At 63.4% G+C, this 53,829-nt stretch carries 68 protein-coding genes (1 of these 68 only partly in view); 59 read left to right on the forward strand and 9 right to left on the reverse strand.

All coding sequences use genetic code 11. The features are described 5' to 3' along the window. The 41 genes from tuf to dsbD form a co-directional block, all read left to right on the forward strand. On the forward strand, positions 1-1,056 hold a 1,056-nt coding region (gene tuf / locus BM252_RS25215; protein WP_093390506.1), incomplete at its 5' end, for an elongation factor Tu. A 188-nt stretch (positions 1,057-1,244) separates the two neighbouring features. Beyond that, a complete protein-coding gene (rpsJ, locus tag BM252_RS25220; protein ID WP_038497056.1) occupies positions 1,245-1,562 on the forward strand; it encodes a 30S ribosomal protein S10 in 318 nt (105 codons plus the stop codon). A 298-nt stretch (positions 1,563-1,860) separates the two neighbouring features. After that, entirely contained in the window at positions 1,861-4,665 is a 2,805-nt protein-coding gene (locus BM252_RS25225) for a TonB-dependent receptor plug domain-containing protein (RefSeq protein ID WP_245774441.1), read from the forward strand. 266 nt (positions 4,666-4,931) lie between these two features. Next, the gene (locus tag BM252_RS25230; RefSeq protein WP_093390437.1) at positions 4,932-5,129 is read left to right on the forward strand and encodes a hypothetical protein; all 198 of its coding nucleotides are present in this window, start codon (positions 4,932-4,934) and stop codon (positions 5,127-5,129) included. Between the two features lie 225 nt (positions 5,130-5,354). Further along, a complete protein-coding gene (locus tag BM252_RS25235) occupies positions 5,355-5,750 on the forward strand; it encodes a glutaredoxin family protein (RefSeq protein ID WP_093390438.1) in 396 nt (131 codons plus the stop codon). 100 nt (positions 5,751-5,850) lie between these two features. After that, the gene (locus BM252_RS25240; protein WP_093390439.1) at positions 5,851-6,042 is read left to right on the forward strand and encodes a hypothetical protein; all 192 of its coding nucleotides are present in this window, start codon (positions 5,851-5,853) and stop codon (positions 6,040-6,042) included. 68 nt (positions 6,043-6,110) lie between these two features. Then, positions 6,111-6,296, forward strand: a complete 186-nt coding sequence (locus BM252_RS30500) for a hypothetical protein (RefSeq protein WP_139236746.1) — start codon at positions 6,111-6,113, stop codon at positions 6,294-6,296. A 56-nt stretch (positions 6,297-6,352) separates the two neighbouring features. Next, positions 6,353-6,550: a hypothetical protein gene (locus BM252_RS25245; protein WP_093390440.1), complete on the forward strand. Its 198-nt coding sequence runs from the start codon at positions 6,353-6,355 to the stop codon at positions 6,548-6,550. A 74-nt stretch (positions 6,551-6,624) separates the two neighbouring features. Beyond that, on the forward strand, positions 6,625-6,825 hold the full coding sequence (locus BM252_RS25250; RefSeq protein WP_093390441.1) for a hypothetical protein: 201 nt from the start codon (positions 6,625-6,627) through the stop codon (positions 6,823-6,825). Between the two features lie 37 nt (positions 6,826-6,862). Beyond that, on the forward strand, positions 6,863-7,057 hold the full coding sequence (locus BM252_RS25255; RefSeq protein ID WP_093390442.1) for a hypothetical protein: 195 nt from the start codon (positions 6,863-6,865) through the stop codon (positions 7,055-7,057). 84 nt (positions 7,058-7,141) lie between these two features. Then, positions 7,142-7,327 (forward strand): hypothetical protein, encoded by a 186-nt coding sequence (locus BM252_RS25260; RefSeq protein WP_093390443.1) that lies wholly within the window; start codon positions 7,142-7,144, stop codon positions 7,325-7,327. Positions 7,328-7,433: 106 nt separating this feature from the next. Next, positions 7,434-7,607, forward strand: coding sequence for a hypothetical protein (locus BM252_RS31230; RefSeq protein WP_174900680.1), 174 nt, complete (start codon positions 7,434-7,436; stop codon positions 7,605-7,607). A 297-nt stretch (positions 7,608-7,904) separates the two neighbouring features. Beyond that, positions 7,905-8,561 carry a 50S ribosomal protein L3 gene (gene rplC, locus BM252_RS25265; protein ID WP_093390444.1) on the forward strand — a complete coding sequence of 219 codons (657 nt, stop codon included), beginning with the start codon at positions 7,905-7,907 and terminating at the stop codon, positions 8,559-8,561. 3 nt (positions 8,562-8,564) lie between these two features. Next, entirely contained in the window at positions 8,565-9,185 is a 621-nt protein-coding gene (gene rplD / locus BM252_RS25270) for a 50S ribosomal protein L4 (protein WP_093390445.1), read from the forward strand. After that, on the forward strand, positions 9,182-9,499 hold the full coding sequence (gene rplW / locus BM252_RS25275; protein ID WP_093390446.1) for a 50S ribosomal protein L23: 318 nt from the start codon (positions 9,182-9,184) through the stop codon (positions 9,497-9,499). Before rplD ends, rplW begins: the two co-directional genes overlap by 4 nt. Beyond that, positions 9,499-10,326, forward strand: a complete 828-nt coding sequence (rplB, locus tag BM252_RS25280) for a 50S ribosomal protein L2 (protein WP_093390447.1) — start codon at positions 9,499-9,501, stop codon at positions 10,324-10,326. Before rplW ends, rplB begins: the two co-directional genes overlap by 1 nt. A 10-nt stretch (positions 10,327-10,336) precedes the next feature. Beyond that, positions 10,337-10,612, forward strand: coding sequence for a 30S ribosomal protein S19 (gene rpsS, locus BM252_RS25285; protein ID WP_026133139.1), 276 nt, complete (start codon positions 10,337-10,339; stop codon positions 10,610-10,612). Then, complete coding sequence (gene rplV, locus BM252_RS25290) at positions 10,609-10,941, forward strand: 50S ribosomal protein L22 (protein WP_174900687.1); 333 nt, start codon at positions 10,609-10,611, stop codon at positions 10,939-10,941. Before rpsS ends, rplV begins: the two co-directional genes overlap by 4 nt. Before the next feature lie 9 nt (positions 10,942-10,950). After that, the gene (gene rpsC / locus BM252_RS25295) at positions 10,951-11,775 is read left to right on the forward strand and encodes a 30S ribosomal protein S3 (protein ID WP_093390449.1); all 825 of its coding nucleotides are present in this window, start codon (positions 10,951-10,953) and stop codon (positions 11,773-11,775) included. 2 nt (positions 11,776-11,777) lie between these two features. Then, entirely contained in the window at positions 11,778-12,197 is a 420-nt protein-coding gene (gene rplP / locus BM252_RS25300; RefSeq protein WP_093390450.1) for a 50S ribosomal protein L16, read from the forward strand. 13 nt (positions 12,198-12,210) lie between these two features. Beyond that, on the forward strand, positions 12,211-12,402 hold the full coding sequence (gene rpmC, locus BM252_RS25305; RefSeq protein ID WP_093390451.1) for a 50S ribosomal protein L29: 192 nt from the start codon (positions 12,211-12,213) through the stop codon (positions 12,400-12,402). Further along, complete coding sequence (gene rpsQ / locus BM252_RS25310; protein WP_093390452.1) at positions 12,399-12,671, forward strand: 30S ribosomal protein S17; 273 nt, start codon at positions 12,399-12,401, stop codon at positions 12,669-12,671. Before rpmC ends, rpsQ begins: the two co-directional genes overlap by 4 nt. 261 nt (positions 12,672-12,932) lie before the next feature. Next, positions 12,933-13,301: a 50S ribosomal protein L14 gene (gene rplN, locus BM252_RS25315; RefSeq protein ID WP_093390453.1), complete on the forward strand. Its 369-nt coding sequence runs from the start codon at positions 12,933-12,935 to the stop codon at positions 13,299-13,301. A 9-nt stretch (positions 13,302-13,310) separates the two neighbouring features. After that, positions 13,311-13,625 carry a 50S ribosomal protein L24 gene (gene rplX, locus BM252_RS25320; protein ID WP_093390454.1) on the forward strand — a complete coding sequence of 105 codons (315 nt, stop codon included), beginning with the start codon at positions 13,311-13,313 and terminating at the stop codon, positions 13,623-13,625. Between the two features lie 6 nt (positions 13,626-13,631). Next, positions 13,632-14,171 carry a 50S ribosomal protein L5 gene (gene rplE / locus BM252_RS25325; protein ID WP_093390455.1) on the forward strand — a complete coding sequence of 180 codons (540 nt, stop codon included), beginning with the start codon at positions 13,632-13,634 and terminating at the stop codon, positions 14,169-14,171. Between the two features lie 4 nt (positions 14,172-14,175). After that, positions 14,176-14,481: a 30S ribosomal protein S14 gene (gene rpsN / locus BM252_RS25330; RefSeq protein WP_093390456.1), complete on the forward strand. Its 306-nt coding sequence runs from the start codon at positions 14,176-14,178 to the stop codon at positions 14,479-14,481. Between the two features lie 14 nt (positions 14,482-14,495). Continuing rightward, positions 14,496-14,891, forward strand: coding sequence for a 30S ribosomal protein S8 (gene rpsH / locus BM252_RS25335; protein ID WP_008444325.1), 396 nt, complete (start codon positions 14,496-14,498; stop codon positions 14,889-14,891). Between the two features lie 10 nt (positions 14,892-14,901). Further along, positions 14,902-15,435: a 50S ribosomal protein L6 gene (gene rplF / locus BM252_RS25340; RefSeq protein ID WP_093390457.1), complete on the forward strand. Its 534-nt coding sequence runs from the start codon at positions 14,902-14,904 to the stop codon at positions 15,433-15,435. A 13-nt stretch (positions 15,436-15,448) separates the two neighbouring features. Next, positions 15,449-15,811, forward strand: coding sequence for a 50S ribosomal protein L18 (rplR, locus tag BM252_RS25345; RefSeq protein WP_093390458.1), 363 nt, complete (start codon positions 15,449-15,451; stop codon positions 15,809-15,811). Between the two features lie 9 nt (positions 15,812-15,820). Continuing rightward, complete coding sequence (gene rpsE / locus BM252_RS25350; protein ID WP_093390459.1) at positions 15,821-16,339, forward strand: 30S ribosomal protein S5; 519 nt, start codon at positions 15,821-15,823, stop codon at positions 16,337-16,339. A 10-nt stretch (positions 16,340-16,349) separates the two neighbouring features. Further along, positions 16,350-16,529 (forward strand): 50S ribosomal protein L30, encoded by a 180-nt coding sequence (rpmD, locus tag BM252_RS25355; protein ID WP_217429967.1) that lies wholly within the window; start codon positions 16,350-16,352, stop codon positions 16,527-16,529. Positions 16,530-16,556: 27 nt separating this feature from the next. After that, positions 16,557-16,988, forward strand: coding sequence for a 50S ribosomal protein L15 (gene rplO / locus BM252_RS25360; RefSeq protein WP_008444334.1), 432 nt, complete (start codon positions 16,557-16,559; stop codon positions 16,986-16,988). Between the two features lie 32 nt (positions 16,989-17,020). Further along, complete coding sequence (gene secY, locus BM252_RS25365) at positions 17,021-18,355, forward strand: preprotein translocase subunit SecY (RefSeq protein WP_093390460.1); 1,335 nt, start codon at positions 17,021-17,023, stop codon at positions 18,353-18,355. A 19-nt stretch (positions 18,356-18,374) separates the two neighbouring features. Continuing rightward, positions 18,375-18,593 carry a translation initiation factor IF-1 gene (gene infA / locus BM252_RS25370; RefSeq protein WP_005663428.1) on the forward strand — a complete coding sequence of 73 codons (219 nt, stop codon included), beginning with the start codon at positions 18,375-18,377 and terminating at the stop codon, positions 18,591-18,593. Positions 18,594-18,622: 29 nt separating this feature from the next. Next, positions 18,623-18,736: a 50S ribosomal protein L36 gene (gene rpmJ, locus BM252_RS25375; protein ID WP_005663407.1), complete on the forward strand. Its 114-nt coding sequence runs from the start codon at positions 18,623-18,625 to the stop codon at positions 18,734-18,736. A 27-nt stretch (positions 18,737-18,763) separates the two neighbouring features. Continuing rightward, the gene (rpsM, locus tag BM252_RS25380; protein ID WP_093390461.1) at positions 18,764-19,129 is read left to right on the forward strand and encodes a 30S ribosomal protein S13; all 366 of its coding nucleotides are present in this window, start codon (positions 18,764-18,766) and stop codon (positions 19,127-19,129) included. A 14-nt stretch (positions 19,130-19,143) separates the two neighbouring features. Further along, on the forward strand, positions 19,144-19,548 hold the full coding sequence (gene rpsK, locus BM252_RS25385) for a 30S ribosomal protein S11 (protein WP_008444339.1): 405 nt from the start codon (positions 19,144-19,146) through the stop codon (positions 19,546-19,548). Positions 19,549-19,830: 282 nt separating this feature from the next. Then, on the forward strand, positions 19,831-20,454 hold the full coding sequence (gene rpsD / locus BM252_RS25390) for a 30S ribosomal protein S4 (protein ID WP_093390462.1): 624 nt from the start codon (positions 19,831-19,833) through the stop codon (positions 20,452-20,454). Positions 20,455-20,557: 103 nt separating this feature from the next. Then, on the forward strand, positions 20,558-21,535 hold the full coding sequence (locus tag BM252_RS25395; protein ID WP_008444343.1) for a DNA-directed RNA polymerase subunit alpha: 978 nt from the start codon (positions 20,558-20,560) through the stop codon (positions 21,533-21,535). Between the two features lie 174 nt (positions 21,536-21,709). Then, positions 21,710-22,105, forward strand: a complete 396-nt coding sequence (rplQ, locus tag BM252_RS25400) for a 50S ribosomal protein L17 (protein WP_093390463.1) — start codon at positions 21,710-21,712, stop codon at positions 22,103-22,105. 291 nt (positions 22,106-22,396) lie between these two features. Further along, a complete protein-coding gene (gene dsbD / locus BM252_RS25405; RefSeq protein WP_093390508.1) occupies positions 22,397-24,325 on the forward strand; it encodes a protein-disulfide reductase DsbD in 1,929 nt (642 codons plus the stop codon). Between the two features lie 207 nt (positions 24,326-24,532). On the opposite strand, the gene BM252_RS25410 is transcribed toward dsbD, so the two are convergent. Further along, on the reverse strand, positions 24,533-25,024 hold the full coding sequence (locus tag BM252_RS25410; protein WP_093390464.1) for a Spy/CpxP family protein refolding chaperone: 492 nt from the start codon (positions 25,022-25,024) through the stop codon (positions 24,533-24,535). A 215-nt stretch (positions 25,025-25,239) separates the two neighbouring features. On the opposite strand from BM252_RS25410, the gene BM252_RS25415 reads away from it, so the two are divergent. From BM252_RS25415 to BM252_RS25445, 7 genes are all read left to right on the forward strand, one after another. Continuing rightward, a complete protein-coding gene (locus BM252_RS25415) occupies positions 25,240-25,968 on the forward strand; it encodes a response regulator (RefSeq protein WP_093390465.1) in 729 nt (242 codons plus the stop codon). Then, a complete protein-coding gene (locus BM252_RS25420) occupies positions 25,965-27,320 on the forward strand; it encodes an ATP-binding protein (RefSeq protein ID WP_174900681.1) in 1,356 nt (451 codons plus the stop codon). Before BM252_RS25415 ends, BM252_RS25420 begins: the two co-directional genes overlap by 4 nt. 108 nt (positions 27,321-27,428) lie before the next feature. Then, positions 27,429-28,592, forward strand: coding sequence for an efflux RND transporter periplasmic adaptor subunit (locus BM252_RS25425; protein WP_093390467.1), 1,164 nt, complete (start codon positions 27,429-27,431; stop codon positions 28,590-28,592). After that, entirely contained in the window at positions 28,589-31,738 is a 3,150-nt protein-coding gene (locus BM252_RS25430; protein ID WP_093390468.1) for an efflux RND transporter permease subunit, read from the forward strand. Before BM252_RS25425 ends, BM252_RS25430 begins: the two co-directional genes overlap by 4 nt. Positions 31,739-31,815: 77 nt before the next feature. After that, on the forward strand, positions 31,816-33,867 hold the full coding sequence (locus tag BM252_RS25435; RefSeq protein WP_093390469.1) for an FAD/NAD(P)-binding protein: 2,052 nt from the start codon (positions 31,816-31,818) through the stop codon (positions 33,865-33,867). Positions 33,868-34,087: 220 nt separating this feature from the next. Continuing rightward, positions 34,088-34,957, forward strand: a complete 870-nt coding sequence (locus tag BM252_RS25440) for a cell envelope integrity TolA family protein (RefSeq protein ID WP_245774442.1) — start codon at positions 34,088-34,090, stop codon at positions 34,955-34,957. Positions 34,958-34,999: 42 nt separating this feature from the next. Next, entirely contained in the window at positions 35,000-35,833 is an 834-nt protein-coding gene (locus tag BM252_RS25445) for an alpha/beta hydrolase (RefSeq protein ID WP_093390471.1), read from the forward strand. Between the two features lie 162 nt (positions 35,834-35,995). Here the strand turns inward: BM252_RS25445 and hemB are convergent, their stop codons facing one another. Continuing rightward, positions 35,996-37,012, reverse strand: coding sequence for a porphobilinogen synthase (gene hemB, locus BM252_RS25450; RefSeq protein ID WP_093390472.1), 1,017 nt, complete (start codon positions 37,010-37,012; stop codon positions 35,996-35,998). Positions 37,013-37,039: 27 nt separating this feature from the next. Then, positions 37,040-37,831 carry a ribosome biogenesis GTP-binding protein YihA/YsxC gene (yihA, locus tag BM252_RS25455; protein ID WP_093390473.1) on the reverse strand — a complete coding sequence of 264 codons (792 nt, stop codon included), beginning with the start codon at positions 37,829-37,831 and terminating at the stop codon, positions 37,040-37,042. A gap of 181 nt (positions 37,832-38,012) precedes the next feature. On the opposite strand from yihA, the gene BM252_RS25460 reads away from it, so the two are divergent. The 5 genes from BM252_RS25460 to BM252_RS25480 all read left to right on the forward strand — a co-directional run bounded on the left by BM252_RS25460 (position 38,013) and on the right by BM252_RS25480 (position 43,918). Beyond that, on the forward strand, positions 38,013-38,678 hold the full coding sequence (locus tag BM252_RS25460; protein ID WP_093390474.1) for a c-type cytochrome: 666 nt from the start codon (positions 38,013-38,015) through the stop codon (positions 38,676-38,678). 158 nt (positions 38,679-38,836) lie between these two features. Next, on the forward strand, positions 38,837-40,927 hold the full coding sequence (locus tag BM252_RS25465) for a cytochrome c biogenesis protein ResB (protein WP_093390475.1): 2,091 nt from the start codon (positions 38,837-38,839) through the stop codon (positions 40,925-40,927). 48 nt (positions 40,928-40,975) lie between these two features. Further along, a complete protein-coding gene (gene ccsB / locus BM252_RS25470) occupies positions 40,976-42,130 on the forward strand; it encodes a c-type cytochrome biogenesis protein CcsB (RefSeq protein WP_093390476.1) in 1,155 nt (384 codons plus the stop codon). A gap of 130 nt (positions 42,131-42,260) precedes the next feature. Then, complete coding sequence (gene msrP / locus BM252_RS25475; RefSeq protein ID WP_093390509.1) at positions 42,261-43,229, forward strand: protein-methionine-sulfoxide reductase catalytic subunit MsrP; 969 nt, start codon at positions 42,261-42,263, stop codon at positions 43,227-43,229. Between the two features lie 14 nt (positions 43,230-43,243). Next, the gene (locus tag BM252_RS25480; RefSeq protein ID WP_093390477.1) at positions 43,244-43,918 is read left to right on the forward strand and encodes a protein-methionine-sulfoxide reductase heme-binding subunit MsrQ; all 675 of its coding nucleotides are present in this window, start codon (positions 43,244-43,246) and stop codon (positions 43,916-43,918) included. 256 nt (positions 43,919-44,174) lie between these two features. Here BM252_RS25480 and BM252_RS25485 read toward each other — a convergent pair whose 3' ends face one another. The 3 genes from BM252_RS25485 to BM252_RS31235 all read right to left on the reverse strand — a co-directional run bounded on the left by BM252_RS25485 (position 44,175) and on the right by BM252_RS31235 (position 45,864). Further along, complete coding sequence (locus BM252_RS25485; RefSeq protein ID WP_093390478.1) at positions 44,175-45,116, reverse strand: Abi family protein; 942 nt, start codon at positions 45,114-45,116, stop codon at positions 44,175-44,177. Between the two features lie 300 nt (positions 45,117-45,416). After that, the gene (locus BM252_RS25490; RefSeq protein WP_093390479.1) at positions 45,417-45,683 is read right to left on the reverse strand and encodes a type II toxin-antitoxin system RelB/DinJ family antitoxin; all 267 of its coding nucleotides are present in this window, start codon (positions 45,681-45,683) and stop codon (positions 45,417-45,419) included. Continuing rightward, complete coding sequence (locus BM252_RS31235) at positions 45,646-45,864, reverse strand: hypothetical protein (RefSeq protein ID WP_174900682.1); 219 nt, start codon at positions 45,862-45,864, stop codon at positions 45,646-45,648. The genes BM252_RS25490 and BM252_RS31235 overlap by 38 nt, the downstream gene beginning before the upstream one ends. Positions 45,865-46,067: 203 nt before the next feature. Between BM252_RS31235 and BM252_RS31240 the strand changes: the two genes are divergently transcribed. Continuing rightward, entirely contained in the window at positions 46,068-46,241 is a 174-nt protein-coding gene (locus tag BM252_RS31240; protein WP_174900683.1) for a hypothetical protein, read from the forward strand. 93 nt (positions 46,242-46,334) lie between these two features. On the opposite strand, the gene lysA is transcribed toward BM252_RS31240, so the two are convergent. Continuing rightward, positions 46,335-47,612 carry a diaminopimelate decarboxylase gene (gene lysA / locus BM252_RS25495; RefSeq protein WP_093390480.1) on the reverse strand — a complete coding sequence of 426 codons (1,278 nt, stop codon included), beginning with the start codon at positions 47,610-47,612 and terminating at the stop codon, positions 46,335-46,337. Between the two features lie 14 nt (positions 47,613-47,626). Beyond that, the gene (gene lptM, locus BM252_RS30510; protein ID WP_245774443.1) at positions 47,627-47,815 is read right to left on the reverse strand and encodes an LPS translocon maturation chaperone LptM; all 189 of its coding nucleotides are present in this window, start codon (positions 47,813-47,815) and stop codon (positions 47,627-47,629) included. A gap of 40 nt (positions 47,816-47,855) precedes the next feature. Here lptM and cyaY point away from each other — a divergent pair, with 40 nt between their 5' ends. Continuing rightward, positions 47,856-48,191, forward strand: a complete 336-nt coding sequence (gene cyaY, locus BM252_RS25505) for an iron donor protein CyaY (protein WP_093390482.1) — start codon at positions 47,856-47,858, stop codon at positions 48,189-48,191. Positions 48,192-48,266: 75 nt separating this feature from the next. On the opposite strand, the gene BM252_RS25510 is transcribed toward cyaY, so the two are convergent. Further along, complete coding sequence (locus BM252_RS25510) at positions 48,267-50,612, reverse strand: penicillin-binding protein 1A (protein ID WP_093390483.1); 2,346 nt, start codon at positions 50,610-50,612, stop codon at positions 48,267-48,269. Positions 50,613-51,118: 506 nt separating this feature from the next. Here BM252_RS25510 and BM252_RS25515 point away from each other — a divergent pair. The 4 genes in view from BM252_RS25515 to BM252_RS25530 are tightly spaced (at most 12 nt apart) and all read left to right on the forward strand, a layout consistent with a single transcriptional unit that may run on beyond the window. Next, positions 51,119-52,192 carry a pilus assembly protein PilM gene (locus BM252_RS25515; protein ID WP_093390510.1) on the forward strand — a complete coding sequence of 358 codons (1,074 nt, stop codon included), beginning with the start codon at positions 51,119-51,121 and terminating at the stop codon, positions 52,190-52,192. After that, positions 52,192-52,851 carry a PilN domain-containing protein gene (locus tag BM252_RS25520; RefSeq protein WP_093390484.1) on the forward strand — a complete coding sequence of 220 codons (660 nt, stop codon included), beginning with the start codon at positions 52,192-52,194 and terminating at the stop codon, positions 52,849-52,851. Before BM252_RS25515 ends, BM252_RS25520 begins: the two co-directional genes overlap by 1 nt. Positions 52,852-52,863: 12 nt before the next feature. Beyond that, positions 52,864-53,529: a type IV pilus inner membrane component PilO gene (locus BM252_RS25525; RefSeq protein ID WP_093390485.1), complete on the forward strand. Its 666-nt coding sequence runs from the start codon at positions 52,864-52,866 to the stop codon at positions 53,527-53,529. Further along, positions 53,526-53,829, forward strand: partial view of a pilus assembly protein PilP gene (locus BM252_RS25530; RefSeq protein ID WP_093390486.1) — the 5' portion only. The gene runs 323 nt beyond the window's last position; 304 of the gene's 627 nt are visible here — the first part of the coding sequence; it begins with the start codon at positions 53,526-53,528; the stop codon falls past the right edge of the window. Before BM252_RS25525 ends, BM252_RS25530 begins: the two co-directional genes overlap by 4 nt.

Below are 53,829 nucleotides of genomic sequence, written 5' to 3' on the forward strand. Positions count from 1 at the left end.
GCATACGACCAGATCGATGCAGCTCCGGAAGAAAAAGCACGCGGCATCACCATCAACACCGCCCACGTCGAGTACGAAACCGCAGCGCGCCACTACGCTCACGTTGACTGCCCAGGCCACGCCGATTACATCAAAAACATGATCACCGGCGCAGCGCAGATGGACGGCGCGATCCTGGTGTGCTCCGCAGCTGACGGCCCAATGCCACAGACCCGCGAACACATCCTGCTGGCCCGCCAAGTTGGCGTTCCATACATCATCGTGTTCCTGAACAAGTGCGACCTGGTCGACGACGCGGAACTGCTGGAACTGGTCGAAATGGAAGTGCGCGAGCTGTTGTCGAAGTACGATTTCCCAGGCGACGACCTGCCAATCGTTAAAGGTTCGGCACGTATGGCACTGGACGGCGACACCGGCCCAATGGGCGAGCAAGCCATCATGCAACTGGCCGAAGCACTCGATTCGTACATCCCTACGCCAGAGCGCGCTGTTGACGGCGCCTTCCTGATGCCAGTGGAAGACGTGTTCTCGATCTCGGGTCGCGGCACCGTTGTGACCGGCCGTATCGAGCGCGGTATCATCAAAGTCGGCGAAGAAATCGAAATCGTCGGCATCACCGACACCGTCAAAACCATCTGCACCGGCGTGGAAATGTTCCGCAAGCTGCTGGACCAGGGTATGGCTGGCGACAACGTCGGTCTGCTGCTGCGCGGCACCAAGCGTGAAGATGTCCAGCGTGGTCAAGTTCTGGCCAAGCCAGGCTCGATCAAGCCGCACAACCACTTCACCGGCGAGATCTATGTGCTGTCGAAAGACGAAGGCGGTCGCCACACCCCGTTCTTCAACAACTATCGTCCACAGTTCTACTTCCGTACCACCGACGTGACCGGTTCGATCGAACTGCCAGCGGACAAAGAAATGGTCATGCCAGGCGACAACGTGTCGATCACCGTCAAGCTGATCAACCCGATCGCCATGGAAGAAGGCCTGCGCTTCGCTATCCGTGAAGGCGGTCGTACCGTCGGCGCCGGTGTTGTTGCAAAAATCATTGCTTAATTCTTGATTTTTAAGAGCTAGCGATAGATGAAAAGGGCAGGGCCGCTCGCGGCGCTGCCCTTTTTTATCGAGCTGCTGAGAACGGCGCGCATTTTGGTGCTATCATGTCGTCCCTAGCAGTATCAAGGTAGTTTTTTTACTTATTGCCGCGCGCCAGCCGCCGCGGTTCGTTCTTTTAAGGAAATACCATGTCGACCCCAAATCAAAAAATCCGTATCCGTCTGAAAGCTTTCGACTACAAGCTGATCGACCAATCCGCTCTGGAAATCGTCGAAACCGCTAAGCGCACCGGCGCCGTGGTCAAGGGTCCAGTACCCCTGCCAACCCGCATCCAGCGTTTCGACGTTCTGCGTTCGCCACACGTCAACAAGACCTCGCGCGACCAGTTCGAGATCCGTACCCACCAGCGTCTGATGGACATCGTTGATCCTACCGACAAGACCGTCGACGCGCTGATGAAGCTGGACCTGCCAGCTGGTGTTGACGTCGAAATCAAACTGCAATAATCATTGCCGAGCCGGCGGGGTGTCCCGCCGGTTCAAGAAGGGGCCGGGCCGGTTCGCATCGCGAACTCGCCCGGCCCCTTTTTTCATGGCGCCACCGGTGCAGCGGGCCCTCCGTTCCAAAAAGCAACAGAGTTCCTTCCAAATCAAGGAATATCGAGAATATCAAGCTGAAAGTCTTTCGTTTTCCGTAGTGATGTGAGACATTCCAGAGTTGCGTGAAAAGCCAGGCCCCTTTTACAACAAGAAGACCTTGGTGAACACGCGGAACTTTTATAAAAAAATTCACCCGGGAGTAGTCTTGAGTCATTTACCTGTTTTGAAGAAAAGCGCCATCGCATTGGCATTGACGCTGGCGTTCTCGCCCTACGCCTCGGCGCAACAAGCGGCCGCCGGCGAGCAAAAAATCCAACGCATCGAGATCACCGGCAGTAGCATCAAGCGCACCGCCTCCGAGGCGGCCGGTTCGATCCAGATCCTCAGCCGCGGCGACATCGAGCGCACCGGCGAGCACACCGCCCTGGGCATCCTGATGTCGTCGAGCGCGATCAGCACCGACATCAGCTCGACCACGGCCAGTTCGGGCAGCTTCGCCACCGGCTCGTCCGGCGTCGCCATGCGCGGCCTGGGCAAGGTCGCCACCTTGGTGCTGGTCAACGGCCGCCGCATCGCCCCCTACGGCCTGTCCGACGGCGCGCAACAGAACTTCACCAACCTCGACGCCATCGCCGCCGAGGCCATCGAGCGCATCGAAATCCTGAAGGACGGCGCCTCCGCCATCTACGGCTCCGACGCCATCGCCGGCGTCATCAACATCATCCTGCGCAAGGACTTCGAGGGCGGCAAGGTGTCGGTCAACTACGAGGCCACCGACGGCTTCCAGGACCGCCGCAACCGCAGCGCCTCGGCCATCTACGGCTACGGCGACATCGACAAGCAGGGCTTCAACACCTACATCACCTTCGAGGGCTACAAGCGCGACGGCTACACCACCGGCGAGCTGGCCAACAGCATCCCGGCCTGGTACCGCAAGACGCCTAGCCACTCGACCTGGGACGCCAAGAGCGCCTACTCGCCGACCGGCAACTACTTCCGCAGCGCGACCAACATCGTCGCCGCGCCCGGCTGCCCGGCCGACCAGATCGATCCGGCCGACAAGCAGTGCAAATTCGACGTCATTCCGTACACCGGCCTGAACACGAACAACAAGCGCTATGCCGCCGTCAGCAACACCCACTTCAAAATCGGCAAGGACATCGACGCCAATTTCGAGATCACCACCGCCGGCGCCACCAACGAGTATCTGGTCGCGCCGCTGCACACCAACCTGGGCGTCGCCACCACCACCAGCAACATCTGGTACAACGCCGTCGGCGGCAAGATGGTCGGCCCGTTCTTCTATCCGAAACTGCCGGTCGGCCATCCGAACAATCCGTACAGCACGCCGACCGAGTTCCGCGCCCGCCTGATGGACACCGGCAACGGCTTCAACTTCAACCGCACCGAGTCGGACCAAACCCGCGCCATGCTGGCCTTGAACGGCACGCTCGGCGACTTCGACTGGAAATCGGCGGTCGGCTACATGACCTCGTCGGCCAGCAAGTCGACCCGCGCCGCCAGCGCCAAGGGTTACACCGATGCGATCGTCAACGGCACCTACAAGTTCGGCCAGCAAAACGATCCGGCCCTGCTCGAGTCGATGTTCCCGGTCCGCACCACCGAGGGCAAGTCGACCATCTCCTTCTTCGACGCCACCGTCACGGGCGAAGTGGCGCAACTGCCGGCCGGTCCGCTGAGCATCGCGCTGGGCACCAACCTGCGTCGCGAATCCTACGAAATGAAGAGCTCGGACAACGTGCTCAACGGCGACTTGGTCGGCATCTTCGGCCTGCAGGTCAAGGACCGCGTCAGCCAGTACGCCGTGTTCGGCGAAGCCACCATCCCGGTGATCAAGCGCGTCGAGTTGAGCGCCGCCCTGCGCGCCGACAAGACCAGCGGCACCGAGGCCCACCTCTCGCCTAAGCTGGGCCTGCGCGTCAATGCCACCGACTCGCTGTTGCTGCGCGCCACGGCCGCCGGCGGCTTCCGCGCGCCGAACATCGTCGAATCGGGCAACGGTCTGGGCCGTAGTTCGGTCTCCACCAAGGTGGAGGACCCGCGCCGCTGCCCAACCGCCGCCGCGCTGAACAAGCTGGTGCAGGATTCGCCGAGCGCGACCACCAGCGACAAGCAACTGGCCAACACCTACCAGAGCAACGATTGCTCGGGCTCGCTGCCGGGCTTCGTCAAGTCGAACCCCGACCTGAAGCCGGAAACCTCGCGTTCGTACACGCTGGGCCTGGTGTTCGAGCCGATCAAGAACCTGACCTTCGCACTCGATTACTACAACATCGAGCGCAAGGACGAAATCGGCACCCGCGCCACCGTCGACATCCTGAAGGGCGAGGCCTCGCTGCCGGCCGGCCAACTGCTGCGCGTCGACAACAGCGGCACCGACAACGACTTCCTGGCGCTGGTCAAGAAGTACGCTCCGGGCAACACCACCAACTTCCAGGGCGTCGGCAAGCTGGGCCTGGTGTACAACCCGTATGTCAACTCCGGCAAGACGCGTGCTTCCGGCTTCGACTTCGACATCACCAGCCGCTTCACGCTGAAGGACATCGGCGACGTGAAGGTCAAGCTCGAGGGTGCCTACGCCCTGAACTACCAGAACTTCAGCGTCTCCGACAACGCCTACAGCCCTAGCACCGTCGGCAACTACGACGGCGAGGCGCGCCTGAACATGAAGTTGCGCAGCTCGCTGAAATCGGGCGACTTCGACAACAGCGTGACGGTCAACTACACCGGCGGCTATGCCAACAACAACGAGGCGTCGCCGACCTACTGCGTCACGCAGAAGGTTTCCGCCGAAAACATGTCGGCCTGCGAACGGGTGCGCAGCAACACCACGGTCGACTACAGCGTGACCTACTCGGGCATCAAGAACGTCAAGTTGAGCTTCTACATCAACAACTTGTTGCATCAGGATTCGCCGGTCGCATGGCGTCGCACCGACTATCTGCTGCAGCCGCGCACCTTCGCGGCGAACGCGTCCTACTCGTTCTAATTCCTCGGCAACTCGAGGGCTGAAAAACCAGGCACGCCGTGCCTGGTTTTTTTTTGGTTCTTGCCGGTCCGCCGCGAAGAGCGTACCAATTTCGCAACCATCAACAATACCTATTTATTAAAAGTATTGTTTTGGTAATTCTCCTATGTTAACTTCATATGCCCATGCAGCTTTTGCCTGGACGCCGGCGTGCCGGTGCGCACGTCGAGCAGCGCTCCGGCAGCACCTGCAAGCAAGTCCACATCGTCAACTTTGGAGAGTCCGCAATGAAGATCAAGCCACTTTTGTTCATGTTCGCCCTCGGCCTCGGCAGCGCGACGGTGTATGCCGACACGCCACGGGGCCAATGCCTGGCCGATTGCAACAGGTCCTACGAGCGCTGCAACGGGCCGGTATCGGACGCCCCCGACCCTTGGTGCATCGAGCAGCTCACCTATTGCCAAGACGCCTGCGACGCCCTGTGATCGGTTCCGGCCGCGCGCGGCCGGCGTAGTAAATACGCAACTCGAATTCATATATCTTTACTAAAAGTATATTTTAGGTAATATTGATATGCCGATTTCATATAGGTAGGCGAAATCGGCGAGGGCAGGGCGGTTCCCGATCGGAGCGCGCCCTGATGTTCCCGCCGCGCGCCGCACCGGCACGCCCATTGGCGGTCTCTCCATCGGAAACAAGGCCGAGTCGACATGTTGATCCAGAAACTGAAGCAAACCGTTTCCTATCTGCTGGTGCTCGGCGCCGGCCTCGGCGCCGGCTACGTCGCCGTGCACGCCCCGCAGTGGCTCAAATCGCCCTACACCGAGGGCAACTACGCCGCCTACTTCCCCGACGCCAAGACCCAGGTGGTGGTCTACGGCACCAAGCACTGCCCCTATTGCGCCAAGACACGCGACTATCTGCGCGGCCAGAACATCGCCTTCGCCGACTTCGACATCGAGGACTCCAGCAAGGCCCGCGAGGAGTTCAAACGCCTCGACGGCGAGGGCGTGCCCGTCATCCTGATCGGCAACCGCCGCATCGCCGGCTTCAACCAGGCCGCCATCGAGGACGCGCTCAAGCGCGCCAGCAAGCCCGGCGCCTGAGCCGCTAGAACACATCGCAACACCGCTGTGGCGGGCAGGGCGTGCGGACGGCGCGCCCGGCCTGTATCCGTCCGTCCGATTTGCCATCTGGAGACGCACCATGAAAGTGAAATTGTCGCTGTTCCTGTTCGCCCTCGGCCTGGGCGCTTCCGCCGCCAACGCCCGCCCGCCCAACTGGGAGTGCCTGCAGGGTTGCAACGCCGTCTACAAGTACTGCCTGAAGTCGCAGCCGAGCGAGGTCTGCGCCGCCGAGCGCCAACAGTGCCGGGAAGAGTGCATCGGCGCCGAATAGGCATCGCGGCGGCCGCCGCAGCGGCCGCCATTGTCGCTACGATTCGACCTTTTTAAGGACTACAAAAGATGAAAAAGGGAATTGCCTTGTTCCTGTTTGCGCTCGGCCTGGGTTGCTCGCTGGCCAACGCCGACCCGAACTGTCACAACCGGTGCGACCTCAAGTATCAGGCTTGCCTGGCGAAGCACCCGGGCAGTCTGCAATGCAAAGACGATTTGTATCAGTGCCGCGCCGACTGCTCCAACCATAACTGAGCACCACTTCCCAATGGCCCGCTGCCGCGTTTGAACCCACGATTGGAGAATGATCGATGAAGCTGAAGCTGAAACTGTCCCTGTTTATGTTCGCCCTCGGCCTGGGCGGCTCGACCGCCACCGCCTACGCCGGCGGCAACTGGTGCCTGAACCAATGCCAGGCCGAATGGCGCTACTGCGTCAGCCACAACGGCGGCCCGCAGTGCAACGACACGCTGACCGCGTGCCGCCACTTCTGCCTGCGTGACGAGTAAGAGCAAGCCGGGGCCGGCGCGTGCGTGCCGGCCCATCACCCCGTTGTCTATCCAACTGACTTGGAGGAAGCACCATGAAAGCCAAACTGATGCTGTTTGTGTTCGCACTCGGCCTGGGCAGCGCGACCGTGTACGCCGAAACCCCGCAGCACCAATGCCAAACCCAGTGCCAAAAGGCCTACAAGCGCTGCACCGGCGGCATCCTGACGCCGGAACCGAACGAGGCCTGCCTGCAGCAGCTTTCCGATTGCTTGGACACCTGCGAAGGCCTGTAGTCCGGCGCCGAGCGCAGCAACTGAAGGGACCGAAAAAATGAACAAGTTGAAGTTGTCGCTGTTCCTGTTCACCCTCGGCCTGGGCGCCTCGAGCGCCTACGCCAACGACCCGGTGTACGCCTGCTACAAGCAGTGCGCCGAGAACTACCGCCAGTGCGTCGGCTTCGGCACAGGCCTGCCGTGCCAGCAATGGCGCGAGGAGTGCGACGCCGGCTGTCCCGACATGGTGTAGCCGAAGCCGTAGCAAGCAGCGTCGCCGCCGTGGCGCGGCATGGCGGCGCCGCAGTCGCCATCCGCGCAGCCACTTGGAGAGAAGATGAAGCTGAAAATCCGTATGTTCCTGTTCGCGCTGGGCCTGGGTAGCTCGATGGCCTGGGCCCAGCCCAACCTGAACACCTGCCTGAACCAGTGCACCTACGACTACAACCAGTGCCGCGCCAACGGCCAGCCCTCGTGCGGCGCCATCCGCAGCGCCTGCGTGGGCGACTGCTACCGCCAGTAAGCCGGCGTCCGCTTCGCGGCGGCGTCGTTTTGGAGCCGGGGCGGCGCCGCCGCCCCCTCCCGTCCGGGCGCCGTCGCGCACCCGGTCCTACCACCAGGAGACTGCAATGAAAACCAAATTGGCCCTGTTCCTCTTCGCCCTCGGACTGGGCAGCTCGATGGCCGTCGCCTCGACGCCCTGCACCTACCAGTGCGATGTGCAATACCGCTCCTGCCTGCAATACAGCAGCGCCGCTGAGTGCCGCGCCCTCAGGCTGGAGTGCTACGGCGAGTGCATGTAGCGGCTGCCGGCCCCGCGTCCGGCGCCCGCGGCGGGGCCGGACGAGGGGTGCTCCTCGCGCCCCCTGCGGCGCGGCCGCGGCCGCGCCGCGCCTGCCTTTCCGCCCGATCTCCCCTGCCGCCGCCCGCGCCCGCCTGCGCCGCCACGCCGCCGCCACATACCCCGTATTAAGTTGTTGCGTCAAGACCCTTTTCGGGATACACTAGCCGGCTTCGGTATGGATTCGCCCTTTTTGAGTTCATACGTTACTTTGTAGTTAAACAAGCCCCGCCCAATCGCAGGTGGGAATGGAGAAAAAATGAGCCTAGGCCTCCTCGGTCGCAAGGTTGGTATGATGCGCATTTTCACGGACGAAGGGGATTCGATTCCTGTCACCGTGTTGGACGTATCGAACAATCGTGTTGCGCAAATCAAAACTCCTGAAACAGACGGTTACTCCGCTGTTCAGGTCGCATTCGGTCAACGTCGCGCTTCCCGCGTGACCAAGGCTGTTGCTGGTCACCACGCCAAAGCTGGTGTTGAAGCCGGTACTCTGTTGAAAGAGTTCCGCGTCGACGCCACCAAGGCAGCAGAACTGAAAGCCGGCGATGTCGTTGCCGCTTCCCTGTTCGAAGTCGGCCAAAAGGTCGACGTCCAAGGCGTTACGATTGGTAAAGGTTACGCTGGCGTCATCAAGCGTTACCACTTCGGTTCCGGCCGCGCTACCCACGGTAACTCCCGTTCGCACAACGTTCCAGGCTCCATCGGTATGGCGCAAGATCCAGGTCGCGTTTTCCCTGGTAAGCGCATGACCGGTCACCTGGGTGACGTTAACCGTACGATCCAGAACCTCGTCATCGCTCGTATCGACGCCGACCGCCAGCTGCTGCTGGTCAAGGGTGCGATTCCAGGCGCGAAAAATGGCCAGGTCGTAGTGTCGCCAGCCGTCAAAACCAAAGCCAAGAAGGGAGCTTAAACGATGGAACTCAAGCTCTTGAACGCGCAAGGTCAAGCCGCCTCGAACGTCGCCGCCGCCGATACCATTTTCGGTCGTGACTACAACGAAGCGCTGATCCACCAAGTCGTCGTCGCCTATCAGGCGAACGCACGCGGCGGTAACCGCAAACAGAAAGACCGTGAAGAAGTTCACCACACGACGAAAAAGCCATGGCGCCAAAAAGGTACCGGCCGCGCTCGTGCTGGTATGTCGTCGTCGCCACTGTGGCGCGGCGGTGGTCGGATCTTCCCGAACTCGCCTGACGAGAACTTCACCCACAAAGTGAACAAAAAGATGTATCGCGCAGGTATCTGCTCGATCCTGTCCCAGCTGGCCCGCGAAGACCGTCTGACGATCATCGAAGATCTGACGATCGAAGCGCCAAAGACCAAGCTGTTGTCGCAAAAGCTGACCGGTATGGGTTTCGACTCCGTGCTGATCATCACCGACACGCTGGACGAGAACCTGCTGCTGGCATCGCGCAACCTGCCGAACGTGCTGGTTGTTGAACCACGTCACGCAGATCCAATGTCCCTGGTGTTCTACAAGAAGATCCTGGTCACCAAAGCTGCACTGGCTAAGATTGAGGAGATGCTGGCATGAGCGCGGTATTGAAATTTAGCGAAGAGCGCCTGATGAAGGTGCTGCTGGCTCCGGTCATTTCCGAAAAGGCCACCATGGTCGCGGAAAAGAACGAGCAGATCGTATTCCGTGTCACCAAGGATGCGACCAAGCCAGAAATCAAAGCAGCCGTTGAACTGTTGTTCAAGGTTGAGGTTCTGTCGGTTCAGACAGCCAACCGCCAAGGTAAGCAGAAGCGCACCGGTGCCCACACCGGCCGTCGCAACCATACCAAACGCGCTTTCGTGTGCCTGAAGCCCGGCCAGGAAATCAACTTCTCCGAGGAGGCTAAATAATGGCACTCGTTAAGATGAAACCAACCTCGCCAGGCCGTCGTGGCATGGTAAAAGTGGTGAACCCAGACCTGTACAAAGGTCGTCCGTTCGCTGCTCTGGTTGAGAAAAAATCCAAAACTGCTGGTCGTAACAACAACGGCCACATCACCACCCGCCACATCGGCGGTGGTCATAAGCAGCACTATCGCCTGATCGACTTCAAGCGCCAGAAAGATGGTATTCCAGCGAAAGTGGAACGGATCGAATACGATCCAAACCGCACCGCGAACATCGCTCTGCTGTGCTACGCCGACGGCGAGCGCCAGTACATCATCGCTACCAAGGGCATGGCCGTTGGCGACAGCGTGATGAACGGTTCGGAAGCGCCTATCAAGTCGGGCAACTGCCTGCCGATCCGCAACATCCCGGTCGGTACCATCATGCACTGCGTCGAAATGCTGCCAGGTAAGGGTGCCCAGATGGCCCGTACCGCCGGCGCCGGCGTCGTCCTGATGGCCCGCGAAGGCACCTACGCTCAAGTGCGTCTGCGCTCGGGTGAAGTGCGTCGCGTGCACATCGAGTGCCGTGCCACCGTGGGTGAAGTCGGCAACGCCGAACACAGCCTGCGTAAAATCGGTAAGGCCGGCGCGATGCGCTGGCGCGGTGTTCGTCCTACCGTTCGCGGTGTGGTCATGAACCCGGTCGATCACCCGCACGGTGGTGGTGAAGGTAAAACAGCAGCTGGTCGTCATCCAGTTTCGCCTTGGGGCCAACAGACTAAGGGTAAGAAGACACGCCGTAACAAGCGTACTACTTCCATGATCGTCTCGCGCCGCGGCAAGAAATAAGGGGTAGCACATGACACGTTCATTGAAAAAAGGGCCGTTTTGTGACGCCCACCTGGTGAAAAAAGTCGAAGCCGCGCAAGCGATCAAAGACAAAAAGCCAATCAAAACCTGGTCCCGCCGTTCGACCATCATGCCTGACTTCATCGGCCTGACGATCGCTGTTCACAACGGCAAACTGCACGTTCCCGTGTACGTTTCCGAGAACATGGTTGGTCACAAGCTCGGCGAATTCGCGCTGACCCGCACGTTCAAGGGCCATGCCGCTGACAAGAAGGCGAAGAAATAATGGAAACCAAAGCTATCCTCAAAGGTGTGCGCTTGTCGGATCAAAAGGGTCGCCTCGTCGCTGACCTGATCCGCGGCAAGAAAGTTGACGCTGCGCTCAACATTCTGCAATTCAGCCCAAAAAAGGGCGCGACCATCATCAAGAAGGTTCTGGAGTCGGCTATCGCCAACGCCGAGCACAATGATGGCGCGGACATCGACGAACTGTTCGTGAAAACGATCTACGTCGAAAAGGGCCCGATCCTGAAGCGCTTTACTGCACGCGCTAAAGGCCGGGGTGATCGTATCTCGAAGCAATCCTGTCACATTTTCGTGACTGTCGGCAACTAAGGAGTCACGATGGGACAGAAGATACATCCAACAGGCTTCCGCCTTTCGGTTACCCGTAACTGGGCATCGCGTTGGTACGCTGGCAACGGTAATTTCGCTGCCATGCTCAACGAAGATCTGAAAGCACGCGCCTACCTGAAAACCAAACTGAAGAACGCTTCGGTTGGCCGCATCGTCATCGAGCGTCCTGCCAAGAACGCGCGCTTCACGATCTACAGCTCGCGTCCGGGCGTGGTCATCGGTAAAAAAGGCGAAGATATCGAAGTGCTGAAAGCGGCCCTGACCAAAATCATGGGTGTGCCGGTACACGTCAATATCGAAGAGATCCGCAAGCCGGAAATCGACTCGCAGCTGATCGCCGATTCGATCGCCCAACAGCTGGAAAAACGCATCATGTTCCGTCGCGCCATGAAACGCGCGATGCAGAACGCCATGCGTCTGGGTGCCCTGGGCATCAAGATCATGTCGTCGGGTCGTCTGAACGGTATCGAAATCGCTCGTAAAGAGTGGTATCGCGAAGGTCGCGTGCCTCTGCACACCCTGCGCGCCGATATCGACTACGGTACCAGCGAAGCGTCGACCACCTACGGCATCATCGGTGTCAAGGTGTGGGTGTACAAGGGTGACCGCGCGCCGAACGGCGACGCACCAGTCATCGACACCCCGCCGGACGAGAAGAAAAGCCGCGGTCCACGTCGTGACGACGGCAAACCAGCTGGCCGTCCGCGTCCAGCCGGCGCCGGTGCGAAACCAACCACAGCACCAGGTGCACGTGTGCGTACCGCCGCTAAACCGGCCGTCGTTGCTGCGCCAGCTGAGAAAGCAGGAGAATAATCATGCTGCAACCAGCACGCAGAAAGTATCGTAAAGAGCAGAAAGGCCGTAACACCGGTATTTCGCACAGCCGCGGCACCGCCGTGTCGTTCGGCGAATTCGGTCTGAAAGCTGTTGCCCGTGGTCGTATCACGGCACGCCAAATCGAGGCAGCACGTCGCGCCATGACCCGTCACATCAAACGTGGCGGTCGTATCTGGATCCGCGTGTTCCCGGACAAGCCAATCTCGAACAAGCCTGCCGAAGTCCGTATGGGTAACGGTAAGGGTAATCCAGAGTACTACGTCGCTGAAATCCAGCCAGGCAAAGTCCTGTACGAGATGGACGGCGTGGACGAAGCGCTGGCACGGGAAGCTTTCCGTCTTGCCGCCGCTAAACTGCCACTGGCCACGACCTTCGTCGTGCGTCAAGTTGGCCAATAATTGGAGTTGAATTATGAAAGCAACTGAACTCCGCGGCAAAGACCAGGCAGCTCTGCAAAAAGAGTTGAATGACCTGTTGAAGGCACAGTTCGGCATGCGTATGCAAATCGCTACGCAGCAGCTGAGCAACACTTCGCAGCTCAAGAAGGTACGCCGCGACATCGCGCGTGTAAAGACGGTAATGAACATCAAGGAAGCCAAATGACCGAACCAGTGAAAAAGCCGCTCAAGCGCACGCTGATCGGTAAAGTGGTGTCCGACAAGATGGACAAGACCGTTACCGTTCTGATCGAACGTCACGTCAAGCATCCTTTGTACGGCAAGATCATCATGCGCTCGAACAAGTATCACGCGCATGACGAAACCAACCAGGTCAAAGCCGGTGACACGGTCGAGATCCAGGAAGGTCGCCCGATCTCCAAAACGAAGGCATGGACCGTGACTCGTGTGGTGCAAGCCGCACAAATCGTTTAATTAGGAAAACCCCGCTCCGGCAACGGCGCGGGGTGTTTTTAATTAGTTCTTGCAAGCCCGCAAATTGTATGTAATACTTGCGGGCTTCGTTCATGTAACGCCGCAAAGTGTCTGGTCACAGACGGTAGCACCAGCGGTCAGTGCAGTACGAAGGTCAAGCACCCAAACAGCGGGGCCCCACGGGCGCCACTGGCGGGACCAAGACTGACCGCGGGTCTACATTGTGTGGATTCTTCGGCTTAAGTTGGGAAAGAGAATACTATGATTCAAACTGAAAGCCGGCTCGAAGTGGCTGACAATACCGGTGCCAAAGAAGTCATGTGCATCAAGGTATTGGGCGGCTCCAAGCGCCGTTATGCTGGCATCGGCGACGTGATCAAGGTAACCGTTAAGGTTGCTGCGCCACGTGGCCGTGTCAAAAAAGGTGAAATTTATAACGCCGTGGTTGTGCGCACCGCTAAAGGTGTTCGCCGCCAAGACGGTTCCCTGGTGAAGTTCGACAGCAACGCTGCTGTTCTGCTCAACGCCAAGCTGGAACCGATCGGTACCCGTATTTTTGGACCAGTCACGCGCGAACTGCGCACTGAAAAGTTCATGAAGATCGTGTCCCTGGCACCGGAAGTCCTGTAAGGAGTCGTAATGGATAAGATTCGTAAAAACGACGAAGTCATCGTTCTGACCGGGAAAGATAAGGGCAAACGTGGCGTGGTACAGCAGCGTATCGATGCTGAGCACGTCGTGGTTGAAGGCATCAACGTCGCCAAAAAAGCGACCAAGCCTAACCCAATGACTGGCGTTCAAGGTGGTATCGTCGACAAGACAATGCCGATTCACGTGTCCAACGTTGCATTGTTCAATGCAGCGTCTGGCAAGGCAGACCGTGTTGGTTTCAAAGAAGTGGACGGCAAAAAAGTCCGCGTCTTTAAATCGTCCGGCGAAGTAGTGAAGGCTTAAGAAATCATGGCACGTCTCCAAGAGTTCTATAAAGATAAAGTCGTTGCCGACCTGACCACGAAATTTGGTTACAAGTCGGTAATGGAAGTTCCACGTCTGACCAAGATCACCCTGAACATGGGTGTTGGTGAGGCTATCGCTGACAAGAAGGTCCTTGAGCACGCTGTTGGCGATCTGACCAAGATCGCCGGCCAGAAGCCAGTGACCACCAAGTCGCGTAAAGCAATCGCGGGTTTCAAAATCCGTGAAGGCTACCCGATCGGTACCATGGTCACCCTGCGCGGCGCTCGCATGTACGAGTTCCTGGATCGCTTCATCACCGTGGCCCTGCCGCGCGTGCGCGATTTCCGTGGTGTGTCCGGTCGTTCGTTCGACGGTCGTGGCAACTACAACATCGGTGTCAAGGAACAGATCATCTTCCCTGAGATCGAGTACGACAAGATTGATGCGCTGCGTGGTATGAACATTTCGATCACCACCACCGCCAAGACCGACGACGAAGCGAAAGCACTCCTCGCCGCCTTTAAATTCCCGTTCAGAAACTGAGATCATGGCAAAACTCGCACTGATTAATCGTGAGCAGAAACGTGTCGACCTGGCAAACAAGTTTGCCGGCAAGCGCGCTTCGCTGAAGGCCATCATTGATGACCAGTCGAAGTCGGAAGAAGAGCGTTACGAAGCTCGCCTGAAACTGCAGGCGCTGCCACGTAACTCCGCTCCGACTCGCCAGCGTAACCGCTGCGCCATCACCGGTCGTCCTCGCGGCACATTCCGTAAATTCGGTCTGGGTCGTATCAAGCTCCGTGAATTCGCCATGCGTGGTGAGATCCCGGGTATGACTAAAGCAAGCTGGTAATAGGAGAATATGCAATGAGTATGAGCGATCCTATCGCCGATATGCTGACCCGCATTCGTAACGCCCAGGGCGTGCAAAAAACGACCGTGGCCATGCCATCGTCGAAAGTCAAAATTGCGATTGCCAACGTCCTGAAGGACGAGGGTTACATTGAAGATTTCGCCGTCGCCGAAGCTGGTGGCAAGGCGGAACTGAAGATCGGTTTGAAGTATTATGTTGGCCGTCCCGTCATCGAGCGCCTTGAGCGCGTGTCCCGTCCGGGCCTGCGCGTCTACAAGGGCAAAGACGAGATCCCTACTGTGATGAATGGCTTGGGTGTGGCGATCGTGTCGACTCCGCAAGGCGTCATGACTGACCGCAAAGCACGCGCTACCGGTGTCGGCGGCGAAGTTATTTGCTACGTCGCATAAGGAGTTACACATGTCTCGAGTAGCTAAAATGCCAATCGCTGTGCCAGCTGGCGCCGAAGTCGCCATCTCCGCACAAGCGATCACCGTCAAGGGCCCGCTGGGCGTCCTGACCCAGAGCCTGAACGGTCTGGTGACGGTAGAAAACAACGCAGGAACCCTGAATTTCGCCCCGGCCAATGACAGCCGCGAAGCCAATGCCATGTCCGGCACGCTGCGCGCCCTGGTCAACAACATGGTCACCGGCGTCACCAAGGGTTTCGAGAAAAAGCTGAACCTGGTTGGTGTGGGTTACAAGGCGCAAGCACAAGGCGACAAGCTGAATCTGTCCCTGGGCTTCTCGCACCCTGTCGTCCACGCGATGCCAACCGGCGTGACCTGCGCCACTGCAACGCCGACCGAAATCCTGATCAAGGGTATCGATCGCCAGCAGGTGGGCCAAGTCGCCGCCGAAGTTCGCGCTTACCGCTCCCCTGAGCCATACAAGGGCAAGGGCGTTCGCTATGCGGACGAAGTGGTTAAGCTTAAAGAAACCAAGAAGAAGTAATTAGGGGCTGACGATGGATAAGAAAGAATCACGGCTTCGCCGCGGACGCCAAACGCGCATCAAGATCGCGGAACTGAAAGTAAATCGCCTGTCGGTGCACCGCACCAACCTGCACATTTACGCGAACCTGATCAGCCCGGACGCTAAAGTTCTGGTGTCGGCGTCGACCGCTGAAGTCGAAGTGCGTACCGAACTGGCAGGCAAGTCCGGCAAGGGTGGCAACGCCGCCGCCGCCGCACTGGTCGGCAAGCGCGTCGCTGAGAAAGCTTTGAAAGCAGGAATCACCGAAGTCGCGTTTGACCGCTCCGGTTTCCGTTACCACGGCCGTGTGAAGGCGCTGGCAGAAGCCGCGCGTGAAGCCGGTCTGAAGTTCTAAGGAACGATCATGGCAAAAATGCAAGCAAAAATGCAATCCGACAAGCCGGATGATGGCATGCGCGAAAAAATGATCGCGATCAACCGCGTGACCAAAGTGGTCAAGGGTGGTCGTATCATGGGTTTCGCCGCGCTGACCGTAGTTGGTGACGGCGATGGCCGCATCGGCATGGGCAAGGGCAAGTCGAAGGAAGTACCGGTTGGTGTGCAGAAGGCAATGGAAGAAGCCCGTCGCAACCTGATCAAGGTACCCCTGAAGAACGGCACCCTGCATCACACCGTCTACGGCCGTCACGGCGCGTCGAAAGTGATGATGAACCCGGCTAAGCCAGGTACTGGCGTCATCGCCGGCGGCGCTATGCGCGCAATCTTCGAAGTAATGGGCGTGACGGACGTGGTGGCGAAATCCACCGGCTCGTCGAACCCTTACAACCTGGTTCGTGCCACGCTCGACGGTCTGTCGAAAATGAGCACTGCATCCGACATCGCCGCCAAGCGCGGCAAGTCGGTTGAAGACATCCTGGGCTAAGGTGGACATCATGACAAAAACAGTCAAAGTACAATTGGTCAAGGGCTTGATCGGCACGCGTGAAGACCACCGTGCCACCGTACGCGGCCTGGGTCTGCGTCGTGTTAACTCGGTTGCCGAGTTGCAGGACACCCCATCCGTGCGCGGCATGATCAACAAAGTCTCGTACCTCGTTAAAGTAGTCGCGTAAGCCTTCGGGCTTACCAACGGAGAAATCATGGAACTGAATACCATTCAACCAGCTGACGGCGCCAAGCACTACAAGCGTCGCGTCGGCCGCGGTATCGGCTCCGGTCTGGGTAAAACCTCGGGCCGTGGTCACAAGGGTCAAAAATCGCGTTCGGGCGGCTTCCACAAAGTCGGTTTCGAAGGCGGTCAGATGCCTCTGCAACGCCGCTTGCCTAAGCGTGGTTTCAAATCGCTCAACGCGACCTTCAAAGCTGAAGTGCGCCTGTCCGATCTGAACAATCTGGCGGTCGGCGATGTCGACATCCTGGTGCTCAAGCAAGCTGGCGTGCTCAGCGTGCTGGCCCGCGACGTGCGCGTCATTCTGTCCGGCGAGATCACCAAAGCGGTGAACCTCAAAGGCCTGAAAGTGACCGCTGGCGCGAAGGCAGCCATCGAAGCAGCCGGCGGCTCGGTAGCCTGAGTTGACCGCTAACAGCTTGATCGGAGCGAAAATTGGCGACTAATCCACAACTTGCTAAAAGTGCAGCGGCCGGCTTCCCCTGGGGACGGCTGTGGTTCTTGCTTGGCGCATTGGTGGTTTATCGTATCGGCGCTCACGTCCCGGTTCCCGGGATCGATCCGGTACAATTAGCCGCGCTGTTCAAGTCGCAAGAGGGCGGTTTCCTGGGCATGTTCAACATGTTCAGTGGCGGCGCCCTCTCGCGCTTCGCAGTGTTTGCGCTGGGTATCACGCCTTACATCTCGGCCTCGATCATCATGCAATTGCTGTCGATCGTCTCGCCGCAGATGGAAGCGCTCAAAAAAGAAGGCGAAGCAGGCCGGCGCAAGATCACCCAGTACACCCGGTATTTCACGGTGGCACTGGCGACCTTCCAAGCGCTCGGCATCGCAGTCGCACTGGAATCGCAAGCTGGCCTGGTGCTGGACCCCGGTCTGGCATTCCGTTTCGTGACGGTCGTGACGCTGTTGACCGGCACCATGTTCCTGATGTGGTTGGGTGAGCAGATTACCGAGCGCGGCTTGGGTAACGGCATCTCGATCATCATCTTCGCCGGTATCGCCGCCGGTCTGCCGAGTGCCCTGGGTAGCTTGTTCGCCCAGGTCAGCAACGGTGCGATCGGCAGCTTCTCGGCGATCATCATCGTGGCCTTGGTGGCGTTGGTGACGTTCGTCGTGGTGTTTGTCGAACGCGGTCAGCGCAAGATTCTGGTGAACTATGCGAAACGCCAGGTAGGTAACAAGATTTACGGTGGACAGACGTCCCACCTGCCATTGAAGTTGAATATGGCCGGCGTGATCCCACCGATCTTCGCTTCGTCGATTATCTTGTTCCCGACCACGATCCTGGACTGGTTCTCGAAGGGCGCCGACCAGGCCAACCCGGCGATCCGGTTCTTGAAAGATTTGGCAGCATCGATGGGGCCAGGCGAGCCTATCCACGCACTGTTGTACGCCATCGCCATCGTGTTCTTCTGCTTCTTCTACACCGCTTTGGTGTTCAACAGCAAGGAAACGGCGGATAACTTGAAGAAGAGCGGGGCCTTCGTGCCAGGGATTCGTCCCGGTGAGCAGACAGCCCGTTACATCGACAAGATCCTCACGCGATTGACGCTGGCAGGCGCCATCTACATCACTTTGGTGTGTTTGTTGCCGGAATTTATGCAAGCCCAGTGGAAGGTACCGTTCTATTTTGGTGGTACTTCTCTGTTGATTATTGTAGTTGTCACCATGGACTTCATGGCGCAGGTACAGAACTACGTGATGTCGCAGCAATATGAATCGCTGCTGCGCAAAGCAAACTTCAAGGGCGGAATTCCGACGCGATAAGCGCTGGTAAACATACCGAATGGCAAAAGACGACGTCATACAGATGCAGGGCGAGATTCTTGAGAATCTCCCGAATGCAACATTTCGAGTGAAGCTGGAGAACGGGCACGTGGTGCTCGGCCATATTTCGGGTAAAATGCGGATGAACTATATCCGCATTCTTCCTGGCGACAAGGTGACGGTAGAACTGACACCTTACGATTTGAGCCGAGCCCGTATCGTGTTCCGGACCAAGTAAATAGATAATCGAACTTAAGAGAGAGCAAAATGAAAGTTAACGCCTCAGTCAAGCGGATCTGCCGCAACTGCAAGATCATCAAGCGCAAAGGCGTCGTTCGCGTAATCTGCGTCGAACCGCGTCACAAGCAGCGTCAAGGTTAATAACCGTTATTTATCGAGGAATAACGAATGGCACGTATTGCAGGGGTTAATATCCCCAATCATCAGCACACCGTAATCGGCCTGACGGCCATCTACGGCGTAGGCCGCCCACGCGCACAGTTCATCTGCGCCGCGACGGGCATTGCGACCGACAAAAAGGTCAAAGATCTGGATGACAACGAACTGGAAAAGCTCCGCGATGAAGTAGCAAAATTCATCGTCGAAGGCGACCTGCGTCGTGAAATCTCGATGAACATCAAGCGTTTGATGGACCTGGGTTGCTACCGTGGTATGCGTCACCGTAAGGGCCTGCCGGTCCGCGGCCAGCGTACTCGCACCAATGCACGTACTCGCAAGGGTCCGCGCAAAGCCGCACAATCGCTCAAGAAATAATCTAGGGAAATCACATGGCTAAGCAACAAAGCAGCGCAGCAGCAGCGCGCGTCCGCAAAAAGGTTAAGAAGAACGTCGCCGAAGGTATCGCGCACGTTCACGCTTCCTTCAACAACACCATCATCACCATCACCGACCGTCAGGGCAATGCCCTGTCGTGGGCGACCTCCGGTGGCGCTGGCTTCAAGGGTTCGCGTAAATCGACCCCGTTCGCAGCGCAGGTTGCGGCCGAAGCAGCTGGTAAAGTCGCAGTGGAATGCGGCGTGAAGAACCTGGAAGTGCGTATCAAGGGCCCTGGTCCTGGTCGCGAATCCGCGGTGCGCGCACTGAACAACCTGGGCATCAAGATCACCGAGATCCAGGACGTTACCCCAGTACCGCACAACGGCTGCCGTCCTCCGAAGCGTCGTCGTATCTAATACGCAGTCGGCGGCGGGTTCGCTCGCCCGCCTTCTGTCGTACAGATCGACCCGTTTCAGGTGTGGCACCCGGTGCCATGCACAAGTCGTAGAGAAAAATCGCTGGAGCAGGCAGCCGGAAACGGTTATACTGCCCGGCTATTGACGCCTGCCGAACTGTTTGGCGGGTTTTTCGTTTTTAGCCACCGTCTGGCCGAGTAGGGACCAGACTAGCGCCTAACCGCATCAGCATGGTTTCCATGTGTGTGGCTGGGGCGTTATTATTCAAACAAAGGAAGCATCGTGGCACGTTATATCGGACCTAAAGCAAAACTTTCCCGCCGTGAAGGCACTGACCTGTTCCTGAAGAGCGCACGTCGCTCGCTCGACAGCAAGTGCAAACTGGACGTCAAACCAGGTCAGCACGGCGTTAAATCCGGCGCCCGCACCTCGGACTACGGCAACCAACTGCGCGAAAAACAAAAAGTCAAGCGCATGTACGGCGTGCTGGAACGTCAGTTCCGTCGCTACTTCGCCGAAGCGGACCGTCGTAAAGGCAACACCGGCGAAACGCTGTTGAAGTTGCTGGAAACCCGTCTGGACAACGTCGCATACCGCATGGGCTTCGGCTCGACCCGCGCTGAAGCGCGTCAGCTGGTATCGCACAAAGCGTTCACCGTCAACGGTATCGTTGTCAACATCGCTTCGTACGCTGTCAAAATCGGCGACGTCATCGCCGTCCGCGAAAAGTCGAAAAAGCAAGTGCGTATCGTTGAAGCACTGTCGCTGGCTGAACAAGTCGGCATGCCTAGCTGGGTTTCGGTTGATGCCAAGAAAATGGAAGGCACCTTCAAGTCCCTGCCAGAGCGCAACGAAATCTGCAACGACGTCAACGAATCGCTGATCGTCGAACTGTACTCGCGTTAATCGCAGTCGGTAAGATCCCCGCCCACTCCCCGGAGTGGGCGTTTTTACTAATGCCATCAGCCTTATCGGCGTAACGAGCCGAGGGTATTGAAAAGGACATTTCATGCAAAACAGTTTGTTGAAGCCACGTATTATCGATGTAGAGGCGCTCGGCGCCGGCCACGCTAAAGTAGTGATGGAGCCGTTCGAACGCGGCTATGGCCATACATTGGGTAATGCGCTGCGCCGCGTCCTGCTGTCGTCGATGGTGGGCTACGCGCCGACCGAAGTGACGATCGCCGGTGTTGTACACGAATACTCGTCGCTCGACGGCGTGCAAGAAGACGTCGTCGATCTGCTGCTGAACCTGAAGGGCGTGGTCTTCAAAGTCCACAACCGTGACTCCGTCACCCTGACCCTGAAAAAGGAAGGCGAAGGCGCCATCCTGGCATCCGATATCGATCTGCCACACGATGTGGAACTGATCAACCCGGACCACGTGATCGCCCACCTGACCGCCGGCGGCAAGCTGGACATGCAGATCAAGGTCGAAAAAGGCCGTGGCTATGTGCCGGGCAACGTCCGCCGCCTGTCGGAAGACACCAACAAGACCATCGGCCGCATCATTCTGGACGCCTCGTTCTCGCCGGTGCGCCGCGTCTCGTACTTCGTCGAGTCGGCCCGCGTCGAACAGCGTACCGATCTGGACAAGCTGATCATCAACATTGAAACCAATGGTGTGATCTCGCCGGAAGAAGCGATCCGTCAATCGGCCCGCGTGCTGGTCGACCAACTGAACGTGTTCGCCGCCCTGGAAGGCACGGAAGCGGCCGCCGAAGCGCCATCGCGCGCCCCGCTGGTCGATCCTATCTTGCTGCGTCCGGTCGACGACCTGGAGCTGACCGTGCGTTCGGCCAACTGCCTGAAAGCCGAAAACATCTACTACATCGGCGACCTGATCCAGCGTTCGGAAAACGAGCTGCTGAAGACGCCGAACCTGGGCCGCAAGTCCCTGAACGAAATCAAGGAAGTGCTGGCGTCGCGCGGCCTGACCTTGGGCATGAAACTCGAAAACTGGCCGCCGGCTGGTTTGGAGAAGTAATCGCTGCAAAGCATTTGTTGTACCGTAGTAAAGCAGTAATGCAGTAACACTGTCCGGGACAGGTGTCCCGGACTTTATGTTGTAGTTAACCTGTTTATTGAACCGGTCCGCGACCATGCACGACGTGCATGGTTGATCGAAGAACTGGAATAAAACCAACCGAAAGGAATTACCATGCGTCACCGTCACGGCCTTCGTAAGCTGAATCGTACCTCGTCCCACCGCCTCGCCATGCTGCGCAACATGATGGTTTCCCTGCTGCGTCACGAAGCAATCAAAACCACCCTGCCAAAAGCCAAAGAACTGCGTCGCGTGGTCGAGCCAATGCTGACCCTGGGCAAGACCGACACCCTGGCCAACAAGCGTCTGGCCTTCTCCCGCCTGCGCGACCGCGAAATCGTTCTGAAACTGTTCGCTGATCTGGGCCCACGTTACGCCAACCGTAACGGCGGCTACCTGCGCATCCTGAAAATGGGTTTCCGTGTTGGCGACAACGCTCCAATGGCTTACGTTGAGCTGCTGGACCGTCCTGAAGTCACCGAAATGGACGACGCTCCAACCGCTGAGTAATCTCGGCCGTTAGTAAGCGAAAAAAAGCCAGGCTCAGCCTGGCTTTTTTTATGCCCGGCGCGGATATCCAGACATTTCATCAAGGAATCGCGCCGCCGCGCCGCCTATACTGGTGGGGGCCGGTCGCCATGTCGGACCTCGGCCCGGGGCACTGTCGAGCTCGTGTCCGCATGCCGGCCCCGGCGCGGGATGACTAGAGGATGGCTTAAGGCTGGCCTCAGGCGGCGCCGGGACGGCCGGTGTACTATGCTGGTTTTGTCGATTGCTTTGGCCTATTTTTCGAAAGTGTCCATGTTCCATCCTGTCCGTAGCGCCATTTCCGCCTCGCGCCTTGCGGCGCTGTTGTCCGGCTTCTTGCTGCTGCTGTTGCTGGCCCTGGGCGCGCTGCGCCCGGCGCTGGCCGACGAGGAGTTCCTCGAACCGGACGCCGCCTTCAAGTTCTCGGCCCGCATGGTCGACGGCCACACCGTCGCCGTCACCTACCAGATCGCCGAGGGCTACTATATGTACCGCGAGCGCTTCAAGTTCGCCGCCACCGGCGCGAAACTGGGCGCGCCGGCGATCCCGCCGGGCAAGGTCAAGTTCGACGAGACCTTCAACAAGAAGGTCGAGACCTACCGCCACAGCGTGACCATCACCATTCCGGTCGAGAGCGGCGGTCCGTTCACGCTGCAGGCCACCAGCCAGGGTTGTTCGGACAAGGGCCTGTGCTACGCGCCGCAGGACGCCAAGGCCAGCCTGGTGGGCAGCGGCATGGTGCCGGCCGCGCCGCCCGCCGCCAGTGGCGCCAGCGCGAAGGTCGGCTCGGCGCCGGCCGCCGCCAGCGTGGCGCCGGCCGCGCCGGCGCAGTCGGCGCCGGTCTCGCCCGGCGTCACCGTCAACAGCGTGCCGATGCCGCAAACCACCATCATCGAAGCGCCCGCCGTGGCCGCCGCCGTGCCGCCGGCAGCACCGGCGCCCAGCGAAATGGGCGTCATCGAGGCGGCGCTGAAGGGCGGCAAGCTGATGGTCTACCTGCCACTGTTCTTCCTGTTCGGCCTCGGCCTGTCGTTCACGCCCTGCGTGCTGCCGATGGTGCCTATCCTTTCCTTCATCATCGTCGGCGAGGGCACCAAGGTCAGCCGTGGACGCGGCCTGCTGCTGTCGTCCACCTATTCGCTGGGCATGGCGAGTGTCTACACCGCGCTGGGTATCGCCGCCGGTCTGGCTGGCGCGGGCCTGGCCGCGAGTTTGCAAAACCCCTGGGTGCTGGGCGCCTTCGGCTTGCTGATGGCGGCCCTGTCGCTGTCGATGTTCGGCGTGTACGACCTGCAAGTGCCGGCCGCGCTGCAAACCCGCTTGAGTTCGATTTCCAACCGCCAGTCGGGCGGCAAGCTGGCCGGCGTGTTCGTCATGGGCGCCATCTCGGCGCTGATCGTCGGCCCCTGCGTGGCGGCGCCGCTGGCCGGCATTCTGGTCTATATCGGCAAGACCGGCGACGTGGTCGTCGGCGGCTCGGCGCTGTTCGCGATGGCGGCGGGCATGAGCCTGCCGCTGCTGCTGGTGGGCGTGTCGGCCGGCTCGCTGCTGCCGCGCGCCGGCGCCTGGATGGACGCGGTCAAGCGCTTCTTCGGCGTGTTGCTGCTGGCCATGGCCTGGTGGCTGGTGTCGCCGGTGTTGCCGCCGGTGGTGCAGATGCTGGGCTGGACCGTGCTGCTGGTCGGCTACGGCGGCTACCTGCTGGCCCGTCCGGGCAAGTGGGCCGGCAAGGCCGCCGGCCTGCTGTTCGCCGCGCTGGGCGTGGTGCAGCTGGTCGGCGCGGCCAGCGGCGGGCGCGACGTGCTGGCGCCGCTGGCGCATCTGCAGGCCGGCGGTATTGCCGAGGCGCTGCCGTTCAAGCGCGTCAAGACGGTGGCCGAGCTCGATGCCGCGCTGGCACAGAGCGGCGGCAAGACCGCCATGCTCGACTTCTACGCCGACTGGTGCGTGTCCTGCAAGGAGATGGAGAAGCTGACCTTTGTCGATGCCAAGGTGCGCGCGCGGCTGGCCAATTCCATCCTGCTGCAGGTCGACGTGACCGCCAACGACGCCGACGACAAGGCCATGCTCAAGCGTTTCGGCCTGTACGGCCCGCCGGGCATCATCCTGTTCGACGGCAAGGGCCAGGAGATCGCCGATTCGCGCGTGATCGGTTTCCAGGACGCGGAGAAGTTCCGCGCTTCGCTGGACAAGCTGAACTAGCCAAGGGCGAACGTTTGGCGGGGCGCGGGCGGAACCCCGCAAGCGAGGGGTCTGACCCCGTACGGGGTCAGACCCCGGCTTCCGCGTCGCGGGGGGGAATGAAAAGGGAGCGCACCGCGAGGTCCGCTCCCTTTGTTGTTGCCGTCCGGATTCGTTGCCCGATTTTGGCGGACCGCTTTGGCCCGTCAAAATGGAGCTAAACGGGATCTAGCCGCGATGCATCATGCCGTGGCGCATGCCGCGCGGGCCGTGCTCGCCGCCCATCACCTTGGCGTCGAACACTTTCTTTTGCTCGGCCGTCAGCGTGCCGTAGAACGCGGTCAGCGCCGTCAGATGGCTTTCCATGGTGGCGGTGTGCTGCTTGGCCAGCTCGATCATCTTGGCCAGACGCTCGGGCGCCGGCAGTGCCTTCAAGGCGGCGTGGTCGGGACGGCTCGCCGGCGCGCTCGGCTTGATGGCGGCCTGGTAGGTGGTCCAGGCGGCCTCCTGCTGCGCCGTCAGCTTGAGCAGCTCGTGCAGTTTGGCCTGGCGCGCGGCGAAGTGCTCGGCCATCTTGGCCTGCATCTGTTCGGCGTTGACCTGGTGGCCGTGGCGGCCGGCGGCGGAGGTAGTGGTGTCGGCGGCGTGGGCGGCCAGCGAGGCCGTGCCCATGCCCAATACCGTCAGGCCGATCAGGATGCTTTTGCGAATGGTGTTCATCATGTTTCCTTTGTCGTGTCGATAGAAGTGTGTGTGTCACGGGTGTCATCGCACCGCACATGAAGCCATCATGGCAGCAAGCTGTTTCGAGGAAGTTTCCCCGCCGGCGCATTTTGTATCCATATGTTTCGCCCCGCCGGGCGCGGTCCCGGTATATACAAGACGATACAATTGGCCATTGGTCAGTGTAGCCCTAACTGGGGATAATTAGCGCCATGGAACCATCATCAACTATTTTGATCGTCGACGACGATCGCGAGATCCGCACCCTGCTGGCCGACTACCTTGAAACCAACGGTTACCGGCCCCTGTGTGCGGCCGACGGCGTGGCGATGTGGAAACTGCTCGACGAGTCGCGCCCCGACCTGGTGGTGCTGGACTTGAACCTGCCCGGCGAGGACGGCCTGACGCTGTGCCGCAAGCTGCGCGCCCATTCGACCCTGCCGGTGATCATGCTGACGGCGCGCAGCGAGCCGCTCGACCGCATCCTCGGCCTGGAGATGGGCGCCGACGACTACCTGCCCAAGCCCTTCGAGCCGCGCGAGCTGCTGGCGCGCATCCGCAGCGTGCTGCGGCGCAGCCACGCCATGCCGTCCAACAGCGCGGCCGACAAGGCGCAGCAGATGCGCTTCTCAGGCTGGACGCTGGACCTGACGGCGCGCCACCTGCTCAACCCGGACGGCCTGGTCATCATGCTGTCGGGCGCCGAGTTCCGCCTGCTCAAGGTGTTCCTCGAGCATCCGAACCGCGTGCTCAACCGCGATCAGCTGCTCAACCTGACCCAGGGCCGCGACGCCGACCCCTTCGACCGCTCGATCGACATCCAGATCAGCCGCCTGCGGCAAAAGCTGGGCGAGGACGCGCGCCTGCCGCAGATCATCAAGACGGTGCGCAACGGCGGCTACGTGCTGGCCGGCCAGGTCAGCGTGGAGCCGAACGCGTGAGGGCATTTCTCGGCTCGATGACGGGGCGGGTGTTCCTGGTGCTGCTGCTGGGCATTGTCGCCTCGGCCGCGCTGACCCAATGGTTGGCGGTGGGCGAGCGCACCCGCGCCATCGAACGCTACCGCGACTTCCACGCCCTCGAACGGGCCGAACAACTGATCACCACCGCCGACGTGGTGCCGCCGGTGTCGCGGCCGGCCTACCTGAAGGTGGCCAGCCGGGGCAGCGTGCGCCTCGAACCGGTGCGGCAGGCGGCCGCCCCGGACCTGCAGCAGACCGATTTCTCCGCCGCGCTGCAGCTGCGCCTGGGCCAGGGCTTCTCGCTCAGCCCGCTGGCCGAGCGGCCGGCCGAATGCGACCGGCCGCGCAAGTCGGTCTCGCTGTTCGGTCCCAAGCAGTGGCGCGGCACTTGCGAGACGATGTTCGTGCGCATGCACGACGGCGAGGTGATGAAGCTGTCCGTGCTGCCGCCGCGCGCGCCGCCGGGCGGCAACAAGAACGAGCTGCTGAGCATCCTGCCCTTCCTGCTCAGCATCGCCGTGCTGGCCTACCTGGTCACGCGCATGACCATGCGGCCGCTGAAGAAGCTGGCGCAAGCGGCCAAGGACCTGGGCAACGACATCAACCACCCGCCGCTGGCCCTGGGCGGCGCCGGCGAGATCCGCCAGGCCAGCGCGGCCTTCAACGCCATGCAGGCGCGCATCCGCCAGCACATCTTCCAGCGCACACAGATGCTGGCCGCCATCACCCACGACCTGCAGACGCCGCTGACCCGCCTGCGCCTGCGGCTGGAAAAAGTCGCCGACGCCGAGCTGCAGCAACGCCTGGTGGACGACCTGTCGGCCATGCAGCAGATGGTCAGGGAGGGGCTGGACCTGGCGCGCAGCATGGACACCACCGAGAACATGCAGGCGCTCGACCTCGACTCGCTGCTCGACAGCGTCTGCGCCGACGCCGCCGACGCCGGCCAGCCGGTGCGCCTGCACGGCCGCGCCGCGATGACGGCGATGGGGCGGCCGATGTCGATCCGCCGCTGCCTGGTCAACCTGATCGACAACGCCGTCAAGTACGGCCAGTCGGCCGAGGTGACGGTCGAGCGCATGGTCGGTTCGGCGCGCGTGCGCATCCGCGACCACGGCCCCGGCATCGCCCAGGACCAGATGGCGCAGGTGTTCGAGCCGTTCTACCGCATCGAGAGCTCGCGCTCGCGCGCCTCGGGCGGCACCGGCCTGGGCCTGACCATCGCGCGCAACATCGCCGAGCAGCACGGCGCCAGCCTGCAGCTGGCCAACCACGTCGACGGCGGCCTGGAGGTCACCCTGGTGGTGCCGGAATACTACGCCGCCAAATAGCCCGGCGCCTGGCCGGCGCCGCGGTTTTTCGGTAAATAATTGTGCGACAATGCAGCGCCCTATGCAAAGCGGCAATGTTTCTTCGCCAGCAAAAGAACAAAGACCAACATGAAAAAATCTACCCTTGGACTTCTGGTGGGCGCCGCCCTGGTGATGGGCGGCGGCTGGTACTACACGCACCAGGGCGCCGAACCCGCCGCCGCCCCGGGCGGCCAGGCCAAGCCGGGCGCCGGCGGGGCGCAGGGGCCGACCACGGTCAACGTGGTCAAGCCGCAGCGCCAGGACGTCGCCGTGCTGCTGCAGGCCAACGGCACGGTCACGCCGATCAGCACGGTCGACCTGCATCCGCAGACCACCAGCACGATCACCAAGGTGCACATCCGCGAGGGCCAGTACGTCAAGGCCGGCGAGTTGATGTTCTCGCTCGACGAGCGCAGCGCCCGCGCCAACCTGGACAAGGCGCAGGCCCAGGTGGCGCGCGACCAGGCCTCGCTGGGCGACCTGGAACGGCAGTACCAGCGCGGCCAGGAGTTGCTGAGCAAGAACTTCATCGCCCAGGGCGCGGTCGACACGCTGAAAAGCCAGGTCGAGTCGGCCCGCGCGCTGCTGCGGGCCGACGTGGCGGCGGCCCGCTCGGTGGCGGTGGACGCCAGCTACCACACGATCCGCGCGCCGATGAGCGGGCGGGTCGGCGCCATCGGCGTCTACCCGGGCAGCCTGGTACAGCTGAGCACCTCGCTGACCAGCATCACCCAGCTCGACCCGATCAACGTCTCGTTCACCCTGCCGGAAAGCGCGCTGGGCGGCCTGCTCGAGGCGCAGCGCGCCGGCGCGGTGCCGGTCAAGGCGGCGCTGGCCGGCGCCGCCGACGAGGTGGCCGGCCAGCTCAGCTTCATCGACAACACGGTCGACCCGGTCGCCGGTGTGATCCGCGTCAAGGCGCAGTTCGCCAATGCGCAGACCAAGCTGTGGCCGGGCCAGTACGTCAACACCAAGCTGACCGTGCAAACCTTGAAAGACGCCACGGTGATCCCGCAAAACGCTATCATCAACAACACCCGTGGCGTGTTCGTCTATACCGTGGCGGCCGACCAGACGGCGCAGACCACCAACGTCAAGCGGCTGTATTCCTTTGGCGCCAACGTCGCCGTCTCCGGCCTGAACGGCGACGAGCAGGTGATCGTCGAGGGCAAGCAGAACCTGCGTCCGGGCGGCAAGGTGAAGCTCGCCGCGCCCGGCAAACAGAAAGGCGAGAAAGGCGGTTCCGCATGAACCTGTCCGAATTGTGCATCCGCCGTCCGGTGATGGTGGTGCTGCTGTCGCTGACGCTGATCCTGGCCGGCGTGCTGGCCTATTCGGCCATCCCGGTCGCCGCGCTGCCCAGTTATAACACCCCGGTGATCCAGGTCAGCGCCAACCTCGACGGCGCCAGCCCGGACACCATGGCCTCGTCGGTCGCGCTGCCGCTGGAGAAGCAGTTCTCCACCATCGCCGGGCTCAGCCTGATCACCTCCACCAACACCCTCGGCTCGACCTCGCTGACCTTGGAGTTCGACCCCAGCATCGACGTCAACGCCGCCGCCGTCGACGTCCAGGCGGCGCTGCTGCGCGCCCAGCGCGCGCTGCCGCTGGAGATGACCGAGCTGCCGTCCTACCGCAAGGTCAACCCGGCCGACGCGCCGGTGCTGTTCATGGCGATGACCTCGCCGTCGCTGTCGCTGTCCGAGCTGAACGACTACGCCGAGAACCTGATCGCGCCCAGCCTGTCGACCCTGCCCGGCGTGGCCCAGGTGACGGTGAACGGCCAGAAACGTTTCGCCGTGCGCGTGCGCGCCAAGTCCGACATGATGAACGCGCGCAACCTCTCGCTCGACGAGCTGGCCGCCGCCATCAAATCGGCCAACGCCAACACGCCGCTGGGCGTGCTCGACGGCCCCAACCAGGTGCTGACCATCCAGGGCAACGCCCAGCTGGTGAAGGCGGCCGAGTTCGCCGAGCTGATCGTCGCCACCCGCAACGGCCAGCCGGTGCGGCTGAAGGAGGTCGCCAGCGTCGAGGACAGCTTCCAGTCCGTCAAGACCGCCGGCAGCTACAACGGCGAACGCTCCATCGTGCTGCTGGTGCAGCGCCAGCCGAACGCCAACACGGTGCAGGTGGTCGACGGCGTGCGCGGCCTGCTGCCGCGCTTCCAGGCCCAGCTGCCCAGCTCGATCAAGATCAACCTGGTCAACGACCGCTCGGTGTCGATCCGCGAGGCGATCCACGACGTCAACCTGACGCTGGCGCTGACGGTCGGCCTGGTGGTGCTGGTGATCTTCCTGTTCCTGCACCGCGCCGCCGCCACCTTCATCCCGGCCGTGACGATGCCGATCTCGCTGCTCGGCGCGCTGGCCCTGCTGTACGCCTTCGGCTACAGCCTGGACAACGTCTCCCTGCTCGGCATCACGCTGGCCGTCGGCCTGGTGGTCGACGACGCCATCGTCGTGCTGGAGAACATCGTGCGGCACATCGAGATGGGCAAGAAGCCGCTGCAGGCCGCGCTGGTCGGCGCCAAGGAGATGGGCTTCACCATCATCTCGATCTCGATCTCGCTGGTGGCCGTGTTCATCCCCATCTTCTTCATGCCCGGCGTGATCGGCCTGCTGTTCCACGAGTTCGCCGTGGTGGTGGCGCTGTCGATCATGGTCTCGGCGCTCGTCTCGCTGACCCTGGTGCCGATGCTGGCCAGCCGGCTGCTGCCGGCCGGCACCCACCACGCCGCCGACGAGCCGACCCTGATCGGCCGCTGCTTCGAGGCCGGCTTCACGCGCCTGCGCAACGGCTACGCCCGCAGCCTCGACATCGCGCTGCAACACCGCTACATCGTGCTGGCGGTGGCCTTCGCCACCTTCGCGCTGACGGTGTTGTTGTACATCACCATCCCCAAGGGCTTCTTCCCGGAGGAGGACCTGGGCCAGATCCAGGCCACCACCGAGGCCTCGGAGGACATCTCCTCGGCCGCCTTGCTGGCCTTGCAGGAGCGCGTCGCCGCCGTCATCAAGGCCGACCCGAACGTGCAGGACGTCACCTCCTTCGTCGGCGGCGGCAACACCGGCCGCATGTTCCTGGTGCTCAAGCCGCGCGGCGAGCGGGCCAAGATGGCGCAGGTGTTGGACAGCCTGCGCAAGGCCACCCGCGCCGTGCCCGGCATCGCCGTCTACCTGCGGCCGATCCAGAACCTGCAGCTGGGCGGACGGCAGAGCAAGAGCCGCTACCAGTACACGCTGCAGGCGGTCAGCCCGGACGCGCTGAGCGACTGGGCCGGCAAGTTCACCGAGCGCCTGCGCGCCGACCCGGACTTCCGCGACGTCACCAGCGACTCGCAGAACCGTGGCCTGCAGGCCTCGCTGAAGATCGACCGCGACAAGGCCAATATGCTCGGCGTGCAGATCGCCGACATCCGCACCGCGCTCTACCTGGCCTTCGGCGAGCGGCAGATCTCGACCATCTATTCGCCCTCGGCCAGCTACTTCGTGCTGCTCGAGGCGGCCAGCGCCGACCGCCAGTTCGACGACGCGCTGACCAAGATCTCGGTGCGCAGCAAGACCGGCGGCCAGCTGGTGCAGCTGTCGAGCTTCGCCACGGTCGAGCGCACCATCGGCCCGACCGCCGTCAACCACCAGGGCCAGCTGCAGGCGATCACCCTGTCGTTCAACCTGGCGCCGGACGTGCCGCTGGGCGTGGCCACCGCCAAGATCGACAAGATGGGCGCCGAGATGAACCTGCCGGCGAGCATCATCACCAACTACGGCGGCGACGCGGCGGTCTTCCAAAGTTCCCAGGGCAGCCAGCTGATTCTGATCATCGCCGCGCTGGGCGTGATCTACGTGCTGCTCGGCGTGTTGTATGAGAGCTACATCCACCCGCTGACCATTTTGGCCGGCCTGCCGTCGGCGGCGGTGGGCGCCTTGCTGACCCTGCGCCTGTTCGGCCTGGACCTGACGATGATCGCCATCATCGGCATCCTGATGCTGATCGGCATCGTCAAGAAGAACGCCATCATGATGATCGACTTCGCCCTGCACGCCCAGCGCAACGAGGGCATGACGCCGGAGAACGCGATCCGCGAGGCCTGCGTGCTGCGCTTCCGGCCGATCATGATGACCACCATGGCGGCGCTGATGGGCGCCTTGCCGATCGCCCTCGGCCTGGGCGCCGGCGCCGAGCTGCGCCAGCCGCTCGGCCTGGCGGTGGTGGGCGGCCTGCTGTTCTCGCAGGTCATCACCCTGTACATCACGCCGGTGATCTACCTGTTCCTCGACAAGTACAGCGGCAGCGGCCCGATGTCGGACGAGCAACTGGCGCAGACCGGCCACAACGATGATGCCGAGACCCCACACGCGGTCGGCCTGAAAGCGGTGAACACCGCCAAAAGTTGACCCGTAACAATTCGGTGGTCTGATTGCTTCGTATCATGGGAAAGGAGCTTTTTCCTTGCGGCATGGAGCAATCAGAGATGAAACGCTACAACATCACCATCGTCGGCATGGGGCCGCGCGGCCTCAGCGTGTTGGAACGCCTCGCCGCGCACGCCCTTGAACACCAGCTGGCGCTCGACATCAGCCTGGTCGAACCGGGCGAGTGCGGCCAGGGCGTGCATTCGGCGCGCCAGCCGCAGCACCTGTTGATCAACACCGTGGCCAGCCAGGTGACGCTGTTCCCGGCGCCCGGCGCGGTGGCGTTGCCGCCGCACTGCGCCACGCCCTCGCTGACCGAATGGGCGCGGCAGAGCGGCTACCGGCGCGTCGGCGACCAGTACTACCGCATCGGCGCCACCGGCGCCGGCGCCGAGATCGGCGAGGCCGACTACCTGCCGCGCCGCCTGCTCGGCGAATACCTGACCTGGGGCTACGAGCAGATCCTCGCCAGCCTGCCGCCCAACGTCACCCTGCGCCACCACCGGCTGCGCGCCAACGACATGTGGCAGCAGCCGGACGGCCGCTGCGCCGTCGAGCTCGACAGCGGCTTCATCCTGATCAGCGACTACGTCTTCCTCACCACCGGCCACAGCAACAACGCCATGACCGAGCCGGAGGCCGCCTGCGCCCGCTTCGCCCAGGAGCACGCCCGCCACAACAGCAAGCTGGCCTACATCCGCCACGTCTATCCGCTCGACAAGCTGGTGCAGATCGACGCCGACGCCCGCGTCGCCGTCCAGGGCCTGGGCCTGACGGCGCACGACGTCATCGCCGAGCTGACGGTGGGACGCGGCGGCCAGTTCATCCGCGAGGGGCAGACGCTGCGCTACCAAAAATCCGGCCGCGAGCCGCAGTTGATGCTGTTCTCGCGCAACTGCCTGCCCTTCGCCGCGCGCGGCGTCAACCAGAAGGGCCTGGCCGGGCGCCACCGGCCGCACTACTTCACGCCGGACGCCGTCGCCGCCCTGCGCGAGCGGGCCCTGCGCGAGCGCGGCTGCGCCCAGCTCGACTTCGACCTCGAGCTGCTGCCGCTGCTGCGCCGCGAGATGGGCTATGTCTACCGCGCCACGCTGGACGGCGCCGGCCCCGAGCCGGCCGCCTACCAGCTGAGCGAGGAGGAGGGCGCCATCATCGACGTGCTGCTGTTCCCGCTGCGCGGGCGCGAGTTCGCTTCGCTGGCCGAATTCCGCGACTACTTCGACGACTGGCTGCGGCGCGACCTGGCCGAGGCGGTGCGCGGCAACGTCGGCAGCGCCGTCAAGGCCGCCACCGACGTGCTGCGCGACGTGCGCGCCACCTGGCAGGCGGCGCTCGAGCATGCCGGCTTGACGCCGGCCTCGCACCGCAAGTTCCTCAACGTCTACAACCCGGTGATCAACCGCATCTCCTTCGGCCCGCCGCGCCAGCGCAACGAGCAGTTGCTGGCGCTGCGCGAGGCCGGCATGGTCGACATCGTCTCCGGCCCGGGCGGCAGCGTCGGCTTCGACGACACCGCCGCCTGCTTCGAACTGCGCACCCGCTTCGCCGGCGGCCACGAGCGGCGCCCCTTCGACGTGCTGGCGGTGGCCCGGCTCGACGTGTTCTCGCCGCAGACCGACGAATCGGTGTTCATGCAGAACCTGCTGCGGCGCGGCCTGGTGCGGCCCTACTACAACGGCGTGTTCCATCCGGGCGGCATCGACATCGAACCGGGCGGCCGCGTGCTCGGCGCCGCCGGCCGGCCGCTCGGCAATGTTTGGGCGCTGGGCTACCTGGTCGAGGGCGCGCACTACTACACCCACGCGCTGCCACGGCCGCAACTGGCCTCGCGCCAGGTGCTCGACGCCGACCGCTGCGTCGGCGCCATGTTCGCCACCATCGCCGCCAACGGCGCCGCCGGCACCAGCAGCGCAGCCGGCGGCGGCAGCGCCACCACCGCGCGCCCGGTGGTCCGGCGCGAGGCCCACGCCAAGGCGGCCAGCTTCGATCCGCTCGCCACCAGCATCGCCACGCTGCCCATCGTTCCCGCCGATGCCGACGCCGCCGTCGCGGCCGGCCAGGAGAGCAGCGCCCCCCCCGCCGAGCCGGCCGCGCCGCGCGTCCCCGTGTAACGCCATTGATACTCGGCGGATACATACCGTAACATCCCTCAAGGCCGCACTCTAGTAAGCTGTGCTCGCTCAGGTTGCCAGACGCCCCCCGCCGGGGGCGGCGTCTGGCCATGCCTGTCGGAGCGGTTCCCAAAACGGCGGGACTCTGGCACTATGGCCGCATTTTGTAGACTTCGCCCCAAAGAAGGTTCGATTTATTTTGCACGACAATACCCATTCAATGTCAGCAGATAGCGAGTACTGCGTGACCTGCGGCCAGAAGCTGCCGCCGCCGGAAGGGTTCGCCTACGGCACACGCAAACCGATGTCGAATCGGATCGGCATCGCCATCTCGGTGGGGCTGCACTTGATCGGCGTGCTGTACTACCTGTTCCGGCCGGCCGAGCCCTTCCACCGCACGCCGCCGCCGGGCGGCGGGCAGATCGTCTACATCGAGCCGCTCAAGCCGAACCAGCCCAAGCTGCCCAAGCAGCAGCCGAAGAAGACCGAGGTGGCCAAGGCCAAGCCGCCGCCGCAGCAGCGGCAAAAGACCGCGACGATCACGCCGCCGGCCGCCAAGCCGAAACTGGAGACCTACGTGCCGCCGGTTGTGGCGCCGATGCAACCGCCGCCCGAGCAGGACATGTCGGAAATGATCGCCAAGGCGCGCGCCCGCCGCGCCGCCGCCAACCCGACGCCGGCCGAACCGGCGGCGGAGAGCGACGCCGAGCGCGGCCTACGCATCGCCAAGGCCAACATCGCCGGCGCCCAGGGCCGCTCGAACGGCGCCGACCGCGACGACACCGGCGGCGTGTTCACCATCCTGAGCCAGACCTCGCACAGCGCCGACGTCAAGTTCAAGGGCTGGAACGCCAACTTCAAACGCAACTGGAGCCAGCAGGTGCACGTGGAGCAGGGCGCCGAGCTGGATATCGAGACGGCCATCGTCAAGCAGATGATCGTGGTGATCCGCAAGGAAAAAACCGACGACTTCCAGTGGGATTCGCACCGCCTCGGCCGCGTCGTCAACATGAGCGCGCGCAAGGAGGACGAGGCCGAATTGACCGCCTTCCTGATGAAGGAAATGTTTCCCGAACACCGGCGCCGCTGACCGTCGGGCGCGGCCGCCATCGACCATTTGATTGGAGCACGCATGAAGCGGACCGCCTATTTGCTAGCCTTGTGTTTGACCTTGTTGGGTGCCCAGCCGGCGCCGGCCGGCGCAGCCGCGCCGGTCCCCGCCGACCAGGCCGCAGCGGCCGCGCCGCCGCCCGGCAGCGTGATGCAGGTCGCCTCGCGCGGCAGCAGCGTGCCGGTCTACGCGGTGTGGAACGAGCATGCCGTCGCCACGCTGGTGCTGTTTTCGGGTGGTAACGGCGGCTACGGCAAGATCGGTGCCGACGGCTGGCCCTCCAGCCAAAACTTCCTGATCCGTTCGGCCAAGCTGTTCGCCGCCCAGCCCGTCAACGTGGTGCTGGTCGGCCTGGCGCCGGACTTGCGCGAGCTCGACGGCCGCGCCCGCATCGGCGAGCAGCATGCGCAGGACAACCAGGCCATCTTCAAGATGGTCAAGGCGCGCAGTTCGGCGCCGCTGTGGCTGCTCGGCACCAGCATGGGGACTATCTCGGTGGCCTCGGCGGCGATCCGCGACAGCGTCGTCGGCGACCTGGCCGGCATCGTGCTCAGCTCCTCGGTGACCGCCTACCGGGTCGAGGGCGCCGTGCCGAGCCAGCTGCTGGAGTTGATCCACGTGCCGGTGCTGGTGGTGCACCACCAGCGCGACGCCTGCAAGATCTGCGCGCCGCACGAGGCGCAGTACCTGGCCGCGCGGCTGCCCAACGCGCCGTTCAAGAAGGTGGTGCTGGTCGACGGCGGCGGCCAGCCCAGCGGCGACGCCTGCGGCGCGCTGGACTACCACGGCTACATCGGCATGGAGCAACAGGTGGTCGATTTGATGACGGCCTGGCTGCGCCGGCCGGCTGATTGAGGCGATCCCGGCGGTGGCTGGGGTCGTTCACGGAGCGCACCGGCGCAAAACCTAGGGTCAGACCCTCAGGGTCTGACCCTGTCCCGGCGTCACCGGCGTCGCCAAAAAAACAGGGCGAACCCGCGAAGGTTCGCCCTGTTTGTCTCCGCCGGCGGAGGCCGCCTAGGCGCGCGCCTTGAGCAGGCGCGCCACGTCGAGCGCGAAGTAGGTCAGCACGGCGTCGGCGCCGGCGCGCTTGAACGACAGCATCGCCTCCATCATCACCTTGTCGTGGTCCAGCCAGCCGTTTTGCGCGGCCGCCTTGATCATCGCGTACTCGCCGCTGACCTGGTAGGCGAAGGTCGGCACCTTGAACTCGTCCTTGACGCGGCGCACGATGTCCAGATACGGCATGCCGGGCTTGACCATCACCATGTCGGCGCCCTCGGCCAGGTCGAGGCCGACCTCGCGCAAGGCCTCGTCGCTGTTGGCCGGGTCCATCTGGTAGGTGTTCTTGTCGCCCTTGCCCAGGTTCTTGGCCGAGCCGACCGCGTCGCGGAAGGGGCCGTAGAAGGCCGAGGCGTACTTGGCCGAGTAGGCCATGATGCGGGTGTGGATCAGGCCGTGCTCCTCCAGCGCGGCGCGCACCGCGCCGATGCGTCCGTCCATCATGTCCGACGGCGCCACCACGTCGACGCCGGCCTGGGCCTGGGTCAGCGCCTGGCGCACCAGCATGTCGGTGGTGACGTCGTTGATGACGTAGCCGTTGTCGTCGATCAGGCCGTCCTGGCCGTGGCTGGTGTACGGGTCGAGCGCGACGTCGGTCAGGATGCCCAGGTCGGGGAAGGCCTGCTTGAGGGCGCGCACGGCGCGCGGCACCAGGCCGTCGGGGTTGGTCGCCTCGATGCCGTCGGGGGTCTTCTTGGCCGCGTCGATGACCGGGAACAAGGCCAGCACAGGGATGCCCAGCGCCACACATTCCTCCGCCACCTTCAACAACAGGTCCACCGAAACCCGCTCGACGCCCGGCATCGACAGCACCGGCTCGCGCTGGTTGACGCCGTCGAGGATGAAGACCGGATAGATCAGGTCGGCTGCCGTGACGTTGTTCTCGCGCATCAGCGCGCGCGAGAACGGGTCGCGGCGCATGCGGCGCATGCGGATGGCGGGGAATTGGGCGGAAACGTGTGGTGTGTGCATCGCTGGAAATTCCAATACTAAAAAAGTTTAGGTTTTGTCGCTGCCGATATCCTTTTGGGTATCGGTGCCGCCTGCGTCGGCGCCGTCGTCCGCTGCGGACTTCGGCTCGACATCGTCCTCCATCTCGATCAGGGCCACCTGGGCGGCGGCCGCCTCGACGCCGATGCCGGCCAGTTCGACGATCTTGTCGTTGGCCTCCTCGATGCCGATGCGCTTGAGGGCGGAGAACAGTTGCACGGTGAAGGGGAAGCCGACGCCGTCCTCGTCGACATAGCTGTCGAGCTTGGCCTTGGTCTGGCGCAGCACGTTGACCGACTCGTTGCGGTTGAGCTTGTCGACCTTGGTCAGGATGCAGTGGATCGGCTTGCCGGTGGGGGCGAACCATTCGAGCATCTGGATGTCGAGGTCGGTGAACGGGCGGCGCGAGTCCATGATCAGGATCAGCGCGGCGAGCTGTTCGCGCCGCTGCACATAGTCGCCCAGCAGGCGTTGCCAGTGCAGTTTGGCCGAACCGGACACCTCGGCGTAGCCGTAGCCGGGCAAGTCGACCAGCAGGCACTCGATCTCCTCGACGATGGTGGCGTCCTTGCGGTGCTGGGCGATGTGCGCGCCGCCGATCGAGAAGTAGTTGATATGCTGGGTGCGGCCGGGGGTCTTGGAGGCGAACGCCAAGCCTTTCTGGTTGCACAAAATGTTGATGGCGGTCGATTTGCCGGCGTTGGAGCGACCTGCAAAGGCGATTTCCGGCACCGTGGTGTCGGGGAGGTCACGCAGTTGGTTGACGGTCGTGAAGAAGCGGGCTTGCCAGAGTTTGGACATGGGATAGGTAGATATTGCAACAAAAGGGGGCGAAAACGCCAGGAAGCTATTGTACAATAAGGGGTTACGAATTGTTGCTACGCATATTTTTGATGCTTCAGCGCCGAATTGATGCTTTTGCGGCTGCCGCAGGCGAGCAATGTTCGACCTCTAATTTATTGACTAGTCTCAGGGTGTCTGAATGAATCGTGCGTTTTCACCATTTGTAAAATCCTTGTTCGTCACTCTGCTGGCCGTTTCGGCAGCCGCTTCGGCGTCTGAAGCCGCCCACGGCGCCGCCGCCAAGGTCGATCCCGCCAAGGGCGCCGCCCTGTACGCCGACGGCGACGCGGCGCGCGGCCTGCCGGCCTGCGTGTCCTGCCACGGCGCGGCCGGCAACTCGACCATCACGGTCAACCCGAAACTGGCCGGCCAGCACGAATCCTACCTCTACAAGCAGTTGGTGAACTTCACCACCCCCGAGCGCAACCAGCCGGTGATGACGACCTTCGCCACCATGCTGAGCGACGCGGAGAAGAAGGACATCGCCGCCTATCTGGCTGCGCAGGCCTCCAAGCCGGGCGCCGCGAAGAACAAGGACACCGTCGAGATCGGCAAGCGGATCTACCGTGGCGGCATCGCCGAGAAGAGCATTCCGGCCTGCGCCAGCTGCCACGGCGCCTCCGGCACCGGCATCCCGGTGCAGTACCCGCGTCTGGCCGGCCAGCACCAGGATTACACTGGCGCCCAGCTGACGCTGTTCCGCGCCGGCGGCCGTCACAACAGCCCGCAAATGACCACCATCGCCAACCGCATGTCCGACGATGAGATCAAGGCTGTCTCCGACTACATCGCTGGCTTGAAGTAAACTCCGAAACCCCCGGCAGCCGCACTGCGGTGCGGCGGCGGGTGTGCAAGTGAAAAGGGCAGCAGCGTGAGCGGGCTGCCCTTTTTGTTGGTATGCTGCCGCAGCCGCGCCGTGTTTCCCTCGTCTTCCAGTCGTCCCACTTTAAGATTGTCCCGCGCATGAGTAGCCCCAGCACCACCGGAATAGAATTGCAGACCCGCCGACGCGGCCTGGCCGAAGCCGTCGAACTATTGTCCTCGATGCGTTTCGCCATCAGCCTGCTGACCCTGATCGCCATCGCCGCCATGATCGGCACGGTGATGAAGCAGAACGAGCCGATGCCCAACTATGTCAACCAGTTCGGCCCGTTCTGGTTCGAGGTGTTCGCCAAGGTGGGCCTGTACGCCGTCTACTCGGCCTGGTGGTTCCTGCTGATCATGGGCTTCCTGGTGATGTCGACCTCGCTGTGCATCATCCGCAACACGCCGAAGATGCTGCGCGACATGCGCAGCTGGCGCGAGAACGTGCGCGAGCAGTCGCTGCTCAACTTCCACCACAAGGAGCACTGGCAGACCGCGCTGGCCGGCCCGGCGCTGGCCCAGCAGACCGTCAAGCGCCTGGCCGACGCCGGCTACCGCAGCAAGGTGGTCGAGAAGGAGAACGGCATCCTGGTCGCCGCCAAGCAGGGCGCCGCCAACAAGTTCGGCTACATCTTCGCCCACTCGGCCATCGTCATCATCTGCGTCGGCGGCCTGCTCGACTCGGACATGCCGATCCGCGCGCAGGAATGGTTCCTCGGCAAGACGGCCTTCGCCGGCAACGGCGTCATCGCCGACATTCCGGCCAAGCACCGCCTCGGCCTGGGCAACCCCACCTTCCGCGGCAACACCATGATCCCCGAGGGCTCGGCCAGCAGCAGCGCCATCATCCCGCGCGCCGACGGCGTGCTGATCCAGGACCTGCCGTTCACCATCGAGCTGAAGAAGTTCAACATCGACTTCTACAGCACCGGCATGCCCAAGCTGTTCGCCAGCGAGGTGGTGGTGCGCGACCACGCCACGGGCAAGACCACCAAGGCCGTCATCGAGGTCAACAAGCCGCTGATCCACGGCGGCCTGGCGATCTACCAGTCCAGCTTCGAGGACGGCGGCAGCAAGCTGCGCCTGACCGGCTACCCGATGCGCGGCCAGCAGCGCGAAACCTTCCCGCTGGCCGGCGAGGTCGGCGCCTCGACGCCGATGACGCCCACCTACACCGTCGAGTGGACCGGTTTCCGTCCCTTCAACGTGGAGAACCTGGCCAGCCAGGACGCCCGCGCCGTCACCAAGGGCCAGAGCCTGAACGAGCAGTTCGCCGTCGGCCTGGACAAGCGGCTCGGCTCGGCCGGCAAGAACGCCAACAACAAGGACCTGAAGAACGTCGGCCCGAGCGTGACCTACAAGCTGCGCGACCAGACCGGCCAGGCGCGCGAGTACCAGAACTATATGCAGCCGGTGACGGTCGACGGCGCCACGGTGTTCCTGGCCGGCATGCGCGTCAACCCGGGCGACCCGTTCAGCTTCCTGCGCATTCCCGCCGACGAGGCCCACGGCGTCGGCGAGTGGATGCGCCTGCGCGCCGCGCTGCAGGACCCGGCGCTGCGCGCCGAGGCGGCGCAGCGCTACGCCCGCCGCGCCATGTCGGCCAGCGGCGGCGAGGCGCTGCGCGGCCAGTTGCAGGAGTCGGCCGCGCGCAGCCTGGCCATCTTCGCCGGCGACGGCAAGGAGGCCGGCTTCCTTGCCATCTCGCACTTCCTCGAGAAGGTGCCGGCCGCCGAGCAGGAAAAAGCCGCCGACATCTTCATGAAGATCCTCAACGGCAGCCTGTGGGAGCTGTGGCAGGCGGCGCGCGGCCACGACGGCCTGGCCCCGGTGGCCAGCGACGAGGCGCACGGCCGCTTCCTGCGCCTGGCCACCAACGCCCTGTCGGACGCCTTCTTCTACGCCGCCCCGGTCTACCTGCAGCTCGACGACTTCACCGAGGTCAAGGCCTCGGTGTTCCAGGTCACCAAGTCGCCCGGCCAGGTGGTGGTGTACACCGGCTGCCTGTTCCTGGTGCTGGGCGTGTTCGCCATGTTCTACATCCGCGAACGCCGCGTCTGGGTGTGGATCAAGCCGCGCGCCGACGGCGCCGGCAGCGAGGCGCTGATGGCCATGAGCACGCAGCGCAAGACCTTGGACTTTGAACATGAATTCGCCAGTTTGAAAGAAAAACTGCCGCAATCGGCGTAAGCTGCATGATGCCGGTCCGCGCGCGCGCGGGCCGTTCAGGAGAAAACGATGGAACTGTCACAAACGCACACCACCTACACCCAGGCGCCCGGCTACTTCAAGCGCCTGACCCCGCTCGACTGGATCTACGCGCTGGCCCTGATGGCGGCCGCGCTGTTCGCGCTGAACCGCTACGGCGCCTACATGGACGTCTACGAAAAGTGCATCCTGCTGGCCGCCGCGCCCACCTTCGCCGCGCTGGGCTGGCACTGGAAGCCGGTGCGCTGGCTGATCCCGCTGATGGCCCTGCTGGCGCTGTTCGCCATCTCGCTGTACGAGGGCAACCTCGACCTGGCCAACAAGAAATTCCTGCTCAAGTACATGTTGTCGAGCCAGTCGGCCATCCTGTGGATGGGCACGATGTTCTTCCTCTCGACCCTGTTCTACCTGATCGGCCTGGTGTCGCGCTCGCCGTTCGGCAGCTCGGTCGGCTCGGCGCTGTGCTGGGCCGGCGTGGTGCTGGGCCTGACCGGCATGATGGTGCGCTGGTACGAGTCCTACCTGATCGGCGCCGACGTCGGCCACATCCCCATCTCCAACCTGTACGAAGTGTTCATCCTGTTCTCGCTGATCACGGCGATGTTCTACCTGTACTACGAGCAACGCTACAACACCCGCCAGCTGGGCGCGTTCGTGCTGCTGGTGATCTCGGCGGCGGTCGGCTTCCTGCTGTGGTACACCGTCACCCGCGACGCCGCCGACATCCAGCCGCTGGTGCCGGCGTTGCAGAGCTGGTGGATGAAGATCCACGTGCCGGCCAACTTCATCGGCTACGGCACCTTCTCGCTGTCGGCCATGGTGGCGGCGGCCTACCTGCTCAAGTCGAGCGGCTACCTGGCCGACCGCCTGCCGTCGCTCGAGGTGCTCGACGACGTGATGTACAAGGCCATCTCGGTCGGTTTCGCCTTCTTCACCGTCGCCACCATCCTCGGCGCGCTGTGGGCGGCCGAGGCCTGGGGCGGCTACTGGTCGTGGGACCCGAAGGAGACCTGGGCGCTGATCGTCTGGCTCAACTACGCCGCCTGGCTGCACATGCGCCTGATGACGGGCCTGCGCGGCCGCGTGGCGGCCTGGTGGGCGCTGGTGGGCCTGCTGGTGACCACCTTCGCCTTCCTCGGCGTGAACATGTTCCTGTCGGGCCTGCACTCCTACGGCAAGCTGTAAGACGGCGCAGGGCGGGGCGGCCGGCCGAAATGTAATCGGCTTGTCATCCCGGCCGGCAAAAGAAAGGTGTAAGGTTTGGACTTCTGGCGAGACCAAGTCTGAACCTTGCACCTTTTTCTTTGGAGTGAACATGCTGATCAAACGTTCCGATGGACTGATACTGCCGTCCGACATCACCCCGCGCGCGGTGTTCGAATCGCGCCGTGGTTTCATCAAGCAGCTCGCCGTCGGCGGCGCCGCCAGCGCCGGCCTGATCGACATGGCCAGCCGCGAGGCCTTCGCCCAGGGGCTCAATCCCAAGCTGGCCGCCAAGCTCAATCCCGCCTACTCGGCGCTGGACAAGCAGAGCGCCTACAAGGACGCCACCAGCTACAACAACTTCTACGAGTTCGGCACCGACAAGAGCGACCCGGCGCAATACGCCGGCACGCTCAAGCCACGGCCGTGGACGGTGAGCATCGAGGGCGAGGTGAAAAAGCCGATGACCCTGGACTTGGACGCGCTGCTCAAGCTGGCGCCGCTGGAGGAGCGGGTCTACCGCCTGCGCTGCGTCGAGGGCTGGTCGATGGTGATCCCGTGGGTCGGCTATTCCTTCTCCGAGATCATCAAGAAGGTCGAGCCGACCGGCAACGCCAAATACGTCGAGTTCATCTCGCTGGCCGACAAGAAGCAGATGCCCGGCGTCGGCAGCCGCGTGCTGAACTGGCCCTACGTCGAGGGCCTGCGCATCGACGAGGCCAACCACCCGCTGGCGCTGCTGACGCTGGGCATGTACGGCGAAACGCTGCCGAACCAGAACGGCGCGCCGGTGCGCATGGTGCTGCCGTGGAAGTACGGCTTCAAGTCGGCCAAGTCGATCGTCAAGATCCGTTTCGTCAAGGAACAGCCGCGCACGGCGTGGAACCAGGCGGCGCCGGCGGAGTACGGCTTCTATTCGAACGTCAACCCCGAGGTCGACCACCCGCGCTGGTCGCAGGCCAGCGAGCGGCGCATCGGCGAGGACGGCTTCCTGGCGCGCAAGCGCAAGACCCTGATGTTCAACGGCTACAGCGACGTGGCGTCGATGTACTCCGGCATGGACCTGAAAAAATTCTTCTAGGCTAGACCAAGACCATGGCATTCCATCCCACCCCGCGCCAGTACGGCGCCATCCGCGCGCTGCTGTTCCTGCTGGCGCTGGTCCCCTTGGGCCGCATGGTGTATTTGACGCTGAGCGGCCAGCTGGTCGAGCCGCTCGAGTTCATCACGCGCGGCACCGGCGACTGGACCCTGTACTTCCTTTGCATCACCCTGGCGGTGACGCCGCTGCGCCGCCTGAGCAAGTGGAACTGGCTGATCAAGCTGCGCCGCATGCTGGGCCTGTACGTGTTCTTCTACGCCGCGCTGCACTTCACCACCTTCCTGTGGTTCGACCATTTCTTCGATGTGCAGGAGATGTGGGCGGACGTGCTGAAGCGGCCCTTCATCACGGTCGGCTTCGTCGCCTTCGTGCTGTTGATTCCGCTGGCCGTCACCAGCAGCAACGCCATGGTGCGCCGCCTGGGCGGCAAGCAATGGCAGTGGTTGCACCGGCTGGTGTATGTGATCGCGCCGCTGGGCATCCTGCACTTCTGGTGGATGAAGGCGGGCAAGCACAACTTCACCCAGCCGATCATCTTCGGCCTGGTCGTCGCCGTGCTGCTCGGCGTGCGCGTGGTGTGGAGCCGCCGCAAGGCGCGCGAGGCGCGGGCGCTGGCCCCGGCCCAGGCCGGCGGCGCGGCCTGTTGCGGCGGCGGTTGCCGCTCCTAGATAAAGTGCATTTAAGTCAAGGGAACGGCAGCGTGCGCACGAGACCGAGCGCAGTAAGCATCGCGGCCGGGGAAAAGTAACGGACGCACCGACTTCGCAGGTTAGCGAACCGTTCGTGACAGTGCGCTCGAGACGGCGAACCTGAAGAGGTTGGCGCTGCCCGGGTGCGGAATAGGGAGTACGATGCTACCAACTTTGAGCGTGCCCAATGTCGCACTGCTTGATGCCTTTGGCGATTAATGATTAGTTAGATGACTCAATAAAAATAGCGGCCCGCTATCAAACGCTCGCGGAACTTGATCTGACGCTTCTTGAAGGTATTTTTTCCGCGCTGAGGTAGCTCGGTTGAGTCCAGAATTGCACGATAGGTGCCCACCACCCCGCCCAGCTGACGGTAGGTGACCAGCGCTTGGCGATGGAGCAGCGCCTGTAGGGACCACCAATGATCGCTGTTCTGGATGTAGCTTGGGATGTGCGGATCAATCCACCCGGCGAGCCAACAGACGTTGTCCGCGAAGAGTTGAAGGCTGTTGACGGTGTGGCGAGGCCGGCGAGGAATCAGTCCGAGGATACCTTGGTGATTGAACTCGGGAGTAGTCCAGAGGGAGTCATGGTGCCCGATTCGATTTCGTACATCTCGGATCCTCTTGAGTAGGTCCATGACCCGTCTCCTGAAGGCTTGATCCCCGTAAGGTACGGTCAACGTGTCTGGGGCGTGCGGGAACACAGCGGCAAGTATGGTGGATTGGAGTCCTGCAGGCTGGGAAGAGTGGCTAAGCCCGCCAATCAATACCTCCCAGAAACCGAAGGGCAGAGCGGCCACAATGTCATCGGGGGTGACCCTATAGCCAGAGGGCTTCTTGCCCTTGATTTTTGCCACTACCGCTGTCACATCCTCCGTCGACTTCTTGCTTAGCTTGTGCCGGGCAGGCAGGAGCGCCGGTGCCGCCGGGTTGATCGCGTGTGCCGGGTTCGGCCGCTTCATCATCCAGTCAACGGAATCGACGTTGCCAAAGTGCTGCGACAGGGCTCGATGAAGGGCATTTCGGAATGAAACCTCGAAGTCGCCAAGAATGGGCAGCAGACCAGCGCCGACCGCTTGGTTCCAAGCGTAGCAGCCGAGGACGTCCTTGTCGGACTTGGTTTTGAAGTAGGACTGTATCGTGGCCAGTCGGGGAGCCGTGAGGTGCTTCAGCATCAGTAGGCTATTGATTCGTTAGGGTTAGCGATGCTATACTTCAAAGCATAGAGACAAGGATTTTCCGGGAAACTGGTCGTGCCCTTGTAAATTGAGGACAGAGCCCGCATTAGCGGGCTTTGGCCTTTCTAGAGTCGAATTCTATCGTTTAGAACACTAAACGGCAATGAAATGGCTCTCACCGAATAGTTCCGGTACAACTTCCAACTCAGCTAAAACTGCTGCTTTTGCCCAGCAGCATTTGATGCGACCTTACTTTTTTAAACATCCGTTGAGTTGCGGTTGGACAAGCCAGAGTGGTCAATCGTCCGCATTCAAGTCTGTCATCAAGTCCGCGATGGTTGCGGCGGTCTTCACCTCTCCCGCAGCGACCTTGGCCAGTGCCTTGCGGCTGCTCTTGTTCGGAACTTGGACGTCGAAGGGGAGGCATTTTTCCTCCGCGACGCGCCGTAGCAATATGCGTATCACGTCGGGAACGGTCAAACCCATCGCATCCAGTGTCTCGGTTGCGACCTTCTTGGTGTGAGCGTCAATCCGAACGCGAATACTGGGATCGTTGCTTGCCATGAATTTCCTTTTGCCTATTGATCGTCTGGCAGGCCGGCCTCGGGGTACAGCTTCGGGAAGTGGAAGGGCAGGGCGCCCAGCGCAGCGACGCCGAGACGATATGCTCGGCCATCGCCTGCACTTCCAGCAATTGCCGGTCGGTAAGCAACAAGGGTTCGAATTGATAGGGTTCGAGATACATTTTGCCGACTTTTTTGCCGAGTTGTGATACATCTAACTGTTTGATTGTACGCCGCTTTATTTTAATCCTGGCGACGTTTCGGCGGACATTTTGCCGACTTTCCCGGGGCGGCGGAGCCGGCGGCAAAGCCTTAGTGCGCAAGCGAACGGTGCCCAAAACGCGGCGGGTGTATGGTGGGGCTTCCACTTACCGAGGAGTCCGTCATGAGCAAGCACAGCAGCGATCCGCGCGAGCAGCAGCAACGCGAGGCCGAACAGGCTCAGCAGGAAGCGAACCGGAACAAGCAGGAGGCCGAGGCGAAGGAGGTGGCGGGACGCCACAAGAACGACGGCCAGAAGGACCACAAGGGCGCCGACAAGGGGCCGCGCGGCCAGTAGCAAGCAAATGAAAAAAGCCGATCGCGTGAACGATCGGCTTTTTTGCTTGGGCCAGGGGCCGGCGGGCAGCAAGCCACCCGGCGGCGGCGCGGCCTACTTGATCAGCGTTTCCAGCGCGAACAGCTCGGCCGGCGTTTCGCGCCGGCGCACCAGGTGGCACTGGGCGCCGTCGACGATGACCTCGGCGGCGCGGCCACGGGTGTTGTAGTTCGACGCCATGGTCATGCCGTAGGCGCCGGCCTGCAGCATCACCAGCAGGTCGCCGCTTTGCACCGCCAGCGCGCGGTCGCGCGCCAGCCAGTCGCCCGATTCGCAAATCGGGCCGACCACGTCGTAGCTCAGCGCCGGCGTGTCCGACTCGACCACCGGTCGCATGTCCATCCAGGCCTGGTAGAGGGCCGGGCGGGCCATGTCGTTCATCGCCGCGTCGACCACGCAGAAGTTCTTTTCCTCGCCGTGCTTGATGAACTCGACCTTGGTCAGCAGCACGCCGGTGTTGCCGACGATGGAGCGGCCCGGCTCGAAGATCACCTTGATCGGCCGGCCGCCGTGGTTGGCGGCGCGCCAGGCGTCGATGCGCTGGAACAGGCGGCCCAGGTAGTCGCCCACCGGCACCGGCGCGTCCTCGCCGGCCTCGCCGTAGCTGATGCCGATGCCGCCGCCGATGTCGAGGTGGTGCAGCACGATGCCCTCCCGGCCGAGCGCGTCGATCAGTTCGATCAGGCGGTCGAGCGCCTCGAGCAGCGGGGCGTCGTCGAGCAGCTGCGAGCCGATGTGGCAGTCGATGCCGGCCACCGCCAGGTGCGGCAGGGCGGCGGCGGCGCGGTAGGTGGCCAGCGCGTCGTCGAAGGCGACGCCGAACTTGCTGGCCTTCAGGCCGGTGGCGATGTAGGGGTGGGTCTTGGCGTCGACGTTGGGGTTGACGCGCAGCGACACGCGCGCCGTCTTGCCCATCGCGCCGGCCACCTCGTTGAGGCGGTGCAGCTCGGGGATCGACTCGACGTTGAAGCAGAGGATGTCGTGCTCGAGCGCCAGGCGCATCTCGGCGACGCTCTTGCCGACGCCGGAGAAGATCACCTTGCGCGGGTCGCCGCCGGCGGCCACCACGCGCAGCAGCTCGCCGCCGGAGACGATGTCGAAGCCGGCGCCCTGGCGCGCCAGCAGGTCGAGGATGGCCAGGTTGGAGTTGGCCTTCATGGCGTAGCAGACCAGCGCGTCGCGGCCGGCGCAGGCGTCGGCGTAGGCGGCGAAGTTCTCCAGCAGGGCGGCCTTGGAGTAGACGTAGGTGGGCGTGCCGAACTGCTCGGCGATGGCGCTCAGGGAGGCGCCGTCGGCGTGCAGCACGCCGTCTTGGTAAGCGAAATGCGACATAGGGACTTGGGAACTTAGTGTTGGGGGGCGGTGGACGGGGCCGGCGCTGGCGCTGGCGCAGCGGCGGCTTTGCCTGGCTCGGCGCTCGTGGCGGGCTTGGCGGGGGCCTTGGGCAGGTACAGCGGGCCGGGTTGGCCGCAGCCGCTCAGCAGGGCGGACAGGCACAGGATGGTGCCGATAAACAGCGCAGGTGTGGACTTCACGATTAGAATCTTGGTTTGACTTGAGATATTGGAGTGTAGCATGGGCGAATCAGAATTCCTGGCGCAGGCCGAGGCCACCCTCAGCGCCATCGAGGCGGCGCTGGACCGTTTGAACGACCAGGAGCTGCTCGACGTCGAGTGCAGCCGCAGCGGCAACGTGCTGGAGATCGAGTTCATCGACAACGGCAGCAAGATCATCGTCAACAGCCAGGCGGCGATGCAGGAGCTGTGGGTGGCGGCGCGCTCGGGCGGCTTCCACTACAAGCAGCAGGGCGGTCTGTGGTGCAACACGCGCGACGGCTCGGAGCTGTTCGCCACGCTGTCGGGCCTGGTCAGCGCCCAGGCCGGCGCGACGGTGGTGCTGGCCCAAGGCTAAACCAGTTGTTCGGCAACAACGGCGGCGCGGCGTGGTTCGCCGCCGCCGCCGCCGCCAAGCGGCCTCGGCGCGGCGTCAGAACAGCTCGTTCTTGACGGCGTCCTTGGCCTTTTCCTCGGCCGGCGTGCCGTGGCTGCCGCCCTCCAGGCTGTGCACCCCGCTGCCGGGCGGGTTCTCGGCGTAGTAGTAGTCGTCGCCGACCAGCATCAGGCCGTCGGGCACGGCGCGCTCCTCGATCGGGATGTTCTTCAGCGCCTTCTGCATGTAGTTGATCCAGATCGGCAGCGCCAGGCCGCCGCCGGTCTCGCGGTTGCCCAGGTTCTTCGGCTGGTCGTAGCCGATCCAGGCGATGCCCACCAGCTTGCTCTGGTAGCCGGCGAACCAGGCGTCGATCGAGTCGTTGGTGGTGCCGGTCTTGCCCGAGATGTCGGGGCGTTTCAGCACCAGCGCCTTGGTCGCCGTGCCGAAGCGCACCACGTCCTTCAGCATCGAATCCATCAGGTAGGCGTTGCGCTCGTCGATGACGCGGTTCTTCTCGTCGCCGGCCAGGTCGGGCGCGGCCTGCGACAGGATCTTGCCGTCGGCGTCGGTGACCTTGGCGATCAAGTAGGGGTTGACCTTGTAGCCGCCGTTGGCGAACACGGCGTAGGCGCCGGCCATCTGCAGCGGCGTGACGTTGCCGGCGCCCAGCGCCAGGGTCAGGTAGGGCGGGTTCTTCTCGGCGTCGAAGCCGAAACGGGTGGCGTATTCCTGGCCGTACTTGGCGCCGATCTTGTGCAGGATGCGGATCGAGACCATGTTCTTCGACTTGGTCAGGCCGCGCCGCATGCTCATCGGCCCCTCGTACTTGTTGTCGTAGTTCTTGGGTTCCCAGGCCTGGCCGCCGGTCTGCCCGGCGTCGAAGGAGATCGGCGCGTCGTTGATGATGGTGGCCGGCGACAGGCCGCGCTCGAGCGAGGCCGAGTAGATGAAGGGCTTGAACGAGGAGCCCGGCTGGCGCCAGGCCTGGGTGACGTGGTTGAACTTGCTGCGGTTGTAGTCGAAGCCGCCGACCATGGCGCGGATGGCGCCGTCGGTGGTGCTGGCGGCGACGAAGGCCGACTCGATCTCCGGCATCTGGGTGACCAGCCAGTCCTTGCCCTCCTGCATGACGCGGATCACCGCGCCGCGGCGGATGCGCTTGTTCGGCGCCGCCTTCTCGGCCAGCCAGGAGCGGCCCATCTCCAGGCCGGCGCCGCTGATGGCGATCTCCTCGCCGGAGGCGGTGACGGCGGTGATCTTCTGCGGCGTGGCCTGCAGCACCATGGCGGCGACGATGTCGTCGCTGTCCGGGTGGTCGGCCAGCTCGGTCTCGATGGCGTCGTCGGCGTCCTCCTTGCGCGGCGGGATGTCGATGTAGGCCTCCGGGCCGCGATAGGCGTGGCGCTTCTCGTAGTCCATCACGCCGCGGCGCAGCGCCAGGTAGGCGGCGTCCTGGTCGGCCTTGGTGATGGTGGTGAAGACGTTCAGGCCGCGCGTGTAGGTGTCCTCCTTGAACTGCTCGTAGACCAGCTGGCGCGCCATCTCGGCGACGTACTCGGCGTGCACGCCGAACTCGCTGCTGTCGGTCTTGACCTTGAGCTGCTCGGCGCGGGCCTCCTCGAATTGCTTGTCGCTGATGTAGCCGAGCTGATGCATGCGCTGCAGGATGTATTGCTGGCGGGTGCGGGCGCGCTTCGGGTTGACCACCGGGTTGTAGGCCGACGGCGCCTTCGGCAGGCCGGCCAGCATGGCCGCCTCGGCCACCGTGATGTCCTTCAGGCTCTTGCCGAAATAGATCTGCGCGGCCGAGGAGAAGCCGTAGGCGCGCTGGCCAAGGTAGATCTGGTTCATATAGACCTCGAGGATCTGGTCCTTGCTCAGGTTCTGCTCGATCTTCCAGGCCAGCAGCACCTCGTAGGCCTTGCGCTTGAGCGTCTGCTCGCTCGACAGGAAGAAGTTGCGCGCCACCTGCTGGGTGATGGTCGAGGCGCCCTGCTTGGCGCCGCCGGTGGCGTTGTGCAGGGTGGCGCGGACGATGCCGAGGTAGTCGACGCCGCCGTGCTCGTAGAAGCGGTCGTCCTCGATGGCCAGCACGGCCTTCTTCATCACGTCGGGGATGTCCTTGATGCGCACCAGGTTGCGGCGCTCCTCGCCGAATTCGCCGATCAGCACGTTGTCGGCCGAGAAGATCCGCAGCGGCATCTTCGGCCGGTAGTCGGTCAGGGTGTCGAGGTCGGGCAGGTTGGGGTAGGCCAGGGCCAGGCCGAACACCACCAGCAGCACGCCGACCAGGGCCAGGCCGAGCATCGACAGCATGGCCATCAGTAGGAAGCGTTTGGGTTTGGCGCCGGTGGCGGCGCCCTGCGGCGGGACGGGTGCTTGGGGAGTGGAACTGGTCATTTGTTTGTGCAATCTTTCACTGGCGCGAACGTTATCGTTATCCGAATCATTATAAGCGAGCCTATGGGGCGGCGGCGCGCCGCGCCCGGGGGCATGAAAATTTCCCAACTAGCAATAAAACAATTCACTTGTCCAGCCGGCCACAAGGGCGCGGCGGAGTGTGGCGAAACGCGCACACATGCTCAATCGCGCGCAATAGAAATACCTTTACACTCTATTTGCTTGGATTTAATGTAGTGTCTCAAGTAACGCAGGGAAAGCCCAAAGGCGCGCATGCAATATTGTCGCGCGCACCACGGTGGGGCCGCTTGCAGGCGGCTCGATAGGCTTGGCCGCCGTCGTTCATAGTTTGTTCACAGTTCGGTCTCAGATACGTTTTAGATACGCGTTTTTCCACGCAGTTTTTCTAACGGGTCCTCCATGCTCAGAGTGCGAATGCCCATCCGGCGGCTAGGCCAGGTCGGCGCCGATCCGGCGCCGCCACGGCGGCGCGGGGCGTGCGCATGATGCTCGACTTGAAGGCCCTGCTGGGCCAGGGCAATGCGCCGCTGGTCGGCGTCGACATCAGCACCTCCTGCGTGCGTCTGGTCGAGCTGGCGCAGAACGGCAAGGAGGGCTTGCGGCTGGAGCGCTACGCCGCCGAGCTGCTGCCGCGCGGCGCCGTGGTCGACGGCAACATCGAGAACATGGACCAGGTGGTCGACGCCGTGCGCCGCGTCTGGAAGAAGAGCGGCAGCCGGGCCAGGCTGGCGGCGCTGGGCATGCCGCCGGCCTCGGTCATCACCAAGAAGATCATCCTGCCGGCCGGCATGTCGGAGGACCAGCTGGAGGTGCAGGTCGAGTCCGAGGCCAGCCAGTACATCCCCTTCGCCCTCGACGAGGTCAGCCTGGACTTCGACGTCATCGGCCCGGCCGCCAGCTCGCCCGAGGACATCGAGGTGATGCTGGCCGCCTCGCGCCGCGAGAAGGTGGAGGACCGCGTCGCCATCGCCGAGGCCTCCGGCCTGAAGGCCAGCGTGATGGACATCGAGTCCTACGCCGCGCGCGCCGCGCTGGTGCGCGTGGCCGACCTGGCGAAGGGCGGCGCCGGCCAGGTGCTGGCGCTGTTCCAGATCGGCGCCCAGGTGACCCACATCTCGATCCTGCTCGACGGCGCCACCATCTACGAGCGCGAGCAGGCCTTCGGCGGCAACAACCTGACGCAGGACATCGTGCGCGCCTACGGCATGGCCTTCGACGAGGCCGAGGCGCGCAAGAAGTCGGGCGAGCTGCCCGACAACTACGCCAGCGAGCTGCTGCAGCCCTTCCTCGAGAGCGCCGCGCTGGAGGTGACGCGGGCGATCCAGTTCTTCTTCACCTCGACGCCCTACACCCGGGTCGACCAGCTGTTCCTGGCCGGCGGCTGCGCCCTGATCCCCGGCCTGGCCGAGCTGGTCGCCGGGCGCAGCAAGATCGCCACCAGCGTGGCGGCGCCGTTCGCCGGCATGGCGCTGGGGCCGGCGGTGCGCGAGAACCAGCTGCGCGCCGAGGCGGCGGCCTACCTGGTGGCCTGCGGCCTGGCGCTGCGGAGGTTCGGCTGATGATCAAAATCAACCTGCTGCCGCACCGCGAGGAGCGCCGCAAGCAAAAGAAGGCCGCCTTCTTCGCCCTGTTGGCGCTGGGCGCCATCGCCGGCGCCGCCGTGGTGCTGCTGGTGGGCGGCTACAACGCGCGCCGCATGTCGATCCAGAACGAGCGCAACCAGGTGATCAAGGGCGCCATCGTGGTGCTCGACAAGAAGATCGCCGAGATCGCCACGCTGAAGCAGGAGATCGAGGCGCTCAAGGCGCGCCAGCAGGCCGTCGAGGACCTGCAGGGCGACCGCAACCAGCCGGTCTACCTGATGGACGAGCTGGTCAAGCAGACCCCGGCCGGGGTCTACCTGAAATCCTTCAAGCAGGAGGGGCAGAAGGTCGCCGTGGGCGGCTACGCCCAGTCGCAGGAGCGCGTCTCCGAGCTGCTGCGCAACCTGGCCGGCGCCTCGCCGTGGCTGGAGCGGCCCGACCTGGTCGAGGTGCGCTCGACCGGACTGGGGCAGGGCAAGAGCGCCAAGAAAGTGGTCGAGTTCAACCTGACGGTGAACATCAAGCGGCCGCGCGACAAGGATTTGCCGGACAAGTCCGCCAAGCCCAAGCAACCCGGGCCGGCCGGCCGGGCCGTTCCATCCACCGCGCCCGGCCTGCCGCCGGCCGCGCCCTGAACGGGAGCCGAGATGGCCGACCTGAAACTCCTCGGGGCAGCGCTGGCGCAGCAGTTTCGCGGCCTGGGCCAGCGCCATCCCGGCCAGTGGCCGCTGGCGCCGCGCCTGCTGTGCGGCGTCGGCGTGATGGCGGCGGTGGTCGCGCTGGGCTATTTCGCCTATTGGAGCGGCCAGTTCGAGGAGCAGGAGGCGGCCGCCCAGGCCGAGCTCAAGCTGCGCGACGAGTACACCTTCAAGACCAACCAGGCGGTCAACCTGGAGGCGCTGCGGCGGCAGAAGCTGCAGGTCGACCAGTACGTCGAGCGCTTGCAGAAGCAGCTGCCGAGCAAGGCCGAGATGGCCGCGTTGCTGTCGGACATCAACCAGGCCGGGCTCGGGCGCGGCCTGCAGTTCGAGCTGTTCAAGCCGGGCCAGGTGGTGGTGCGCGACTACTACGCCGAGCTGCCGATCGACATCAAGGTCAGCGGCAGCTACCACGACATCGGCGCCTTCGCCGGCGACATGGCCAACCTGCCGCGCATCGTCACGCTCAACAACATGAGCCTGGCCACCGGCAAGGACGGCGTGCTGACCCTGGACGCCGTCGCCAAGACCTTCCGCTACCTCGATCCGGAGGAGGTCAGCGCGCAGCGCAAGGCCATGGCCGACAAGAAAAAGGCGGAGAAGAAAAAATCATGACAGCGCCCGTCCCGCCCCGTTGCCCTGGCGCCGCCGCGCCGGCCGCCGCCGCCCGCCGCGCCGCCCGGCCGCGCGCCGCGCCCGGCCGCGCCGCCCGCGGCCTGTGGCTGGCCGCCGCGCTGCTGGCGCTGGCCGGCTGCAGCGACAGCGACGTGCAGGAGGTGCGCCAGTGGATGAAGCAGGTCGACGGCCAGGCCCAGGTCTACGTGGCGCCGCTGAGCGCGCCGAAGACCTTCATCCCCTTCGCCTACGCCTCGGGCGAGGCGGTCGACCCGTTCAACCCGAACAAGCTGCTGGTCG

Source organism: Rugamonas rubra (assembly GCF_900114705.1).
GTDB lineage: Bacteria > Pseudomonadota > Gammaproteobacteria > Burkholderiales > Burkholderiaceae_D > Rugamonas > Rugamonas rubra.

Excerpts from the sequence above, each read along its gene's own strand:
- BM252_RS25395 (WP_008444343.1), top strand. The coding sequence starts at position 20,558 with ATGCAAAACAGTTTGTTGAAGCCACGTATTATCGATGTAGAGGCGCTC.
- BM252_RS31230 (WP_174900680.1), top strand. The coding sequence starts at position 7,434 with ATGAAAACCAAATTGGCCCTGTTCCTCTTCGCCCTCGGACTGGGCAGC.
- rpsJ (WP_038497056.1), top strand. The coding sequence starts at position 1,245 with ATGTCGACCCCAAATCAAAAAATCCGTATCCGTCTGAAAGCTTTCGAC.
- cyaY (WP_093390482.1), top strand. The coding sequence starts at position 47,856 with ATGGGCGAATCAGAATTCCTGGCGCAGGCCGAGGCCACCCTCAGCGCC.
- BM252_RS25465 (WP_093390475.1), top strand. The coding sequence starts at position 38,837 with ATGAGTAGCCCCAGCACCACCGGAATAGAATTGCAGACCCGCCGACGC.
- rpsM (WP_093390461.1), top strand. The coding sequence starts at position 18,764 with ATGGCACGTATTGCAGGGGTTAATATCCCCAATCATCAGCACACCGTA.
- rplC (WP_093390444.1), top strand. The coding sequence starts at position 7,905 with ATGAGCCTAGGCCTCCTCGGTCGCAAGGTTGGTATGATGCGCATTTTC.
- BM252_RS25485 (WP_093390478.1), bottom strand. The coding sequence starts at position 45,116 with ATGCTGAAGCACCTCACGGCTCCCCGACTGGCCACGATACAGTCCTAC.
- rplW (WP_093390446.1), top strand. The coding sequence starts at position 9,182 with ATGAGCGCGGTATTGAAATTTAGCGAAGAGCGCCTGATGAAGGTGCTG.
- rpsE (WP_093390459.1), top strand. The coding sequence starts at position 15,821 with ATGGCAAAAATGCAAGCAAAAATGCAATCCGACAAGCCGGATGATGGC.
- rpmD (WP_217429967.1), top strand. The coding sequence starts at position 16,350 with ATGACAAAAACAGTCAAAGTACAATTGGTCAAGGGCTTGATCGGCACG.
- BM252_RS25415 (WP_093390465.1), top strand. The coding sequence starts at position 25,240 with ATGGAACCATCATCAACTATTTTGATCGTCGACGACGATCGCGAGATC.
- rplQ (WP_093390463.1), top strand. The coding sequence starts at position 21,710 with ATGCGTCACCGTCACGGCCTTCGTAAGCTGAATCGTACCTCGTCCCAC.
- BM252_RS31240 (WP_174900683.1), top strand. The coding sequence starts at position 46,068 with ATGAGCAAGCACAGCAGCGATCCGCGCGAGCAGCAGCAACGCGAGGCC.
- BM252_RS25490 (WP_093390479.1), bottom strand. The coding sequence starts at position 45,683 with ATGGCAAGCAACGATCCCAGTATTCGCGTTCGGATTGACGCTCACACC.
- rplB (WP_093390447.1), top strand. The coding sequence starts at position 9,499 with ATGGCACTCGTTAAGATGAAACCAACCTCGCCAGGCCGTCGTGGCATG.
- rpsS (WP_026133139.1), top strand. The coding sequence starts at position 10,337 with ATGACACGTTCATTGAAAAAAGGGCCGTTTTGTGACGCCCACCTGGTG.
- BM252_RS25510 (WP_093390483.1), bottom strand. The coding sequence starts at position 50,612 with ATGACCAGTTCCACTCCCCAAGCACCCGTCCCGCCGCAGGGCGCCGCC.
- rpsH (WP_008444325.1), top strand. The coding sequence starts at position 14,496 with ATGAGTATGAGCGATCCTATCGCCGATATGCTGACCCGCATTCGTAAC.
- yihA (WP_093390473.1), bottom strand. The coding sequence starts at position 37,831 with ATGTCCAAACTCTGGCAAGCCCGCTTCTTCACGACCGTCAACCAACTG.
- BM252_RS25255 (WP_093390442.1), top strand. The coding sequence starts at position 6,863 with ATGAACAAGTTGAAGTTGTCGCTGTTCCTGTTCACCCTCGGCCTGGGC.
- BM252_RS25260 (WP_093390443.1), top strand. The coding sequence starts at position 7,142 with ATGAAGCTGAAAATCCGTATGTTCCTGTTCGCGCTGGGCCTGGGTAGC.
- rpsN (WP_093390456.1), top strand. The coding sequence starts at position 14,176 with ATGGCAAAACTCGCACTGATTAATCGTGAGCAGAAACGTGTCGACCTG.
- rplN (WP_093390453.1), top strand. The coding sequence starts at position 12,933 with ATGATTCAAACTGAAAGCCGGCTCGAAGTGGCTGACAATACCGGTGCC.
- BM252_RS25250 (WP_093390441.1), top strand. The coding sequence starts at position 6,625 with ATGAAAGCCAAACTGATGCTGTTTGTGTTCGCACTCGGCCTGGGCAGC.
- ccsB (WP_093390476.1), top strand. The coding sequence starts at position 40,976 with ATGGAACTGTCACAAACGCACACCACCTACACCCAGGCGCCCGGCTAC.
- rplX (WP_093390454.1), top strand. The coding sequence starts at position 13,311 with ATGGATAAGATTCGTAAAAACGACGAAGTCATCGTTCTGACCGGGAAA.
- infA (WP_005663428.1), top strand. The coding sequence starts at position 18,375 with ATGGCAAAAGACGACGTCATACAGATGCAGGGCGAGATTCTTGAGAAT.
- rplO (WP_008444334.1), top strand. The coding sequence starts at position 16,557 with ATGGAACTGAATACCATTCAACCAGCTGACGGCGCCAAGCACTACAAG.
- rpmC (WP_093390451.1), top strand. The coding sequence starts at position 12,211 with ATGAAAGCAACTGAACTCCGCGGCAAAGACCAGGCAGCTCTGCAAAAA.
- BM252_RS25425 (WP_093390467.1), top strand. The coding sequence starts at position 27,429 with ATGAAAAAATCTACCCTTGGACTTCTGGTGGGCGCCGCCCTGGTGATG.
- BM252_RS31235 (WP_174900682.1), bottom strand. The coding sequence starts at position 45,864 with ATGTATCTCGAACCCTATCAATTCGAACCCTTGTTGCTTACCGACCGG.
- BM252_RS25460 (WP_093390474.1), top strand. The coding sequence starts at position 38,013 with ATGAATCGTGCGTTTTCACCATTTGTAAAATCCTTGTTCGTCACTCTG.
- BM252_RS25515 (WP_093390510.1), top strand. The coding sequence starts at position 51,119 with ATGCTCGACTTGAAGGCCCTGCTGGGCCAGGGCAATGCGCCGCTGGTC.
- rplF (WP_093390457.1), top strand. The coding sequence starts at position 14,902 with ATGTCTCGAGTAGCTAAAATGCCAATCGCTGTGCCAGCTGGCGCCGAA.
- BM252_RS25230 (WP_093390437.1), top strand. The coding sequence starts at position 4,932 with ATGAAGATCAAGCCACTTTTGTTCATGTTCGCCCTCGGCCTCGGCAGC.
- BM252_RS25235 (WP_093390438.1), top strand. The coding sequence starts at position 5,355 with ATGTTGATCCAGAAACTGAAGCAAACCGTTTCCTATCTGCTGGTGCTC.
- rpsQ (WP_093390452.1), top strand. The coding sequence starts at position 12,399 with ATGACCGAACCAGTGAAAAAGCCGCTCAAGCGCACGCTGATCGGTAAA.
- BM252_RS25445 (WP_093390471.1), top strand. The coding sequence starts at position 35,000 with ATGAAGCGGACCGCCTATTTGCTAGCCTTGTGTTTGACCTTGTTGGGT.
- BM252_RS25435 (WP_093390469.1), top strand. The coding sequence starts at position 31,816 with ATGAAACGCTACAACATCACCATCGTCGGCATGGGGCCGCGCGGCCTC.
- lysA (WP_093390480.1), bottom strand. The coding sequence starts at position 47,612 with ATGTCGCATTTCGCTTACCAAGACGGCGTGCTGCACGCCGACGGCGCC.
- dsbD (WP_093390508.1), top strand. The coding sequence starts at position 22,397 with ATGTTCCATCCTGTCCGTAGCGCCATTTCCGCCTCGCGCCTTGCGGCG.
- rplD (WP_093390445.1), top strand. The coding sequence starts at position 8,565 with ATGGAACTCAAGCTCTTGAACGCGCAAGGTCAAGCCGCCTCGAACGTC.
- msrP (WP_093390509.1), top strand. The coding sequence starts at position 42,261 with ATGCTGATCAAACGTTCCGATGGACTGATACTGCCGTCCGACATCACC.
- BM252_RS25440 (WP_245774442.1), top strand. The coding sequence starts at position 34,088 with ATGTCAGCAGATAGCGAGTACTGCGTGACCTGCGGCCAGAAGCTGCCG.
- rplR (WP_093390458.1), top strand. The coding sequence starts at position 15,449 with ATGGATAAGAAAGAATCACGGCTTCGCCGCGGACGCCAAACGCGCATC.
- hemB (WP_093390472.1), bottom strand. The coding sequence starts at position 37,012 with ATGCACACACCACACGTTTCCGCCCAATTCCCCGCCATCCGCATGCGC.
- rpmJ (WP_005663407.1), top strand. The coding sequence starts at position 18,623 with ATGAAAGTTAACGCCTCAGTCAAGCGGATCTGCCGCAACTGCAAGATC.
- BM252_RS25480 (WP_093390477.1), top strand. The coding sequence starts at position 43,244 with ATGGCATTCCATCCCACCCCGCGCCAGTACGGCGCCATCCGCGCGCTG.
- BM252_RS25240 (WP_093390439.1), top strand. The coding sequence starts at position 5,851 with ATGAAAGTGAAATTGTCGCTGTTCCTGTTCGCCCTCGGCCTGGGCGCT.
- BM252_RS25520 (WP_093390484.1), top strand. The coding sequence starts at position 52,192 with ATGATCAAAATCAACCTGCTGCCGCACCGCGAGGAGCGCCGCAAGCAA.
- BM252_RS30500 (WP_139236746.1), top strand. The coding sequence starts at position 6,111 with ATGAAAAAGGGAATTGCCTTGTTCCTGTTTGCGCTCGGCCTGGGTTGC.
- BM252_RS25430 (WP_093390468.1), top strand. The coding sequence starts at position 28,589 with ATGAACCTGTCCGAATTGTGCATCCGCCGTCCGGTGATGGTGGTGCTG.
- rplP (WP_093390450.1), top strand. The coding sequence starts at position 11,778 with ATGCTGCAACCAGCACGCAGAAAGTATCGTAAAGAGCAGAAAGGCCGT.
- BM252_RS25410 (WP_093390464.1), bottom strand. The coding sequence starts at position 25,024 with ATGAACACCATTCGCAAAAGCATCCTGATCGGCCTGACGGTATTGGGC.
- rpsK (WP_008444339.1), top strand. The coding sequence starts at position 19,144 with ATGGCTAAGCAACAAAGCAGCGCAGCAGCAGCGCGCGTCCGCAAAAAG.
- BM252_RS25245 (WP_093390440.1), top strand. The coding sequence starts at position 6,353 with ATGAAGCTGAAGCTGAAACTGTCCCTGTTTATGTTCGCCCTCGGCCTG.
- rpsC (WP_093390449.1), top strand. The coding sequence starts at position 10,951 with ATGGGACAGAAGATACATCCAACAGGCTTCCGCCTTTCGGTTACCCGT.
- rplE (WP_093390455.1), top strand. The coding sequence starts at position 13,632 with ATGGCACGTCTCCAAGAGTTCTATAAAGATAAAGTCGTTGCCGACCTG.
- BM252_RS25525 (WP_093390485.1), top strand. The coding sequence starts at position 52,864 with ATGGCCGACCTGAAACTCCTCGGGGCAGCGCTGGCGCAGCAGTTTCGC.